The following is a 55,594-nucleotide window of genomic DNA, read 5'->3' as shown; positions in this document are numbered from 1 at the left end:
CTGCGGTCAGCGTGGTCTTGCCGTGGTCAACGTGGCCAATCGTGCCGATGTTGACGTGCGGCTTATTACGCTCAAACTTTTCCTTTGCCATGATGGCCTCCTTTTTCGGTAATGAAGGGAGCGCGTTAGCCGCGCTCCCTCAAATCTTCGCTTATGCGTATTTCGCCTGAATCTCGTCCGAGATGTTCTGCGGGACCGGATCGTAGTGATCAAACTGCATGGTGAACTGGGCACGGCCCGACGACATCGAACGCAGAGTGTTGATGTAGCCGAACATGTTGGCCAGCGGAACAAACGCGTCGATCGCGATTGCGTTGCCGCGCGGTTCCTGACCAGATACCTGGCCCCGACGCGAGGTCAGATCACCGATGATACCGCCGGTATATTCTTCCGGGGTGATCACTTCGACCTTCATGATCGGTTCCAGCAGTTTCGCGCCAGCTTTGCGCATGCCTTCACGCATACACATCCGCGATGCGATTTCGAACGCCAGAACGCTCGAGTCAACGTCGTGGAACTTACCGTCCAGCAGGGCAACCTTGAAGTCGATCACGGGGAAGCCAGCCAGCGGGCCGCTATCCATGACCGAGTTGATGCCTTTTTCAACACCCGGGATGTATTCCTTCGGAACGGCACCGCCAACGATGCGGCTTTCGAACGAGTAACCTTCGCCCGCTTCGGTCGGCTGGATCTCCAGCTTGACTTCCGCGAACTGACCCGAACCACCCGACTGTTTCTTGTGGGTGTAGGTGTGCTCAACCGGCATCGAGATGGTTTCACGATAGGCCACCTGAGGTGCACCGATGTTCGCTTCAACCTTGAACTCGCGCTTCAGACGGTCAACCAGGATGTCCAGGTGAAGTTCGCCCATGCCCTTCATGATTGTCTGACCGGATTCCAGATCAGTTTCCACACGGAAGGACGGGTCTTCGGCGGCCAGACGGGCCAGACCCTGAGACATCTTCTCTTGGTCGCCCTTGGTTTTGGGCTCAACCGCGATCTCGATAACCGGATCGGGGAAGGTCATGGTTTCCAGAACCACCGGATCCTTCGCGTCACACAGGGTGTCACCGGTGGTGGTGTCTTTCAGACCCGCCAGCGCGATGATGTCGCCTGCAAACGCTTCTTCGATCTCTTCCCGGTTGTTCGAGTGCATCATCATCATACGACCGATGCGCTCTTTCTTACCTTTGGTCGAGTTCAGGATCGAGTCACCCTTGTTCATGGTACCCGAGTAGATCCGCGTGAAGGTCAGCGAGCCAACGAAGGGGTCGTTCATGATTTTGAACGCCAGACCCGAGAAGGCCATGTCGTCGTCTGCACGACGGGCGATGTCACGAACTTCTTCTTCGTCGCCGGGTTTGAAGCCCATGTAATCAACAACGTCCAGCGGGCTGGGCAGATAGTCGATCACAGCGTTGAGCAGCGGCTGAACGCCTTTGTTCTTGAACGCCGAACCACCCAGAACCGGAACGAACGCGATTTCCAGAGTACCTTTACGCAGCAGGGCGCGCAGGGTTGGAACGTCGGGCTCATTGCCTTCCAGGTATTCCATCATCGCGTCGTCGTCCATTTCGACGGCCGCTTCGATCATCTTGCCGCGCCATTCGTCAGCCATGTCTTTCAGGCTGTCGCGGATAGGAGCTTTGATCCAGCTTGCGCCCAGATCTTCGCCCTGCCACAGCCACTCTTCCATGGTGACCAGGTCGATCAGGCCTTCCAGCTCGGACTCGGCACCGATCGGAATACCAACCGGAACAGCGCGTGCGCCGGTGCGGTCTTCGATCATGTTGACGCAGTTGAAGAAGTCAGCGCCGATCTTGTCCATTTTGTTGACGAAAACCATACGCGGAACCTTGTAGCGGTCAGCCTGACGCCACACGGTTTCGGTCTGGGGCTCAACACCGGCGTTTGCGTCCAGAACGCAGACAGCACCGTCGAGAACCGCCAGCGAACGCTCAACTTCGATGGTGAAGTCAACGTGGCCGGGGGTGTCGATGATGTTCAGGCGGTGCTTAGGAGTTTCTGCGGTCTGACCGTCCTCGGTGCGTTCCCAGAAAGTGGTGGTCGCAGCCGAAGTGATGGTGATGCCGCGTTCCTGCTCCTGCTCCATCCAGTCCATGGTGGCTGCACCATCGTGCACCTCACCGATGTTGTGGGATTTACCAGTGTAATACAGGATACGCTCCGAGCAGGTGGTCTTACCTGCGTCGATGTGCGCCATGATACCGAAGTTACGGTACAGTTCGAGCGGATATTCGCGTGCCATTGGTCTAAGCCTCTCGGATTACCAACGATAATGGCTGAAGGCTTTGTTCGCCTCGGCCATCTTGTGGGTGTCTTCGCGTTTCTTGACGGCAGTACCGCGGGACTGAACGGCGTCCAGCAGCTCGCCTGCAAGGCGCTCTTCCATGGTGTTTTCGTTGCGGCCACGCGCAGCAGTGATCAGCCAGCGGATGGCCAGTGCTTCGCGGCGCTCAGGGCGCACTTCGACCGGAACCTGATAGGTTGCACCACCAACCCGGCGCGAGCGAACCTCGACCGACGGTTTGATGTTGTCGAGCGCTTCGTGGAACACTTCGACAGGAGCGCGCTTTACCTTGTTCTCAACGCGGTCAAACGCGTTGTAAACGATGCGCTCTGCGACCGACTTCTTGCCGTCGATCATCAGGTTGTTCATGAATTTGGTCAGTACCTTGTCGCCAAATTTGGCGTCAGGCAGGACTTCGCGTTTTTCGGCGGCGTGACGACGTGACATATCAGCCTCTCCTTCTTACTTGGGACGCTTCGCGCCGTATTTCGAACGACGTTGCTTACGATCTTTGACGCCCTGAGTATCCAGAACACCGCGCAGGATGTGGTAACGCACACCGGGAAGGTCTTTTACACGGCCGCCACGGATCAGAACAACCGAGTGTTCCTGCAGGTTGTGGCTTTCACCCGGGATGTACGAGATGACCTCGAACCCGTTGGTCAAGCGCACTTTGGCAACCTTACGCATAGCCGAGTTCGGCTTCTTCGGTGTGGTGGTGTACACGCGGGTGCAGACGCCGCGTTTCTGCGGGCACTGCTCCAGGTGCATGGACTTCGAGCGTTTTACTTTGGGCTGCCGCGGTTTGCGGATCAGCTGTTGAATAGTTGGCATTCCGGTTTCTTCCCCGTTTTGCAACACACATGACATGCACGCGCGTTGCGTGCGGTTAAATTCGCTGCACTCATGCGTCCACAAGCGCAAAACCCGCGAGCGTTCCCATTCCGAGGTGAACGTCGCGGTTTGTTATCAGAGGGCGCGAACGATAAAAGTGTTCGGGCCTTGACCAGTTCATTACTGAAATCGGTTATGGGGCGGCCCCCGGTACCGAGATGTCGCGCGTATTAAGGGGAGTCGGCCCGAGTGTCAACAGCCCAGCGGGAAAGGCGTGTTGTACATAAGAACTCCGGCGGTCTATCAGGAACTAATGAAGATTCCCACTGCGCCGACGCATTGCAGCACTTCGGCACCGTATGCATTGTGAACATGCCCTGCAAACCATTGGATGCCCCATGCAAGTCTTTGGCCTGTGTCGATTTTCATTCCCTGCTCTGGGCGATTTCCAGATCGAACATGACACGGTCGCAGATCGGCGCGCCCATCTCTACAACCCTGTTCGTCTGGAAGAGCGGTTCCGCTTGTTCGAATCTGTGACGTTGCCCAGCTTTCGCGCGCAGACAGATGGGGACTATCAGCTTCTGGTCGTTGTTGGGGGCTGTCTGCCGCAAAAGGCGCTCGACCGGCTTAAGGACCTCACCGCTGACATCAAGCAGGTACGAATTGTCCAAAGACCCGTCGAACCAAGCCATAAACACCGGCAGGTCATGAAACGAATCCTTCAGGAAGCGCGTTCAAACCCGGACCGGCCCTGTCTTCAATTTCGCCATGATGACGACGACAGCATTTCGATTGATTTCATCGAAAGACTGCGCGAGTCCGCCGATGATGTTGCCGGGCTGATTGGAAAAAATCAGGCCATAGGCCTCGATTTCAACAACGGATACCAGGCCAGCTTTGGGCCGAATGGGGTTCGGGCGGCACAAATCTACAAATCTCTGCTTGGGGTGGGCTTGGGCATGCTTATCGCGGGCGGGTGCGACCACACGATCATAAGTTTTACCCACAACCGGATCGGGCGTTTCATGCCAGTGGTCAGTTATCCTGATCGCCCGATGTGGATCAGGACATTGAACAACTCCAACGACTCGCCGCGCGCTGAAAAGCAGAAGGCGCAGCTTGCGCCGATCACGCCCGAAATCGAGACCGATTTTGCCACGCGTTTCGCGCTAAACCCCGGTTTCGTACGTTTGCCTCACTTCTCCGCTTGACGCGACCGTTCGCGAAACAGAGTGAACATCCCTGCCCCAACTACCAATGCACCACCCAGCATTGTGATCGCGTCCGGCCAGTCACCAAACACAGCCCACCCCAGTCCCAGTGCCCAAAGCAGGCTGGAATAGCGAAATGGCGCAACAAAACCGACCTCGCCCACGCGCATCACCATGACACTGAACAGATAGCCTATCAGAACAAAGACCGCAGCGCTGGCGATCATCGCTCCAGATGCGGTCGAGACCGGCACCCATCCTTCAAACGTGGAGACGATGATCGCTGCCAATGTGATAGTGAGGGATGTCGCCAGTGTTACCACCATAGAAGGTACTTCAGCTGACATTCGGCGGGTGATCAAATCGCGAACTGTAACGGAAGCAACCGCAATCAATGCGTAAATCGCATAGATGCTGAATCCTTCAGGACCGGGCCGAACGATCAACAACATACCGACGAACCCAAGCGCAATTGCAGCAATACGTCTCCATCCAATTACTTCACCGAAGAATAAGGCAGCACCCAAAGTCACGGTCAGCGGCAACGCCTGTAGAACTGCCGTAACGTTGGCAAGCGGCATGTGCATCAGAGCCGTTAAAAAGAAGATGGTCGCCGCCAACTCTGCCAGGCACCGTAATGCGATAAGCCATTTGTCATGGAGGGGAAAATTCAGGTGAAGCGCCCCAAGATAACGGGCCATTATCAACACAAGAACTGTCGCCAAAACTCCGCGCATGGTCACAAGTTGGAACAGAGGCAGATCTTGCCCCACCACTTTCACCAACGCATCATTGACGGTAAAGGCCGCCATGCTGCCCATCATCAGCAGCGCGCCTTTAACGTTAGGACTCATTTAATCAACACCCGGCCTTCAATATATCGTCGTACTAACTGTTCAATCGATCACGAAGTCAATTTGCGCCTGACAATCCTACAGTAATAGTTCCGACGAGCTACACAAACTGTCGACTTTTCAGTCGTTTCAATCTGTCATCTGGGCGGAAGGCGTAGATTTCGAGATCTCGATCTCATCATCCGTCATCTCCTCTTCTACGCCATCAAACAATGGTGTCGAAAGGTAACGCTCGCCCGTATCTGGCAACATTACCAACATGACGGAACCTTCCGGCGCAGTCTCGGCCAGTTTCATCGCGACCGCAAAGGTCGAGCCACCAGAAATACCGGTAAAAATCCCCTCTTCTGCGGCCAAACGGCGCGACCATGCAATACCGTCGCTACCGGGAACGGGAATCAACTCATCATAGTACGAGTTATCAATGGCCTCCTGCAGAACCCACGGAATGAAATCAGGCGTCCAACCCTGTATCGGATGCGGTTCGAAGTTCGGGTGGCTCTCGGTCGGCTGGTTTATTTCGTTGCGGGTGTTTACATACCCCGACGACACAATGGCTGCATTGGCAGGCTCGGTCAGGATGATCTTGGTCTCAGGGCGCGCTTTCCTCAGCACCCGGGCCACGCCCGAGACCGTCCCGCCAGTGCCATAGCCCGTAACCCAATAGTCGAGATTCTGCCCACCAAAGTCACCCAAGATTTCCCTCGCGGTGGTATTTTCGTGAATATCGGCATTGGCTGCGGTTTCAAACTGGCTGGCCAGGAACCAGCCGTTCTGCTCGGCCAATTCCTTGGCTTTTGTATACATGCCGAACCCCTTTTGCGCGCGCGGTGTCAGGACAACTTTTGCCCCCAAAAACCTCATCAGCTTGCGCCGCTCGACCGAGAAACTGTCGGCCATCGTCACAACTAAGGGATAGCCTTTGGCCGCGCAGACCATCGCCAGCCCGATACCGGTATTCCCCGAGGTCGCCTCAACTACTGTCTGGCCGGGTTTTAAGCTACCGTCGCGTTCTGCCGCTTCGATGATGTTGAGGGCAAGGCGATCTTTGACAGAACTGGCCGGGTTAAACGCTTCGAATTTTACGTAAACCGTCACGTTTGAGGGCGCGATCCTGTTTATTCGTATGCTTGGCGTGTCTCCAACGGTGTCCAAAATACTGTCATACAGGCGCTTTCGCCCATGCGTTTGACGGGTTGTCATTGCGGCCCCCTCCTCTGTTGACGAAAGCATGCCACAAACCGGGTCACATTAGTAACTATCTTTGTGAGAGTTCGCCTCGGAGCGCTCACAACAAGAAAGGCCCCGCGAAATCGCGGGGCCTTTCTTAGTTATTGAGGGTGCCTATTCGCGGCTTTCCGGTGTTTCCACAAGAACGTCCAGCTCATCACCGACCATGTCGTCGTCGAAGGTCGGAGCGGCCAGAGCAGCAGCCGCTTCGGCCTCTTCCCGGCGGGCTTCGATGACCACGTTGTCACGCGATTGCGCGATGTGGCGGACGGCCTGAGTGGCCCCACCGGTACCGGCAGGGATCAGGCGACCAACGATGACGTTCTCTTTCAGGCCAACCAGCTTGTCTTTCTTGCCCTGAACCGAGGCTTCGGTCAGCACGCGGGTGGTTTCCTGGAACGACGCCGCCGAGATGAACGAACGCGTCTGCAGCGAAGCTTTGGTGATCCCCAGAAGGATCGGCTCACCCTGAGCCGGACGACCGCCACGCGAGATAGTCTTCTCGTTGGCTGCGTCGAACTCTTGCTTGTCGACATGTTCGCCTTTCAGCAGGGTGGTGTCACCTGAATCCAGGATCTCCCACTTCTGCAGCATCTGGCGCACGATGACCTCGATGTGCTTGTCGTTGATCTTAACGCCCTGCAGACGATAAACGTCCTGCACTTCGTCGATCATGTAATCCGCCAGCGCTTCGACACCCATGATGGACAGGATGTCATGCGGAGCCGGGTTACCGTCCATCAGGTATTCACCCTTCTGGATGAAGTCCCCTTCGGCGACCGGGATGTGCTTGCCCTTGGGTACCATGTATTCGATGGTCTCCATGGACTCGTCAGCCGGTTCGATGCTGATGCGGCGCTTGTTCTTGTAGTCGCGGCCAAAGCGCACGTAACCATCGGCTTCTGCGATGATCGCGTGATCTTTCGGACGACGGGCTTCGAACAGTTCGGCCACACGTGGCAGACCACCGGTGATGTCCTTGGTCTTGGCGCCTTCACGCGGGATACGCGCAACAACGTCACCGGCTTCGATGGTCTGACCATCTTCGACGGACAGGATCGCATCCACCGACATCGGATAGTGAACCGGGTTGCCCGCATCGTTGCGGACCGGCTCGCCATCTTCACCAACCAGAATGATCTCGGGCTTGAGGTCGCTGCCTTTGGGGGCCGCGCGCCAGTCGATCACGATCTTCTGGGTCATGCCGGTTGCATCGTCGGTCTCATCCCGGACCGCAAGGCCCGAAACAAGGTCGACATATTTCGCGGTACCGGCTTTCTCGGCGATGATCGGCAGGGTGTAGGGATCCCATTCGAACAGCTTGTCGCCACGGGCCACCTTGGTGCCGTCCTTGACGAACAGCTTGGAGCCGTAGCCCAGCTTGTGGCTGGCACGCTCTTCGCCGTGTTCGTCGCTGATCACCAGCTTCATGTTCCGGCCCATAACGAGGCTTTCGCCTGCGGCATTGACCAGAATCTGCGGGTTCTCGAAGGAAACGACACCTTCCTGGCTGGCTTCCTGGAACGACTGTTGACCACCTTGCGCAACACCACCGATGTGGAAAGTCCGCATCGTCAGCTGCGTACCGGGTTCACCGATGGACTGAGCGGCGATGATGCCGACAGCCTCACCTGTGTTCACCATGGTACCCCGTGCAAGGTCACGACCGTAGCAGGTGGCGCAGACGCCTTCCTCGGACTCACAGGTCAGAGGCGAGCGGATGCGCATCGAGGCAACACCGGCTTCGTCGATGGTGTCCGCCATACGTTCGTCGATCAGCTGACCTGCAGCCACGATCACCTCATCCGTACCCGGACGCAGAACATCGTCTGCGGCCACACGGCCCAGCACACGTTCCGCCAGCGAGGCGACAACCTCACCGTCGTTCACGGCTGCTTCGGCAGTGATCGCACGCTCGGTGCCACAGTCGATCTCACGAACGATACAGTCCTGTGCGACGTCGACCAGACGACGGGTCAGGTAACCCGAGTTCGCCGTCTTCAGAGCGGTATCCGACAGACCCTTACGGGCACCGTGGGTCGAGTTGAAGTACTCGAGAACGGTCAGACCTTCTTTAAAGTTCGAGATGATCGGCGTTTCGATGATGTCACCGTTCGGCTTAGCCATCAGGCCGCGCATACCGCCCAGCTGTTTCATCTGAGTGACCGAGCCACGCGCACCGGAGTGGGCCATCATGTAGACCGAGTTCGGCTCTTGATCTGACCCGTCTTCGGCCTTGGCAACGTCCGAGATGGTGCTCATCATCGCTTCGGTGACGCGGTCGTTACACTTCGACCAGGCATCAACAACTTTGTTGTACTTTTCGCCCTGAGTGATCAGGCCGTCCATGTACTGCTGTTCAAAGTCCTTCACCTGACCGCGGGTGTCATCAACGATGCCCCACTTGTCATCCGGGATGACCATGTCGTCCTTACCGAACGAGATGCCCGCCTTGAACGCTTCTTTGAAGCCCATCGACATGATCTGGTCACAGAAGATAACCGACTCTTTCTGACCGCAGTAACGGTAGACGGTGTCGATCACCTGCTGCACTTCTTTCTTCCGCAGCAGGCGGTTGACCAGCTCGAACGGGGCTTTGTTGTTCATCGGCAGCAATGCACCCAGACGCAGACGGCCCGGAGTGGTTTCATAGCGCTTCTGAACTTCGTTGCCTTCGTCGTCGATCTGCGTGATCCGCGCGGTGATTTTCGAGTGCAGATGCACCTCACCGGCGTCCAGCGCGTGCTGAACTTCTTCGATCGAACCGAAGACCTTGCCTTCGCCCGGCATGCCTTCGCGTTCGAGGGTCACATAGTACAGACCCAGGATCATATCCTGCGACGGAACGATGATCGGTGCACCGTTTGCAGGCGACAGAACGTTGTTCGTCGACATCATCAGAACACGCGCTTCCAGCTGCGCCTCAAGGCTTAGCGGGACGTGAACGGCCATCTGGTCCCCGTCGAAGTCGGCGTTAAAGGCCGAGCAGACCAGCGGGTGCAGCTGGATGGCTTTACCTTCGATCAGAACCGGCTCGAACGCCTGAATGCCAAGACGGTGCAGCGTCGGCGCACGGTTCAGCATGACAGGATGTTCGCGGATCACCTCGTCGAGGATATCCCACACTTCGGGACGTTCTTTCTCGACCAGTTTCTTCGCTTGCTTAACAGTCGAAGACAGACCCTTGGCTTCAAGGCGCGAGTAGATGAACGGCTTGAACAGCTCCAACGCCATCTTCTTGGGCAGACCACACTGGTGCAGCTTCAGCTCCGGACCGGTCACGATGACCGAACGGCCCGAGAAGTCGACGCGCTTACCCAGAAGGTTCTGACGGAAGCGGCCCTGCTTGCCTTTCAGCATGTCCGACAGCGATTTCAGCGGACGCTTGTTGGCGCCGGTGATCACGCGGCCACGACGGCCGTTGTCGAACAGAGCGTCCACGGATTCCTGCAGCATCCGCTTTTCGTTGCGGACGATGATGTCAGGCGCGCGCAGCTCGATCAGACGCTTCAGACGGTTGTTCCGGTTGATGACGCGGCGATACAGATCGTTCAGATCCGAGGTCGCGAACCGGCCACCATCCAGCGGAACCAGCGGACGCAGTTCCGGCGGAATGACCGGGATCACGGTCATGACCATCCACTCAGGCCGGTTGCCCGACTCGAGGAAGGATTCGACAACCTTCAGACGCTTGATGATCTTCTTGGGCTTCAGTTCGCCGGTTGCTTCGGCCAGATCAGCGCGCAGCTGCTCGGCTTCGGCTTCCAGATCGATCTGGGCCAGCATCTCACGGATGGCTTCGGCACCGATATTCGCGGTGAACGCATCCATGCCATAGGCATCCTGCGCATCCATGTACTCTTCTTCGGTCAGCATCTGGCCGTAGGTCAGGTCGGTCAGACCGGGCTCGATGACGACGTAGTTTTCAAAGTACAGAACGCGTTCCAGATCGCGCAGCGTCATGTCCAGCATCAGACCGATGCGGGACGGTAGCGATTTCAGGAACCAGATATGTGCAACGGGCGCGGCCAGTTCGATGTGGCCCATACGCTCGCGGCGGACTTTCTGCAGGGTGACTTCCACACCGCATTTCTCGCAGACAACGCCGCGATACTTCATCCGCTTATATTTGCCGCACAGACATTCGTAATCTTTGATCGGGCCAAAGATACGCGCGCAGAACAGGCCGTCACGTTCGGGCTTGAACGTCCGGTAGTTGATGGTTTCGGGTTTCTTGATCTCGCCATAGGACCAAGACAGGATCCGCTCGGGCGACGCCAGCGAGACCTTGATCTCGTCAAAAACCTTTGGGGGCGTTAGCGGGTTGAACGGGTTGTTGGTGATTTCCTGGTTCATTTGTTACCTCAAATCTTGCGGAAGGGGGGACGGGAGAAAGGGCAAGGCCCTTACTCCTCAACCTCCGCATCCAGGAGTTCCATATTCAGGCCGAGACCACGGACTTCTTTAACCAGAACGTTGAACGATTCCGGTACGCCCGCTTCAAAGTTATCCTCGCCCTTGACGATCGACTCATAGACCTTGGTCCGGCCGGCGACGTCATCCGATTTCACCGTCAGCATCTCCTGCAGGGTGTAGGCGGCGCCGTAAGCTTCCAGAGCCCAGACTTCCATCTCACCAAAGCGCTGACCACCGAACTGCGCCTTACCACCCAGCGGCTGCTGGGTGACCAGGCTGTACGGCCCGGTTGAACGCGCGTGGATCTTGTCATCCACTAGGTGGTGCAGTTTCAGCAGGTACTTGATGCCCACGGTCACCGGACGTGCAAATTGCTCACCGGTGCGACCGTCGAACAGAACCGACTGACCGCTTTCCGAGAAGCCCGCACGCACCAGCGCGTCGTTGACATCCGCCTCTTTGGCACCGTCGAAGACCGGGGTTGCGATCGGAACACCACGGGTCACGTTGCCCGCAGCCTCGATCAGGCCATCCTCGTCTAGACCGGTGATGCCTTCTTCGTAGACATTCTCGCCATAGGCCAGCTTCATCGCTTCGCGCACCGGGGTCAGATCGCCGGACCGGCGGTATTCACCCAGAGCGTCGTCGATGTTCAGACCCAGACCGCGTGCGGCCCAACCCATGTGTGTTTCAAGGATCTGACCAACGTTCATACGCGAAGGCACACCCAGCGGGTTCAGACAGAAGTCAACGGGCGTACCATCGGCCAGGAACGGCATGTCTTCCATCGGAACAACCTTGGAAATCACACCTTTGTTCCCGTGACGACCAGCCATCTTGTCGCCCGGCTGCAGCTTGCGCTTCACGGCGATGAAGACTTTGACCATCTTCATCACACCCGGCGGCAGGTCGTCGCCACGGCGGACTTTCTCGACCTTGTCCTCGAAACGGGCGTCCAGAGCACGCTTTTGCACTTCGTACTGCTCGTTCAGGGCTTCAACGATCTGTGCGTCCTGCTCACCTTCCAGTGCCAACTGCCACCACTGACCGCGGGTCAAGGTTTCCAGCAGGTCCTCGGTGATCACCGAGCCTGGTTTGACGCCTTTCGGGCCTTTGACAGCGGTTTTGCCAAGGATCAGACCTTGCAGACGCGCATAGATGTTGCGGTCCAGGATCGCCAGCTCGTCGTCCCGGTCACGGGCCAGACGCTCGACTTCCTCACGCTCGATCTGCAGCGCACGCTCGTCTTTTTCGACGCCGTGACGGTTGAAGACGCGGACCTCAACAACCGTACCGTAGTCACCCGGCTTCACGCGTAGCGAGGTGTCGCGCACGTCAGATGCTTTCTCACCAAAGATGGCGCGCAGCAGCTTTTCTTCCGGGGTCATCGGGCTTTCGCCCTTCGGAGTGATCTTGCCGACCAGAATATCGCCCGGCTCAACATCCGCACCGATGTAAACGATGCCTGCCTCGTCGAGGTTGCGCAGCGCTTCTTCACCGACGTTCGGAATGTCGCGGGTGATCTCTTCCGGGCCCAGCTTGGTGTCACGGGCGGCGACTTCGAACTCCTCGATATGGACCGAGGTGAAGACGTCGTCACGCGCGATACGTTCCGAGATCAGGATCGAGTCTTCGTAGTTGTAACCGTTCCACGGCATGAACGCGACGACCACGTTCTTACCAAGCGCCAGTTCACCCATATCGGTCGACGGACCGTCGGCAATAACTTCGCCCTTCTGGACGGTGTCACCCACCTTGATCAGCGGACGCTGGTTGATGCAGGTGTTCTGGTTCGACCGCTGGAATTTGCGCAGACGATAGATGTCAACGCCAGCGTCGCCCAGTTCCAAATCCTCGGTGGCGCGAATAACGATACGCTGGGCATCGACCTGGTCGATGATACCGGCGCGTTTCGCCTGAATCGCAGCGCCTGAGTCGATCGCGACCTTTTCCTCGATCCCGGTACCGACCAGCGGCGCTTCGGCGCGCAGCAGCGGAACCGCCTGACGTTGCATGTTCGAGCCCATCAGAGCGCGGTTGGCGTCGTCATTTTCAAGGAACGGGATCAGCGATGCAGCAACTGATACCAGCTGTTTCGGCGACACGTCGATCAGGTCCACATTCTCACGCGGAGCCAGAGTGTAGTCACCAGCCTGACGGGTCGAAACCAGATCGTTGATGAACTTGCCATCGGCGTCCAGCGTCGCGTTCGCCTGCGCCACGGTGTGACGCATTTCCTCGGTCGCGGACATGTAGTGAACCTCATCGGTCACCTCGGCGTCTTTAACAACGCGGTAAGGTGTTTCGATGAAGCCATACTTGTTCACGCGGGCGAAGGTGGCCAGCGAGTTGATCAAACCGATATTCGGACCTTCCGGCGTTTCAATCGGGCACATCCGGCCATAGTGGGTCGGGTGTACGTCGCGGACCTCAAAGCCCGCACGCTCACGCGTCAGACCGCCCGGGCCAAGCGCCGAGAGACGGCGTTTGTGGGTGACTTCCGAAAGCGGGTTGGTCTGGTCCATGAACTGCGACAGCTGCGATGAGCCAAAGAATTCACGAACAGCAGCCGCAGCGGGTTTCGCGTTGATCAGGTCTTGCGGCATGACGGTGTCGATTTCGACCGACGACATGCGCTCTTTGATCGCGCGCTCCATACGCAGCAGGCCAACGCGATACTGGTTTTCCATCAGTTCGCCGACCGAACGGACACGACGGTTGCCGAGGTGGTCGATATCGTCCACGTCGCCTTTACCGTCACGCAGTTCCACCAGCGCCTTGATGCAGGCCACGATGTCTTCGCGGCGCAGCGTGCGCAGGGTGTCCGGCGCATCCAGAGCCAGACGCATGTTCATCTTCACACGACCAACGGCGGACAGGTCATAGCGCTCGCTGTCGAAGAACAGGGTGTCGAACAGAGCCGACGCAGCCTCGACGGTGGGAGGCTCGCCCGGACGCATGACGCGGTAGATGTCCATCAGCGCGCTTTCACGGTTCAGGTTCTTGTCCTGAGCCATGGTGTTGCGCATGTAGGGGCCAACGTTGACGTTGTCGATGTCCAGAACCGGGATGTCGGTGATGCCCGCATCCATCAGGTCCTTGACGGTGCCGCCGATCAGGTCGCCGTCTTTATCATACTCCAGGGTCAGCTCATCACCGGCTTCGACATAGATCGCGCCGTTTTCTTCGTTGATGATGTCCTTGGCGACATACTTGCCGACGATGTTGTCGAAGGGCACCAGCAGGTCGGTAACAGCGCCTTCGTCGATCAGCTTTTTGACCGCGCGCGGGGTGACTTTCTTGCCCGCTTCGGCAATCACTTCGCCCGATTTCGCGTCGATCAGATCATATGTCGGACGGGTACCGCGCACACGCTCTGGGAAGAAGGGCGTGACCCAGCCTTTCTTCTTGTCCAGCTTGTAGGACACGGTGTTGTAATACGCGTCCATGATCGCTTCCTGATCCAGACCCAGCGCATAAAGCAGGGTTGTCACAGGCAGTTTACGACGACGGTCGATACGGGCGAACACGATGTCCTTGGCGTCGAACTCAAAGTCCAGCCAGCTGCCGCGATACGGGATGATGCGGCAAGCAAAAAGCAGTTTGCCCGAGGAATGGGTCTTGCCCTTGTCGTGATCAAAGAACACACCAGGCGAACGGTGCATCTGGGACACGATCACACGCTCGGTACCGTTCACGATGAAGGTGCCGTTCGGTGTCATCAGGGGCATATCGCCCATGAACACGTCCTGTTCTTTGATGTCTTTGACCGATTTAGCGCCGGTGTCCTCATCTACATCAAACACGATCAGACGCAGCGTGACCTTCAGCGGCGCGCTGTAGGTCATGTCGCGCTGCATGCACTCTTCGACGTCGTATTTGGGTTTTTCCAGATCGTATTTCACGAACTCCAGAACGGAAGTTTCGTTGAAATCCTTGATCGGGAAAACCGACTGGAACACGCCTTTGATGCCTTCGCCGTCTGTGGGCTGTTCTGCATCGCCGGAGCGCAGGAAAAGATCATAAGAAGATTTCTGCACCTCAATGAGGTTCGGCATTTCCAAAACTTCGCGGATTTTGCCGTAATATTTACGAAGACGTTTCTGGCCAAGGAACGTTTGAGCCATGTCAGATGTCACCTTTCGATGTTCTCAGCGGGCAAAGACACCGTCGGGCCCCGGCATCTTGCACAATCGAGACGACACGTCCGGATCAATTCGTGACCACCGTCCCGAAGGTGGCCTCCCGATCCGAAAACCGTGTCTTAGAAAACGCCCCAGACAATGAGGCCCTTTCTAAGACAGGTTCGGCTGGACCCGGATTTCTCCGGACCCAGCCAAATTTTGCGGCGCATCAGCGATGCACCTGTCGGTTGGCTTAGGCCAGCTCGACTTCGGCGCCAGCTGCTTCCAGCTTGCCTTTGACTTCCTCGGCTTCGTCTTTCGACACGCCTTCTTTGATCTTGCCGCCAGCTTCGACCAGCTCTTTGGCTTCTTTCAGGCCCAGACCGGTGATGCCGCGAACTTCTTTGATCACGTTGATTTTCGAAGCGCCGGCGTTCTTCAGAACGACGTCGAATTCGGTTTTTTCTTCCTCAGCTGCGCCACCGGCGTCGCCACCAGCTGCAACCATTACGGCGCCGCCAGCTGCGGGCTCGATGCCGTATTCGTCTTTGAGGATGGTTTTCAGTTCTTGTGCTTCCAGCAGGGTCAGACCCACGATGCTTTCTGCGAGTGCTTTCAGATCAGCCATTGTATTAGCTCTTTCCGTTTTACAGTGTGTGTTCCAACGTCAGGGTGGTTCCCCTACGCAGATCATTCAGTGCCAACCGCTTACGCAGCTTCCGCCTTCTCTTCGATGGTGGAAAGGATGCTTGCGATGTTGCTTGCAGGTGCGCCAATCGCGCCGGCGATGTTCGAAGCAGGTGCGCCAATGCAGCCAACGATCGAAGCAATAAGCTCTTCACGAGACGGCATTTTCGAAACTGTTTCGACGCCTTTGCGGTCCAGAGCGTTCTCGCCCATTGCACCGCCGAGGATCTCAAAATTCTTATTATCCTTGGCGAAGTCCTCGGCCACCTTGGCAGCTGCCACGGGGTCCTCGGAATAGGTCAGAACGGTCATCCCTGTCAGCAGGTCGGCCATGCTTTCACACGGCTTACCCTCAAGGGCGATTTTGGCGAGCCTGTTCTTGGCAACACGCACGGCACCACCCGCGTCACGAGCACGTGCGCGAAGGTCCTGCATCTCGGCAACTGTCAGACCGGCGTAGTGCGAAACCACTACGACGCCAGAGCTTTCGAAGATTTGGCCGAGTTCCTCGACCACTTTCTCTTTCTGGGCTCTATCCACAGTTCTCTCCAAGTTAGGGGCGATATCTCACCCCGGCTCATATTTGCCGCAGCTTTCGCTCCGGCGTTCAGGTCCGTTGTTACGGGATTGGCCAAAATGCGCCCGAGGATCGTGACCCTCAGAATTCTTTGGTCTTACCCGTCTCAGGCAGGGAATTAAGGGGCCAGATGGACCCACCCACCGTCTTGGACGAAACAAAATAAAGCGCACGACGAATCGCACGCTTTATTCCGCAGGTCTACTTAGGACAGATAGGCCGGGTTTCCAAGAGGTAAATTTAGGCGACTTGCACCTCCCGCGCAGGGGCTGCGACATAGTTGAAACTGTTCTGAGGCATCTCGGTTTCCAGAAAACGAGCCGACACTAAGGCTTGCGGATTTCGCTGCGCGCACCATAGCTTCGCCCCAGCCACGACATAGCGCCTATCCGCATATTGATCTGGACAAGTATTTCTCCAGTTTATCCCGTGACGCAAATGCGACTGTTGCTTGAGGACACGATGATGCGGTGCTTTCAACCGATACTAAAGTCGTGCTGAAGCAAAGGTGCAAACTTGCGGCGCGCCCTTCGCCAAGCGAAATGAAACAGCGGGTCCGGTATCCGCCAATTTTCACCGTAACTCTGCGCCAGCAATGCGGGCGCGTCCTGCGGTAGCATGATTTCCCCACCGTTAAGAGATTTAAGCGGGAAAATCGCGCTTTCCGGCAGATCATAAAGTGAGTACGGATACACGCTAAAGCGCCCGTTCTCCGTCCAAGCCGGAAACAGATCGATATCAATACCCAAGTTATTTTTAACTTTGAATATAGGTATGCTGTTTTTTAGCGAATTGGCATCCAAGCAATCGCTTTCCAGCAATTCTCGCTGATATTCGGCCCATTTTCCTGCAACACCTTCAAGCGTTGACTCACCCAGATACACCGCAAAATCGACATCATCGTCGTGACCAATCAATCCACCCTCGCGAACATGACCCAACAAAGCGCCAGCGTACAGAATGATCGGCTTCCCCAAACGAATTACGGGTGCAAGCTCGGCGTCAAGTTTTGAAAAGATATCATCGCCAGCCTTTTCCCCGAATGTTCTGTTATAGCCATGCGGTGTAATGAAATCGGGGTGTAGCGTCTGCTTCACGCGCTCAAAAAATGAGGCAAAGCGCGCCTCTTTGCCCTGATCCGCATAGCGAGTCTCCATGTGCTTTAGCCTACCGTGCGTCCGGGCAGGCTTTGTTCTCCCATGGCAGCAAAGAAGGATATAGGTCTCTTCCCAGTCATCAAATAGCGCCTGGTTTTCCAAGCGCTTTATTGGTTCCTTTAGCGAATTGACAGCCAAGCGCGTTTTACGAGGCCGTGGTAGTGCAGTTTGTGCCGCAGCATGGGTGAAAACATGCTCTCGAAGTGAGGCAAGCTCCTTGATTAACTCTTCTTCTGTCATTGTGTTTTTTCATAGATCGCGCGGGCGACGATCGCATCTTCTGTTTTATATTTTGCGAAACCACTGCCTTCGACGCCATAACACTTTCGGAATTCTGAGGCTTCCATTTTTGAATCCAGATCCGTCGCACTTACGTATCGCCGGAAATGCGGCGCCGCAATTTTCGTTGTGGCTCGGTCCGCCAACGTTCGATATTCGAACGCTACGACATCGCCAGGCCTGCACTCGCTCCGCAGCGCCCGGATCAGAGCATCTTCTTCATCATCTGTGATCGCATGCAAAAAGAACCGAGCATAAACGCAAACGATTTCAGATCGTCGCTCGGACAACACACGCTCAATCAATCCATCTTCGAGATTGGTCTGAACAAATTCAAGATCGTCGCCGCCCTGCTTTTGTGCATGCTTTTGCGCTGACGCAATCGCTGCCTCAGACGCATCCATGCCGGTCACTTTGAACCCGTGTCGTGAAAAGAAAAAACTGTCACGGGCATTCCCACACCCTACGTCAATGACATGTGACTGCCGATCAATCTCATTTGCCACAAACGCTGCGAATTGCGACGGCAAGGTAAGCTCCCATGACCCTGCCGATTTCGCATAAAACTGGTCCCAAAAGGCGCGTCGATCTTCTGGAAGTGATTTCTGACGAATATTTTGGTTCATTGATGGGTATTCTCGAACAGCTACTACACGGCAATGGGGGAACTGTGTCAGACCGCACCCCCTAGTTCAATCGCTTCTTTAGCCACCGCTGCTGAAGCAGTGAATCTATGTTTGTGCGTATCGCTGCTTTTTAGTCAGCTTAGCTGTAACCGGGTTTGAAATTGGCAAAACTTCAAGATTTCAATTGATGTGCAAGCAACCACGCTATCACACAGCTACAGCCTGTTTCTCATGTGGCACGCAATAAAAATCCCGGGCAGTTCGCACCACCCGGGATCAAGTTCTCACAGCTAAACGCTGAGGCTTATTCGCCCGCAGCAGCCGCCACGTCCAGAGTCACACCCGGGCCCATGGTCGAGCTCAGCGCGATTTTCTTCATATAGGTGCCTTTGGCACCCGACGGTTTGGCCTTCGCAACAGCCGAGATGAAGGCACGGACGTTCTCGACCAGCTTGGCTTCGTCGAAGGACGCTTTGCCAACGCCGGCGTGCACAACGCCGCCTTTTTCCGCCTTGAACTGAACTTCACCACCTTTTGCTGCTTCCACAGCCGCTTTCACGTCCATGGTCACGGTGCCAACTTTGGGGTTCGGCATCAGGTTGCGGGGGCCGAGCACTTTACCCAGACGACCGACGATCGGCATCATGTCCGGGGTTGCAATGCAGCGATCAAATTCGATGGTGCCGCCCTGAATGGTTTCCATCAGGTCTTCCGCGCCAACGATATCTGCGCCCGCTTCTTTCGCTTCGTCTGCCTTGGGGCCACGAGCAAATACAGCAACGCGCATCGCTTTGCCGGTACCGTTCGGCAGGCCAACAACGCCGCGAACCATCTGGTCCGCGTGACGGGTGTCAACGCCGAGGTTCAGAGCGATCTCGATGGTCTCGTCGAATTTTGAGGTTGCGTTGCCTTTGACCAGGGAAACAGCTTCTTCGACCGACAGGTTTTCCTTGCCAGCGACAGCTTCGCGCGCAGCGCGGGTACGTTTACCGAGTTTTGCCATCTTACTTCACCTCGATGCCCATTGAGCGGGCCGAGCCCAGGATGATCTGCATTGCGCCTTCGACGTCGTTGGCGTTCAGATCTTTCATTTTGGCTTCGGCGATTTCACGAACCTGCTTCGAGGTTACGGTTGCCACGGTCTCACGACCTGGGTTTTCCGCACCACGAGGGCGGTTCCGCTTGCCGACCGGCTTCAGACCAGCCGCTTTTTTCAGGTAGTAAGACGCGGGCGGCGTCTTGATGTCCATGGTGAAGGACTTGTCCTGATAGTAGGTGATCACGGTCGGGCACGGGGCGCCGGGCTCCATGTCTGCGGTCTTGGCGTTGAACGCCTTGCAGAATTCCATGATGTTGATGCCGCGCTGACCCAGCGCCGGACCAACTGGCGGCGACGGGTTCGCCTGACCTGCAGGAACCTGCAGCTTCATTGTACCAGCAAGCTTCTTGGCCATTTGGTTTTCCTTTCAACTTAGGTGAAACGCGTTTCACCCAGACTATGTTGCGTGGTCCGATCCGGGATCGCGATCCCAGCAACCTCCCACGAGAGAATCTCGCCCGAAGACGATAGGGGCGGCACTTACAGCGGAACGGCGGGGTTGGCAAGTGGCCTGCCCTGCTCTCACACATCGAATCAAGCCCCCAAGTGGGTCTTATACGCTCACGGCGTACAGATCGTTACTAACAAGGTGCGACTGACAACTCTTAAGAAATTAATATCAATGCAGAATCTGCGCGGTGGTTGCGGGATGGTCGGGTTTCCGCCACCCCCCTCACCTCAATACTCGCAGCTGTGCTATACTCGACGAAATTAGTATTTTTGGTGGAGGTTAATTATGATCATTCGTTTATTAATAACAGTTGGCATCGCGCTGTCATTTGCGGCGTCTTCTCCTCAGACCGCGCGGGCCGATGCTGGCGAGATACTGGGCGGTGCTGTGGTTGGTGGCGTCATCGGCTACGCTATCGGCCGGGATCAGCAGAGAAAACAGCAAGCCCGGACGAGGTCAACAACAACACGCACCTATCGCCCCGGAATTCCGTCGACCACACAAGGGGCGCAAACCCAGACCGCGCTCAACTATTTCGGCTACAATGCGGGTCGCGTTGATGGTCAAGTCGGTCGTGGCACACGGTCTGCGATCGAACGCTATCAGGTCTCGATGGGCTACCCCGTGAATGGCTATGACTTCCAGCCCTATCAGCGCGACTTCCTGATGCAGGCCTATTACTGGGCGACAAGCGGCGGTCAGACGACCACTCAACTCGCAGGCCAACCGCTTTTGATGGAATACCGCCGGCAGATACAAACCGGCTCTGCCCTGGCTGCCGCCCCTCAGGCACCAGCACAAGCCCCAGCAACCACGATTCCGGTTGTGGTTCCTCAAGCTCAGGAACCAGAGCCCGAGGCCAATACAACTGAAACCGCCTCTGCCAGCCTGCCGAGCCTGTTTTCCGGTGGGACCGGAGGCCCATCGCTCGCCAATCGGTGTAGCGGTGTGATGCTGCAAACTTCGACCAATGGCGGCTACACGACGTTGTCGAACATGACGGATGCCGATTTTGCCCTCAGCGAACAGTTCTGCCTTGCTCGCAGCTATGCGATGGCGCGTGGCGAAGATCTGATGGCGGATATCCAGGGGCTGACGCCAGATCAGGTAAGCGCACAATGCGACTCGTACGGTGAAATGTTGGCACCGCAAGTTGATGCGCTGTCGATCAGCTCGAAGGCAGAAGCTGAAACCCAGGTACGCAAGCTTGCGCTGGACTCGGGCCTCAGCCCCGCTGATCTTGCCGCGACAAGCAAGGTCTGTCTGTCGATGGGCTACCGTCAGGACAACATGGACACGGCAGTCGGTTCCGCATTGATGCTAGTCGCGATGGGTGAGCCTGCCTATGGAGAGTTGATCGGCCACCACCTGCGCGAAGGCTTTGGTGTGCAACAGCGTCGCGATCTTGCGATGCAGTGGTACGATGCGAGCCTTTCGGCACTGGATGCCGGTTCGCAAGCCGTCTTCCTGCCGTCCCAGACCGACCGCCCGCAACTGTTGCGTGCGGCTATGGTTCAAGCGCAGTAAGTCGCGCACTCAGTCGTTTCAGCCACTGCGAGGCTGATACAAATAACGCCGCGGTGTCTGTTTGCATCGCGGCGTTCTATCTTGAGGGTGCCACTATGCCGACCCCACCGGAACCGATCCCAAAACAGGACAAGATCGACGCTTTGATCGAGTGGATGGTTGACGGTGCCCGTCCAGCTGGAAATGCGGTCGATATCATCGAAGGTATCTGTACCCGTCTGCTGGATGCCGGTGTCGCCATCGACCGGTTCGGTTTGTTCATCTGGACGCTGCATCCCAATCTGATGGGTCGACGTTTCCTGTGGAAAGCGGACGCTGGCGTTGATCGGGTCGACGCGCCGTCTCAATTGTTCACCGAGGCGATCTACACCGATAACCCCCTGCCGCATGTGATCGAGCGTCAGCAACCCATCCGCCGCCATCTGGAAGACCCCAGCTGCCCCGAGGATTACATCATTGTCGGCGAATTGCGCGAGCAGGGCTTCACCGATTATCTGGCGCAACCGCTGATCTATCTCAACGGCGATACCCATGTCTGCACTTGGTCAAGTGCCACGCCCGGTGGGTTTTCAGAGAGTGATCTAGCGATCCTGAGCCGGGTTCGCGGTCCGCTCGCCCGCCTGACCGAGACCTATATGCTGCGGCTCGACGCGACCTACCTTCTGTCGACCTATGTCGGCCGTAACAGTGGCGCCCACATTCTGGACGGTAAAGTACATCGCGGTGATGGCAGCAAAATCGAGGCCGTTATCCTGTTTGCGGATCTCAAGGGATTTACCCGCCTTTCGAATTCGGTTTCCGGCGATACGCTGGTCCGGCTGCTGAATGACACGTTTGATTGCCTTGTCCCGTCGGTCATGGACCACGGCGGAGAGATTCTGAAGTTCATGGGCGACGGCTTTTTTGCCATCTTCCCAACCAGCACGAATCTTCCGCCAAAGGTGCAGATTCAGGCCGCCATCGCAGCGGTGCGCGAGGGTGTGGCGTCGCTGGCCGAGGCCGATTTTCAGCAAAAGCTAGGCGTGCGCACTGCAATTCATCACGGTCGCTTCCATTATGGCAATGTAGGTGGCGGGGACCGGCTGGATTTCACGGCCATCGGTCCAGACGTCAATTTGGCGGCTAGACTTGTAGCGGCGGCCACAGACTTGGATTGCGACCATGTCCTTTCGGATACAGCCGCAGCATTTCTCCCGACACTCTGCGAACCGGTCGGAACTGTATCACTTAAAGGTTTTGGTGAGGATCAAACTGTCTGGCAGATGAGCACGCCCCAAACGTAAAAAGGGTGCCCATAAGGCACCCCAAACGATGGTACGATGGAAACCAATCAGCTCTGCTTGGTGACCTGCGTAAAGTCCAGCTCGACCGGTGTTTCGCGGCCAAAGATCGAAACCGAAACTTTCAGTTTCTGGTTCTCGTCGTCCACACCTTCGACCATGCCGTCGAAATCCTCGAACGGGCCGTCGTTGACCTTGACCTTCTCGCCGACCTCGAAGCTGATCATCAGCTTGGGCGCTTCTTCACCTTCCTGAACGCGGTTGAGGATCTGGTTCACCTCGGCGTCGCGCATCGGCATCGGGCGACCCTGAGGGCCCAGGAAGCCGGTAACGCGATTGATCGAGTTGATCAGGTGATAGCCCTGATCCGACATTTCCATGTGTACCAGCACGTAACCCGGCATAAAGCGACGTTCGGTGGTGACCTTCTTGCCCCGGCGCACTTCGATCACCTCTTCGGTGGGCACCAGTACCTCGTCGATATCGTCTTCAAGGCCCTGCTCAGCCACCGACGTGCGGATCTGCTCTGCGATCTTCTTTTCGAAATTCGAAAGAACGCTGACCGAATACCACCGTTTCGCCATGAACCTGTCGTCCTTGTTTGCCTTTGGGCTGCGACGCATCGCGCCCTTCGTTGAAATCCTATTGCGTCACCCGGAATAAAAAGCGGCGCGCAGCCCGATTCGCCGCACGCCCATTCCGAATAGTCATGTCACCTACTCTGACATCGCAAGCTGTGCAAGGGGGCAGTCGCGTTTCAGCTTGCCCAAACCGGCTTAGCTAAACGCGCCGAGTACCAGTTGCAGACCGCCGCGAATGCCCAGATCAACCAGAGCAAAGAACACAGCCGTCAGCGCCGCCATGATGAACACCATGACCGTGGTCAACAGAACCTCACGACGGGTCGGCCAGACGACCTTTGCGACTTCTGCGCGGACCTGCTGAATGAACTGGATCGGGTTTAAGGTTGCCATGAGGCTACAATCTCTCTTCTAGCGGATGGGCCGGACATAGCCGGGCATTGCGGCAATTTCAAGGGCTGTTGACGCCTCTGTCAGGGCTTGGGCTTGTCATCCCATTCGTCGCTTAGGATACGGCGCGCATCGCCTTCCGGATCCTCATACTGGTTCGAGCGGACCGTGTAGATAAACGCAACCAAGCCAACCCCGCCCAAAAGCAGGGAAATCGGGATCAGATAGGCAAGCACTTCCATCAGAGTTACCTCAGCCGCAAGGCGTTCAGCGAAACAGTAATCGACGAGGTCGACATCGCCAATGCCGCAATAAGGGGTGTCGCCAACCCGGCAACGGCCAGCGGGACCGCGATGATGTTATAGACAGTGGCGATCCGGAAATTCTCGCGAATCCGACGCGTCGCCCTGACGGCTGTATCGCAAGCCTCAGCGATTGGGGACAGATCATTGCCCAGTAGCACGATATCCGACGCCACCCGCGCGGCATCCAAGGCGCTGGCCGGAGAAATCGAGACATGCGCCGCCGCCAATGCCGCCGTATCGTTCAGCCCATCGCCGACCATCAGAACGTGCCGACCCTGATCGCTTAGTTCCTGCACTTTGGCAGCTTTGTCTTGAGGCAAGGCCTGGGCGATCCAGTTCTCAATGCCAAGCTTGCCCGCCAAGGCCTGAACCGCGCCTTCCGTATCGCCGGAAATCAGGATGACGTCTTTGCCTGCCGCACGGAAAGCCGCGACCGCCTCGGCAGCGCCTGCGCGCAGACTGTCGGTAAAAGTAAAGCGCGATGGCGTCCGCGATCCGATTGCGAGCCAGGCTGCGGTCTGCTCACCATATTCGCCGCCGACCCAGGCCGCTCGACCCAGCCGGACCTGCTGATCACGGTAAACGCCTTCGGTGCCATAGCCCGGCACCTCAACCACGTCGCGCAATGCGGCAGGCTTGATCCCGGCCTCACGCGCAGCCTTTGCAAGGGCAAGCGACAACGGGTGCGAAGACGCTTCGGCTAATGCCAGAGCCACTTGCAAATCGCTACGCGAATGATCACCAAGGTTGGTCAACTCAGGCGCACCGGATGTGAGGGTTCCGGTCTTGTCGAACACCACAGTATCCACTTCGGCCAACCGTTCTAACGCGGTCGCGTGTTTGATCAGCATGCCACTGCGGAACAATCGGCCTGATGCTGCAGTGGTTACCGCCGGCACTGCCAAGCCCAGCGCGCAGGGACATGTGATGATCAAAACCGCCGCAGCGATATTCAGCGCCGTCCGGATATCGCCCGAATAAATATACCATCCTAAGAAGCTGAGCGCGGACAGTATATGCACCCCCGGCGCATAAAGCTTGGCCGCCTTGTCTGCCAGCGAGGTATACCGTGATCGGCCCGATTCAGCGATGGCTACCAGATCCGCCATACGGTGCAGCGAGGTATCTTCCCCGACTGCCGTCGCACGGATTGTCAGAGGGCCGGTCAGGTTAACCTCACCAGCACTGACGTTCAGCCCGGCCTCGGCAAAGACCGGGAGGGTTTCCCCGGTCAGCAGCGACCGGTCCAACTCGGACTGGCCCGAGATGATTTCGCCATCCACTGGCATACGCCCTCCGGGGCGCACCAGAATCAGATCACCCACGTTAAGGCTCGCCACCGCCACTTCCGCTTCGGTCCCATCCACTAGCCGGATGGCGCGCGGGACCTCCAGCGCGGTTAGTTCTTCGGCAGCCGAACGTGCCGCGGCACGGGTGCGATAGTCCAAATACCTGCCCGCTAGCAGGAAGAATGTCAGGGTCAAAGCCGCGTCGAAATAAGCATGTTCACCGCTGAGTGCAGTTTCCCAAAGCGACGTGACCAGAGCCAGCAGTATCGCCAAAACAATCGGCACATCCATATTCAACCGGCGTACGCGCAGCGCGCTCCAGGCGTTGGAAAAGAAAGGCTGGGCCGAGAATGCGATTGCAGGCAGCGCAATCGCCGCCGATATCCAATGGAACATGTCGCGCGTCGCATCGGTGGCGCCGGACCAGACCGACACCGATAACAGCATCACGTTCATCGAAGCAAAACCCGCCACTGCCAACCGCATCAGCAGATCGCGCCCGGCCTTATCGGTTTGCGTAGCCGAAAGCGCACCCGGATCCAGTTCGTGGGCTTCAAAGCCAGCGCGCTCCAACACCGGGATCAGATCATCGGCGCGCGTATCCGGTGCCGCCTTGATCATCGCGCGTTTCAGCGTGAGATTGACCCGCGCGTCTTCAACGCCGGGATGGGCATTCAACTCACGCTCGACCGTAGAGATGCAGGCCGAGCAGTGGATGCCCGGCAGCGACAGCGCGATCTGCACATCCTCTGGGATTGGCCGCGCCGCTTCCGCCGGGGCTGCGATGCAGCCAGGACAGGCTGCCCGAGATGGAGTGGCTTGCGCAACCATCTCTAACCTTTCACATACAGGGGCACACGTTGCGCGAACTCGGCACCATCTTTTGCTTTGGCCACAAGGCGAATGTTCCAGTTCCCTTCGCCCAGGGCAGCCGGAGCGGCATAGGCGATGCCATCAAAAGTAAAGTCCGGCGAGAAGTCTTCCTTCACATGGGTGGCGCGCCCCACCACGGCCTGCAGATCTGCCACTTCAACAGGGGAACCGGTCTGATCGGTTATGTATAGCACCAGCAGCCCTCCGGTCAGCTCGGCCTTGATGTTCCAACCCAGGGCCTGCTGTTCCTTCAAACGTTCATTGAACTCCTGGCTGGCTACATAAGAGTTCTTCACCTCAAGCCCCGGAAAGGTCTTGATTGCACTATAAGCCAAGACGAGGTTCACCGTGATGATCACGCCAAAGGCCGCGACAAATACCGCCAATGCGTGTTTGCCTGTGAATTGACGTTCTGCCATTCTCAGCTTCCTCGTCCGTTGAAACTGGTATCCTTGTAGGCCCGCTCACCACTTTCCAGATCTTCGACCCAGATGCGAACCGAGGTGCTGTCAGCCGCTGCAGGGGCGGTACCCTGCGGAGCGGTGATATAGACGCGGGTCAATTGTGCCGTATCTGCGGTAACATTAACAGTCTCGCCTTCAACACCTTCGATTTCAATCTGCAGCGAAGGATCGCCAGCAATCGTCAGTTTGAATGGCCGATCCTCGCCATGTTTGTTGCGCAGGCGTACATCATAGGTGTTACGGATCGTGCCATCTGAAAGGGTAACGAAAGTCGGATTCCGCACCGGCGCAACCGTCAAATCGATATCCGAACGAATGAACAGCGCAAAGAGCAATGCAAATCCGACCAGTGACCATAGCGCCGTGTACAGGATCGTGCGCGGACGCAGGATGTGTTTCCAAACGTTTTTGGGTGGCTGACCTTCGCGTTCGCGGGCCTCATCACTCAGCGCCATATAATCGATCAGACCACGGGGCTTGCCTATCTTGGCCATCATGTCATCGCAGGCGTCGATGCAAAGCGCACAGGTAATGCATTCCAGTTGCTGACCGTCTCGAATGTCGATCCCTACCGGACAGACATTGACGCAAGCCATACAATCGATGCAATCGCCCAGCTCGCTGTCAGCCGTACGTTTGCCTTTGCCGCGTGGTTCACCCCGCCATTCGCGATATCCGACGACCAGGGTATCCTCGTCCATCATCGCGGCCTGAATGCGCGGCCATGGGCAGGCATAGATGCAGATTTGTTCGCGTGCAAAGCCACCGAAGAAAAATGTGGTGCCGGTCAGAATCAGCATCGTCGTATAGGCCACTGGATGCGCGTTTCCGGTGACCAGATCACGCGCCAGAGTTGGTGCATCCGCAAAATAGAAAACCCAGGCGCCACCAGTTGCGAGCCCGATGAAGAACCAAGCGACCCACTTGGTCAGGCGCAGCCGCGCCTTGCGGAAATCCAGCTTTTTCTGCCTGTGCAGACGCAGGCGCGCATTACGGTCGCCCTCGATCCAGCGCTCGACAAGGATATACAGGTCCGTCCAAACCGTCTGCGGGCAGGCATATCCGCACCAGACCCGCCCAAGCGCCGAGGTGAACAGGAACAGACCCAATCCTGCCATGATCAGCAGCCCAGCGACAAAATAGAACTCGTGCGGCCAAATCTCGATCCAGAAGAAATAGAATCGGCGGTTCGCCAGATCCAGAAGAACGGCCTGATCCGGAAGGCTTGGCCCGCGATCCCACCTGATCCAAGGCGTCACATAGTAAATGCCCAGCGTCACCGCCATGATGATCCATTTCAAATTGCGAAACGGGCCGGACACACGTCTCGGGAAAATCGGCTCTCTGGCGGCGTAGAGACTGGGGGTGGGATTGGAATCGCTCACAGGCTGGCTCCGCAACTGGCTATTCTGAGTGTGTGTTCTTCCAGATCACGAGGCAAGGGACTTTGACATGGGTCAAAACGCGCATCGAGCAGACACCTTTAGACGCGTGAATTACTGCTGGCTTCGCGCTTCGCGCCTCAGCCAGTTGATGAAGATTTTCACGGATCGCCTAAGAGCTTGTTTTTGCGTAACTATATGATACCCGCGCGTATCCGGCTCGGCGAACAGTTCGACGATGCGGCCCGCTTTGATGTCCGCTTCGACGAATTGTCGCACAGTGACGGTGACCCCTTGCCCAGACCGCAAACCATCCAGCAGCAGGTTACCGGGAAGCTGCGTACGCCCCGCGCCGCGTTCGGGTCCGACACCTCGCTCAGTCAGCCATTTTGTCCCCTCAGTCGTGCCAATTTCCTCAAGCCACGGCAACTGCGCAAGTTCTGCCGGGGACCAATCGGTCTTGTTACCCAATAGTGTGGGTGAGGCGACGATGACCATCGGCGTCTGCAACAACATCTCACACTCCACCCCTGGCCAACCGCCAGCGCCATAACGGATTGCCACATCCACCCCACCCGGTTGCAGCTCGACCACCTCAAAGGTTGGATCGAGGATCAGGTTTACGTCGGGATGCGTCGCGCGGAAACTCGGCAGTCGCGGCATCAGCCAAGATGCAGCGAAGGAAGATGTCAGCGACACATGAACCGGGCGGTCCTGAGCCGAGCGAGCCAGATCACCCACAGCAGCCTCGATCGCACCAAATCCAAGCTGCAGGGCACGGGCCAGATGCTCACCTTCCGCGGTAAGTGTCAGCGCTTTGCCCGTTCGGTCCAGCAGAGCCGCGCCCAGATGTTTCTCGAGCGCGCGAAGCTGCTGACTGATTGCAGCGTGGCTAACATTGAGCGCAGCACCGGCCTCGACAACACTTCGCTTCTCAGCGAAGGCCGCAAAGGCCCTGAGAGAGGCCAACGGCGGCAGTGATAGCCAGTCCATATGTAAACCCTACTTACACATTGAAATGGTAATTGAGTCGCATTCGGCGTGCGAAAGGTCAATCTTAAAGCTCAGAAACAACTCTGCACAGGAGGGAAACCATGCTGACCGTATTCGCCAGATCTTTTTTGAACGCGACACGCATCAATACGCCTCACATCTACGATGCGCCAAAGCCGGGCCGTCGCAAGCGGCGCTGGCTGCCCGAACATCATTGGTGGAGAGAAAGCCCGCGCGATGTAAATCTGAACGATCTTTGATACTGGTTTGAATGCCGTATCTGGACCGGCAGAGATTGCAGCCCTATTGTTTGAAAATCGGCACCGGCTGTTCTGGAAACGCGCGAACAGATGGAACAGCCGGTGCCTAGACCTTCGGGCGGGAGACCGCCCGGAGGTGTTCTTTTAACCCTTACTGACCGCCACCCAACTGGTGGACATAGGCCGTCACGGCGCGGATTTGCGCGTCGGTCAGGCGATTTTCCCATGGGGGCATCACGCCAAAGCGGCTGTAGGTGACCGTCTCGGTCAGGGCCTCTTGGCTGCCGCCGTAAAGCCAGATCGCATCGGTCAGATTCGGCGCACCCTGGGAAACGTCGCCTTTGCCGTCATCACCGTGGCAAGCCGCGCAGTTGTCTTCGAACACAATCTTGCCTGCCTGCGCCGCCGCGTCATCGGTCTGGGCGTTGGTCAGGGACATGACGTATTGAACCACTTGAGTGATCTCATCCTTTTCGAGGATCTCACCAAAGGCCGGCATCTCGGAATAGCGCGCGTCGTCGCTTTCCTCGTTCCGGATGCCATAGGCGATGGTGTACTCGATATCCTCAAGCGAGCCGCCCCACAGCCAGGCATCATCCAGCAGGTTCGGGAAACCCGGCGCACCCTGCGCGCCCGATCCGTGGCACTGCGCACACCAGGTTCGGAACACAGCGCCACCAGAGTTAACTGCGTATTGTTGCAGCTCCGCGTCGGCCGAGATTTCTTCCAGCGGCGTTTCCACCAACTTGGCATTCCACGGCGCATTCGCTTCTTCGAACGCGACCATTTCCTGCTGCACCAGCTCGCGCGAGGACCAACCCAGCACACCGGCGGTTGCCGATTGAACCAAGGGCCATGCGGGATACATGATCGTGTAGATCACGCCCCAAATGATGGTCGCGTAAAAGGTCCAAAGCCACCAGCGTGGCATCGGATTATCGAATTCCTCGATTCCGTCCCAGCTGTGACCCGTGGTGTTAGGATCGCCCGGCTGTTTTTCAGGTGTCTTACTCATTGCCGCGCCTCCTTGGATGTGGCGGGTTTGTCGTCGCCCCGACGGGGCGCTGGGGCATCAGCGTGCCGGAACGGGATGTTGGCGGTGTCCTTGTATTCCTTGCTGGCACCAGGGCGGAAAACCCAGATGATGATGCCAATAAAAAACGAGAACAGGAGCAGCAACATCCAGCTATCCGCGAACTGCCTTAGAATTGTGTATAGTTCCATCACACCCTCCTTTAACGGCTTGCGTCCGGGGTGAAGGTCGAGAAATCGACCAGCGTGCCCAGCATCTGGAGGTAAGCAACCAACGCATCCATTTCAGTCAGCTCGGGCTGACCGTCAAAGTTACGCACATTGACCTTGTCGCCATAGCGTTCCAACAATCCATCATAATCGCTGTCCGGATCGGCCTGCGCCCGAAAATCGGCCTGCGCCTGTTCAAGCATCTCGTCGGTATACGGGGTGCCGACCACGGCATTTGCCGCCATGATGTCACCGATATACTTGCCGTCTAGCTTACGATCCTCAAGGAAGCCGTATTTCGGCATCACTGATTCCGGCACCACCGATTGTGGATCGCGCAGGTGGTCCACCTGCCATTGATCCGAATACCGGCCCCCGACGCGGGCAATATCCGGCCCGGTGCGTTTGGACCCCCATTGGAACGGATGATCATACATGGATTCAGCCGCCAGCGAGTAGTGGCCATAGCGTTCAACCTCATCACGCATCGGGCGGATCATCTGGCTGTGGCAAACATAGCAGCCTTCGCGCAGATAAACCTCACGCCCCGCCAGTTCGAGAGGGGTGTAAGGGCGCATGCCCTCCACCTTCTCGATGGTGTTCTCAAGATAGAACAGGGGCGCGATCTGTACGATGCCACCGATGGTCACGACCAGAAAGCTGAAGATCAGCAGGAGGGTCGCGTTGGTCTCGAGGATCTTGTGTTTGTCGAGAATTGCCATTGCTCCGGCCCTCCTTATTCAGCCGGGACCGCGACGGTCAGGCTGGCCTCTTTGGCCGGCGCTTTCCGTACAGTCATCCACAGGTTGTAGCACATGATCAGCGAGCCAGCGACGAACATCACGCCACCTAGCGCACGCACCACATACATCGGGAACTTCGCGGCAACGGTGTCAGCGAACGAATTCACCAAGAAGCCGTTGGCGTCCACTTCACGCCACATCAGGCCTTCCATGATACCGGTGACCCACATCGACGCCGCGTAGAGAACGATGCCAATGGTGGCGAGCCAGAAGTGCCAGCTGACCAGCTGCAGCGAGTAAAGACGCTCACGCTTCCACAGAACAGGGACCAGGAAGTAAAGAGCACCAAAGGTGATCATACCGTTCCAGCCCAGCGCGCCCGAGTGTACGTGACCGATAGTCCAGTCGGTGTAGTGGCTGAGGCTGTTCACAGCGCGGATCGACATCATCGGACCCTCGAACGTGGACATGCCGTAGAAGCCGACCGAAATCACCATCATCCGGATCACTGGGTCAGTGCGTAGTTTGTCCCATGCACCCGACAGGGTCATCAGACCGTTTATCATACCACCCCACGAAGGCATCCATAGGATCACCGAGAATACCATGCCAAGGGTCGAGGCCCAATCAGGCAGCGCGGTATAGTGCAGGTGGTGCGGACCGGCCCAGATATACAGGAAGATCAGCGCCCAGAAGTGGATGATCGACAGCTTGTAGCTGAATACTGGACGCTCAGCCTGTTTCGGGATGAAGTAGTACATCATACCCAGGAAACCGGCAGTCAGGAAGAAGCCCACGGCGTTGTGGCCATACCACCACTGGATCATGGCATCCTGAACACCAGACCAGACGATGACCGATTTCGATCCCCAGATGCTGACCGGGATGGTCATGTTGTTGACCAGGTGCAGCATGGCGACAGTCACGATAAAGGCCAGATAGAACCAGTTTGCCACGTAGATGTGCGGCTCTTTCCGCTTGATGATCGTGCCCAGATAAACAGCCAGGTAGGCAACCCAGACAACGGTCAGCCACAGGTCAACGTACCATTCAGGTTCGGCATATTCTTTCGACTGCGTTCCACCAAGTATATAACCGGTTGCCGCAAGCACGATGAACAGCTGATAGCCCCAGAACACGAACCATGCCAGGTTTCCACCCCAAAGTCGCGCAGCGCTGGTGCGCTGTACGACATAGAACGAAGTTGCGATCAACGCGTTACCGCCAAAGGCAAAGATAACCGCCGATGTATGCAAAGGCCGCAGACGCCCGAAATTAAGATAGCCCTGCGCCCATTCGAAGTTCAGCGCCGGAAAGGCTAGCTGGAACGCAATAAAAGTCCCTGCCAGGAACCCGACTACCCCCCAGAATGCGGTTGCGATCACGCCGTAGCGGATCACGTCATCCATATACTCACCAGAGCGGTCGACGAGGATATCTGGCTCTTCCGTGTTTCTAAGCGTCCAGATGAACAGACCGCCGGCGATCAACATCACCAGAATCGCGTGCACCTGATACGCCAAATCCCGTGCGTAGTTAGAGCCGATGGCAGCGAACAGCACCACCAGCCCAAGCACGATCAGCTTGATGTAATTTGACATATTGCGTCCCTTTGCCATGCCTCGCGCGATTCTTCGTGTCACGCGAAACCTTTTTGACTGCATGCTGTAATGCAGCGAGGTCGCCTTTGACGCTTTGATCTGCATCAAGACAAGCCCCTGTTTTCTGTGAGAGGTATTTTGCAGAAACAGACACGCGCTGGCAACGGACAGCGCCGGAAACATGAGGTCGACATGGCATTTAAATCTCTTCTTACGGTCATGACGGAAACCAAGCTTTCTCAGAACGCACTGGCACAAATGGTGGCATTGGCAGAAGGGCAGGACGCCCATGTCGAAGCGTTGTGTCTTGGCGTCGATCGCAGTCAGACCGGTTATTATTATGCCGGTGCAAACGCTTTGATCCTGCAGGAGACCCTGAGCCGCGCCAATGCCGAGGCGGACGAGATACTCGCCTACGCTCAGGATTATCTGGGTAAGTCGGGCGTGCGCTGGTCCGCTGAAAACGGGGTAGCGCAGATCGCTGATCTCGGGCGACATGTCGCACGTCGCGCGCGCTTTTCGGATCTCGTGGTATTGCCGCGACCTTATGGAAAAGACCGCGACGCAGAAGCTGAACCCATCGTCGAGGCCGCCATGTTCGAAGGCCATTCGCCGGTGCTGTTAGTGCCCGATGATAACAAACCGATTTCGGCCCCAAAAACCGTCATGGTGGGCTGGAACGAAAGCGTCGAAGCGATGCGCGCCATCCGTCGCGCGTTGCCATTCTTGAAGCAGGCCGAACTCACACGGATTGTTGTGATTGATCCACCGCGTCATGGGCCGGATCGATCGGACCCGGGCGGTCTGCTATCTCAGATGCTGGCGCGACATGGGGTGAAGTGCGAAATCGACGTGCTCAGCAAGACCATGACGCGCGTCTCGGACATCCTCAATCGCCACGCTGCCGATACCGAGGCCGATATGATCGTTATGGGGGCCTATGGCCATTCGCGCTTTCGCGAGGCCATTTTGGGCGGTGCGACCCGCAATATGCTGGAGCAATCAGAAATCCCCGTGTTTCTGGCCCACTGACGACGCCAACAAACGCAAAAGCCGCCCGTCTCTGGTGCGGCTTTATGTCTTGCGGATCAGGCCGATCAGGAACAGCAGGATCACCGCGCCGATAGTGGCAAAGAAGATCGAAGAGATGAGCCCTCCGCCAACCGCAAAGCCCAGGGCGGGAAAGATCGTACCCGCCAGAAACGCACCGACAATCCCGACTATAATATTCCCGATCAGGCCGAACCCACGCCCTTCCATGATTTTCCCCGACAGCCAGCCAGCTATCGCGCCGATGAACAGCATGGCGAGTAAACCGCTAAATTCCATAAGGGACTCCCAATTGTTCGAGGGCGGCGGGCTGAGGCATCAGACCAGAAACCCGCCATCGGTATCGTCGCCCGCCTCTTCCATTAGGCGCCCCATATCGGGGATTGTTACATGGCGTTTACCTTCCAGAGTAATGACCTGATCTTTCTTCAAGGCGGAAATCTGCCGGCTGACAGTTTCCAGGGTCAGCCCAAGATAGTCGGCCATCGCCTCGCGCGTCAGTGGCAGGTCAAAGACAATCGGAGCTACCATTCCGGCTTGATGAATCGATGCGTCCCGGCGCGCGATGATCGAAAGCAGGCTGGCAATCTTTTCCCGCGCCGTCTTGCGCCCAAGCACCAGCATCCACTCACGGGCCGCATCCAATTCGTCCAACGTCATTTCCAGCAGGCGCTGCGAGATGTGCGGCGTCGTGATCATCATGTCCTCGAACGGCTTTTTGCGGAAACAACACATCATCAGATCGGTGGTCGCCACCACGTCGTATGGCGCGTTGTCTCGTCCAGGGCGACCCACAAAATCGCTGGGCAGCAGCAGGCCGACCATTTGCCTGCGCCCATCCTCCATCGTCTGTGTCAAAGACGCGATTCCCGACACGACCGAGCCGACAAAATTCATCGGATCGCCGGACCAGATGATCGTCTGCCCCGCCTCAAAGCTGCGGTAGTACTTGATGTTCTCAAGCTCTTCCAGCTCGTCCTTTTCGCAATGCGCGCACACCGCACGATGCCGGATCGGGCATTCTGCGCAATTGGTGTGGTCGAATTGGGCCTTGAGTGTCATTCGCGCTTCCATTTGATTTCGGTCAAAGTACCCTGGGCCCTCCAGCTATAGTCATATCTTTATGACACTGAAACCTCAACTGGCACGGCTTGGACTTTTTGACGCGAAAGTACCGCGTTACACAAGCTATCCCACCGCACCCCACTTCAGCAATGACGTCGGGGCCGATCTGTTTAGCGACTGGATTTCCGGGATTGCTCCGGGCAGTTCAATCTCGCTTTACATCCACGTACCCTTCTGCCGTCGGCTGTGCTGGTTTTGCGCCTGCCGGACACAAGGCACCCAGACGGATAACCCGGTCATCGCCTATGTCGACGTGCTAAAGGCCGAGCTGGATTTGCTGGCTGCACGCCTGCCAGAGGGTGTTACATTGTCGCGGCTGCACTGGGGCGGCGGTACGCCGACGCTGTTGAATGCAGATCTGATGCGTGACTTGGCCGCGCGAATCCTCGAAATCGTGCCATTAGGCCCGGACGCTGAATTTTCGGTCGAGATCGATCCGAATGAGATCGACGAAGCCCGGCTGGATGCACTGGCCGAAGCCGGGATGAACCGCGCATCGATCGGTGTTCAGGATTTTGACGACGAAATCCAGAAAACCATCGGTCGCATTCAAAGCTATGACACCACCCGCGAAGCTGCCGAGATGATCCGCGCGCGTGGTATATCCAGCCTGAATGCGGACATCCTTTATGGCCTGCCCCACCAGACCAAGGCGCGCATGACCGAAAGTGTGCAAAAGCTGTTGTCGCTGAACCCTGACCGGGTCGCACTCTATGGCTACGCGCATGTGCCGTGGATGGCCAAGCGCCAGCAGTTGATTCCATCAGATGCCCTGCCCACACCGGAACAGCGACTGGAACTTTTTGAAACCGCCCGGCGACTGTTCCTATGGGACAATTATGCCGAGATCGGGATTGACCACTTCGCGACGCAGGACGATGGGCTGACCCATGCGCTGCGCGCTGGTCGATTGAAACGGAATTTCCAAGGCTACACGGACGATCAGGCTCCTATTCTGATTGGCTTGGGTGCCAGCTCGATCTCACGCTTCCCGCAAGGATATGCGCAGAACGCACCGGCAACCTCGGCTCATACGAAGGCCATACGCGAAGGGCGGTTCTCGACGTCGCGCGGGCATTTGTTCAAAGGTCAGGATGTTCTACGGTCGCGTCTGATCGAAGCATTGATGTGCGATTTCCAGATCAACTCGACCGAGATTCTGCGCGATTATGATATTTCAACTGCGGAACTGCAGCAAATGTACGCAACGGCAAACGCGGCCTTCGACGGGTTGCTACGCGTGGATGAAAACGGATTGTTCATACCGCCCGAAGCACGTGCGCTGACCCGCATGATCGCGCGCAGCTTTGACACGTATGATCTGAGTAAGGCTGGGCATAGTTCCGCGATCTGAACACTCTTCGGCAGGTCGTTTTTCGCGACCTTCCCTTGCAAACCGGCACGGGGGCTTGACGCATGCCTTCGGTTTTCTCCACACTCAAGGGGTGGAGAGACCCACCTCTTCACAGCCTGAGGCAGGCAAACGCAGACAGTTCTTGCCGACGCGCATGCGTTCGACAGCCCTTTTCGTGCAGCCATACTGCAACCTGAAAGAGGGACAGCACTCATGCGCGTTTTCACCGTCCTCGGCCCCAGCCAATCGGGCAAATCCACCTTGGTCGAAGCGATCAGCCGCCTCGACGGGCGGCCCACCACATTCGATGTTGCCGGAACCGTGCATCTGCACGGTTTTTCTTATTTAAACGAACCGTGGTGCGCGGTGGACGTAGACGGAGGCGGCGATGCGCTGGCCTATGTCGGCCCAGCCATGGCGATCTCGGACGCAGCAGTTGTGGTTGTCCCACCTGACCCCGATGCCGCCGTTCTGTGTGCCCCGTATCTAAGGTTGGTCGAAGAGGCCGGCATTCCCTGTTTTTTATTCATCAACCGCATGGACAGCCCCAACGGTCGCATCCGCGACATCGTTGCTGCACTGCAGACCTATTGCACCCACCACATCGCTCTGCGGCAGGTGCCGATCCGGGACGGAGACACCATTATCGGCGCAGTCGATCTGATCTCGGAACGCGCCTGGAAGTATCAGGAGGGGCAGCCCTCGGCCCTGATCGAGCTACCGCAATCAGCGGAAGACCGCGAACAGGAAGCACGCACCGAGTTGTTGGAGACCCTATCGGATTTCGATGACAATCTGCTGGAGCAACTGATTGAGGACAAACAGCCCCCAAGCGACGAGGTCTACGAGCTGGCCGCACAGGTCTTGCAGAACCATCAGCTTATCCCGGCCTGCCTAGGTGCCGCGAGCCATGGCAACGGTCTGACCCGCTTGATGAAAGCGCTGCGTCATGAAGCACCGGAATTCAACATTGCAGCTGACCGGGATGAGGCCGAAGAAAACGCCCGTGCCATTGCTGGCTTTGCGGATGTGAAGAAGCATATCGGCAAGATCACCGTATTGCGCGGTCTGGGCGACGGCGTGAAAGCTCATGAACCCCTTGGTGGCGAAACTGTTGGAAATCTGACAACCTTGGACGCCAAGACCCAGATCAGCGCGCTTGAAGCCGGACATATTGGCCTTGCTGTCAAATCCGACCACCTTAATCCTAGCTTCATCTATGACAGCGCGGCGGCAACGCCGTTGCCGGAATGGGCCTCATCCCATCCTGCCGCGCATCGTCAGGTCGTATCGCCTGCGCATGAGCGAGACGACGTGCGCCTGTCGAATGCGTTGACCCGGCTGGTTGAGATCGACCCCGGCCTGCACCTGGAGCAAGACGAGTTGAGCGGTCATTCTATTCTGGGCTCACAAGGCCCGCAGCACATGCGCCGCGTGACCGCCAAACTCGCCGAGGATTTTGGCATCGAGATTGAGGCCGAAGCCGCCGGAACCGCCTATCGCGAGACCATCCGCACAAAGGTCGATCATCGCCATCGCCACCGCAAGCAATCCGGCGGTGCAGGTCAATTCGCTGATGTGGTGATCTCAATCGCGCCGCTGCCGCGCGGCTCGGGGTTTCAGTTCGAAGAAGTGGTCAAAGGCGGGGCCGTACCCCGGAACTACATTCCTTCGGTTGAACATGGGGCCAAGGACGCACTGGTTGAGGGGCCTGAAGGCTTCCCAGTTGTGGACGTCAAGGTGACACTCAGCGACGGCAAACACCATAACGTGGACAGTTCGGATTATGCTTTCCGCACTGCAGGCAAGAATGCCGTGCGCGAAGCGTTGCCAGAGGCGAAGCCCGTCGTCCTGCAACCTATCCTGAACGCCGAAATCCATCTGCCCTCAACCTTCGTCGGCGATCTTGTCCCGACGATCAGCTCGCTGCAGGGGCAGGTTCTTGGGTTTGAAGGCAACCCCAACGCCTCAGGCTGGGAAATCTTCAATGCGACACTCCCCGCCGTGGCCGAGGATGAACTGCACCGCACACTTGCCAGTGCTACCCGCGGGACCGGTTGGGTCAAACTACAATTCGATCACTATGAAGAGCTGCGCGGCCCCGTTCCCGCGTCAGCCAAAAACAAGGAAATAGCCTGACATCAAAGGCGCGGGGTGCGTGTCAGCTCGCCGCCGCAATCAGCTCGCGGGTATAGTCGGTCTGAGCGTGTTCGAACAAATCTTCGGCAGCGCCCATCTCGACGACATCGCCGTTTCGCATGACGATCACGTTGTGGGACATCGCGCGCACGACCTTCAGATCGTGACTGATGAACAGATAGGCCAGCCCGTATTTCCTTTGCAGCTCACGCAGCAGGTCAACGATCTGCACCTGCACGGTCATGTCCAGCGCACTTGTAGGCTCGTCCAGAACCAGCAGCTTGGGCCGCAACACCATGGCGCGGGCGATGGCGATCCGCTGGCGTTGCCCGCCGGAAAACTCATGCGGATAGCGGTCCATCGCAGAGGGGTCCAATCCGACCTCGTTCATCACTTCGGCCACCAGATCGCGCGGGGCGCGATGAGGATCGACCTTATGGATGGCCAGCCCCTCGGCGATGATTTGCATGCAGGTCATCCGCGGGCTGAGGCTGCCGAACGGATCCTGAAATACGATCTGCATGTCCTTGCGCAACCGCCGCAACTCGCGCGTTGACCAGCGGCGCACATTCTGGTCGCGGAAAGTGATCCCGCCCTCGGACGCGATCAGACGCATGATCGCCAGCGCCAGCGTCGTCTTGCCCGAGCCGCTCTCCCCCACGATCCCAAGCGTTTCCCCGGCACGGACGCTGAGGGTCGCGTCGTTGACGGCCTTCACATAGCCTACGGTCCGTTTCAGGAAACCGCGCTGGATCGGGAACCAGACTTTCAGGTGATCGGTGCGGGCTACCTCTTCGGCATCCGGGGCCACCGGGTCGGGGTGCCCGGACGGCTCGGCCTCCAGAAGCTTGCGAGTATAGGGGTGTTGCGGGTTGTCGAAAATCTCCGTTGTCACTCCGGCTTCGACAATTTCACCGTCCTTCATCACGCAAACCCGGTCGGCGATGCGGCGGACGATGCCAAGGTCATGGGTGATGAACAACATCCCCATGTTCTCGGACTTTTGCAGTTCGGCCAGCAACTCCAGAATCTGCGCCTGGATGGTGACGTCCAGCGCCGTTGTCGGCTCATCCGCGATTAAAATGTCCGGCTTGTTCGCCAACGCCATCGCGATCATCACGCGTTGACGCTGCCCGCCGGACAACTGGTGCGGATAGCTGTCCAGCCGCTCCTCGGGGTCTCGGATGCCGACCTTGGTCAGCAGTTCTACAATCCGTTCCCGCGCCTCATCGCCGGTAACGCCCTGATGCAGAGCCAGCGATTCCGCCATCTGTTTCTGGATCGTGTGCAATGGATTGAGCGAGGTCATCGGCTCCTGAAAGATGAAACTAATGTCGTTGCCGCGCACGTCCATCAACCTGTCTTCGGACGCGCCAATCATCTCTTGACCGCCATAGGTGACTGAGCCTTCGACAATTGCGCTATCACCCAGCAGCGACACAGTGCTCAACGCCGTCACGGATTTGCCCGAACCGGATTCGCCCACCAAAGCCACCGTTTCACCGCGGTCGACGGTAAAGGACACGCCTTTGACTGCCGCACTCACCTGCCCGTCCTGCCGGAACGAGACCTTGAGGTTGTTCACATCCAAAAGGCTCATGAGAAGGTCTTTCTGGGATCAAACGCATCGCGGACGCCTTCAAAAATGAAGACCAACAGCGACAGCATGATGGCAAAGGTGAAGAAGGCAGTGAAGGCCAGCCACGGTGCCTGAAGGTTCTGTTTCGCCTGCAAAGTCAACTCTCCAAGCGACGGTGCTGAAGACGGCAAACCGAAGCCAAGGAAATCCAGCGAAGCCAGCCCACCGATGGTTCCGGTCACGATGAACGGCATGAAGGTCAGCGTGGCGACCATCGCATTAGGCAGCATGTGGCGAAACATGATCGTCATGTTACCCACGCCCAGCGCCCGCGCGGCACGGACATACTCCAAATTTCGTGCCCGCAGGAATTCAGCGCGCACGACGCCCACCAGTCCGGTCCAACTGAACAGGATCATCAGAATCACCAAGAGCCAGAAACTTCGCCCAAGAATCGCGAACATGATGATAATGACATAAAGCGAGGGTGTCGCCGACCAGATCTCGATAATACGTTGGAAGATCAGATCCAGCCAACCGCCAAAGAACCCCTGAATGGCCCCAGCAAAAATGCCGATCAAACTGGCCACACCGGTGACGAGTAAAGTGAACAGGATCGACAGGCGGAAGCCATAGATGACACGAGCTAGCACATCTCGCTTGGTGTCGTCAGTGCCGAGCAGATTCTGACCATTGGGCGGCAGCGGTGCAGCGCCCGGGCGGTCCACGCTGGTGTTGAAGGAATACGGGATTGGAGGCCAGATGGCCCAGCCTCGCTCAAACCCATCCGCTTCGAACGTGCCCGCCTTGATTTCGTCGATAATACCTTCGGGGTCGTCGAAGCACTGATCCAATCCGCCGCTATCGATCAGGCACATGACCTCGGGGTCGCGATAGATCGCCTCGGTCTGGAAATCACCGCCGAACTCAGTCTCGGCGTAAAAGTTGAAGACAGGCGTGTAGATTTCACCCCGGTACTTTACCAGGATCGGTTTGTCGTTGGCGATGAACTCGGCAAACAGCGATAGGCCGAACAACACCGAGAAGATGATCAGCGACCAGAACGCCCTGCCATTGCGCCGGAAGTTGCGCCAACGGCGCTGATTGAGAGGGGAGAGTGCCATTTACCCCTCCCGCTTTTCGAAATCGATACGCGGGTCAACGAGCACATACATCAGATCGCTGATAATGCCGACGACCAGCCCCATCAGGCCAAATATGAAAAGCGTACCAAAAATTACCGGATAGTCGCGCGCCACTGCGGCCTCAAAGCCCAGACGCCCAAGACCATCGAGCGAGAAAATGGTTTCAATGATGATCGATCCACCGAAGAACACACCAATGAATACAGCAGGGAAACCTGCAATCACGATCAGCATCGCGTTGCGGAAGACATGACCATACAGCACCTTACTTTCACTCAAACCCTTGGCGCGAGCGGTCATCACGTACTGCTTCTTGATCTCATCCAGAAACGAGTTCTTGGTTAGCAGCGTCAGCGTTGCAAAGGCCGAGATGGTCAGCGCGATTATCGGCAAAGCGATGTGCCAGAAATAGTCAGTAATCTTTCCAAACAGGCTGAGGCTGTCCCAGTTGTCCGAAGTCAAACCCCGTAGCGGGAAAATCTGCCAGTAAGAGCCACCGGCGAACAACACCAGCAGCAGAATGGCAAACAGGAAACCGGGGATAGCATAGGCCACGATGATCGCACCGCTGGTCCAAGTATCAAAGCTCGACCCGTCCTTGATCGCCTTGCGGATACCCAGCGGGATCGACACCAGATAGGCGATCAGCGTCGACCACAGACCCAGCGAAATAGACACCGGCATCTTTTCCAGAACCAGATCAATCACACTGATCGAGCGGAAATAGCTCTCGCCAAAATCCAGCGTCAGGTAGTTGCCCATCATGCCTAGAAAGCGTTCCAGTGGCGGTTTGTCGAAGCCAAACTCTTTTTCCAGTTCAGCGATGAATTCGGGCGGAAGGCCACGCGCACCGACGTATTTGTCATCAAAGGCACCACCTGCGGGCTCGGCCCCGGCTCCGGCATCGCCACCACCAGCGAACCCAGCAAAGACGTCGCCCTGCCCTTCGATCTGCGCGATGATCTGTTCAATGGGACCACCGGGCACGAACTGCACCAGCGTGAAGTTGACGATCATGATGCCCAGAAGGGTCGGAATGACCAGCAACAGGCGTCTTAGGATATAGGCGCCCATGTTATCGCAGCGCGCCTTTGGCTTTCAGGTCAGCCTCTTTCTCGGGGTTGATCCACCACAGATCGAGATACCCAAGCGAGAATGGAGGCAGGTTTTCAGGGTATTCGTACATGTCGTAATAAGCCGTCCAGTAATCCGCCACATACCCATCGGGAATGACGAAGAACTCATAACGCAAGACACGATCCAACGCCATCAGCGCAGCATCCTGTTCTGCCTGATTTGTCGTGTCGAATGACGCTTCGATCACAGCGTCAACAAGCGGGCTGGCAAGACCGGCAGGGTTGAACAAGCTGAACGCGGCTTCCTCCGATCCGTACATCTGACTGAGACCCCCGCCGGTCGACAGGAACGAGCCGTAGCGGTTCGAATATACCATATCATAATCACGCTCACGCCGCCGCAGGGTGAATTGAGAAGGATCTACCTTCTCTGCCGAAGCATCCACACCGATCGACTGCAGGTTCTGCACATAGGTCTCGATCATGGTGGCGGTCGAGGTTGGAATGCTCGACGCATACGGAATATTGACCTTCAGCGTCTGCCCATCGGCATTGCGGCGCAGATTGCCGTCGCCGACGGGCCAACCAGCCTCGTCCAGCAGTTTCGAGGCTTGCCGCAAATTGCGACGGTCGTTCAACCGAGCTGGATTGGATTCGTGGACGACAAGCGCAGGCTCGCTGAACACCTCGGCCGGAACCACGTCACCCAGCGTTTCCAGAAACGCCAGTTCGGCACCCTCCGGCACGCCTGTCGCTTCAAGATGTGTCCCCTGCACAAATGAACTGCGCGGTGCGTTCAGACCGAACATCAGCGATTCATTTGCCCATTCGAAATTGAACGCCAGCGCCAGCGCTTTACGCACATTCTTGTCGGCAAATTGAGGCTTGCCCAGATTGAAAACGAAACCCGACGGCGTCGGTGGGCTACCATCCACGATCTCGTCCTGCACGACAAACCCTTCGCTGAGTTTCGGGAAATCGTAACTAGAGGCCCAGAGCTTGGGGTCACTTTCGATACGCATCGTGTATTCGCCCGCCTTGAACCCTTCGAAGGCGGCGGTTTGATCCGCGAAATACTCGATCCGGATAGTGTCGTAATTGTTGCGGCCTATGTTGATCGGCAGATCCTTGCCCCAATAATCGTCGCGACGCTTGTAGACTATACGACGGTTGATGTCATAGCTGTCCAGTTTGTAAGGACCTGAACCAACGGCGACCTCCAGCCGCGGTTCGTCCAGACGACGGCTTTCATCAGCCTCGAACCAGGCTTTTGAAAATACCGGGGTCGACCCGACGGTTTCGATCAACCCGCGCCGGGTGACATCCGGACTAAAAGTAAATTTTACAGTGTGGTCATCCAGAGCTTCAGCCCCTGTAACCATGCGCCCGACGGCTTGCGCATAAGACGGCAAACCCTGCTCAATGAACAAACGATGACTATAGACGACGTCTTCGGCAGTCACCGGGGTGCCATCCCAGAACATAGCTTCGGGGCGCAGATTGAAGATCACATAATTGCGCCCTTCGTCATATTCCATACTTTCCGCAACAACCCCATAATACTGCCCGACACTGTCCGCGGTACTTTCGATCAGCGGGTCATATTGAAGCGTAGTCAAAGCGCCTGCCCGCCCCTTGCGCGAATAAGGGTTCAGGGAATCAAACGTACCTGAGCCCGATAAAGACAGCTCTCCGCCCTTTGGTGCGTCTGGGTTGACGTAGTTCAAGTACGGATAGTCGGCCGGATAATCCAGATTTCCGAAATAGGAATACCCGTGGCTGCGCGTGACGCCCTCTTCATTGGCACGGGCAGGATCGCTGCTGCCCAGAACCAGTGTCGCCGAAATCCCAAAAGCCGCAGCCCAAGCGTGAATTCCGGTAAAGCGCATCTGGGGCAGAAGGGGTTTCATCAGGCTCGTCCTCTGAATTTCTGTCATCTTCATTGTCGTGCCCGCCAGCTAAAGGTCCAGCACTGTCAGTTGCAAGTTTAGAATGCGTGAACGCTTTGTGAAGTTCTTCTCAGACAAAAAATAAAGCCGCTGCGCAAGGCAGCGGCTTTAAATCCAGCAAATCTGATCAACAGATCAGTTGCCGATGGTCTGCAGATACGCAATCAGATCGGCGCGTTCTTGTGGTTTTTTCAGGCCAGCAAAGCTCATCGAAGTGCCCGAGATATAGGCGCTTGGGCGTTCTAGGAACGCGTCCAGGGCTTCGGGTGTCCAGTTGCCACCATGCGCCTGCATCGAGGCCGAATAACCGGTAAAGCCTTTAGCTGAGGCAACCGGGCGATCTACGACACCATAAAGGTAAGGACCTGTACCATTGGCGCCGTCTTCCAGTTTGTGGCAAGCGGTGCACTTGCGGAATACGCGCGCGCCTTTTTCCGGATCGGCTGCAGCCAACATATCTTCAAAGACTACTTCTTCGCCGTCCGCGCTTTCGCCCGAGCTTTCGGTTTCGATAATGTAAGCAGCTTCGGCAAGATGGCTGTCAGAGCTATAGAGGACATCCGCCCCCCATTTTGCCAGAAGCAACACCAGGAAGGTGCCAAACAAGCCGGCTGCGGCTTTGGTAACTGTCATCGTGTCGAACATTTTGATCGCGTGTCCATTTCAGCTGTCTGCGGGGTGTCTAAGGCTTCCCCTGAGAAGACGCAAGGTATAGACACCGCGACTAAACGCCCAATTCAAGAACTTGTTGCACGGAAACGACCAAATGACCAATCGCATAGCATTTCAGGGAGAACCCGGCGCATACAGTCACGAAGCCTGCCGGAACGCGCGACCGGATATGGACGCCCTGCCCTGCCGCACTTTCGAAGATGTGATCGAATCAGTGCGCTCAGGTGAGGCTGATCTGGCCATGCTACCGGTGGAAAATACCACCTATGGTCGTGTGGCCGATATTCACCGCCTGCTTCCGGATAGCGGGCTGCACATCATCGACGAAGCATTTGTGCGCGTGCACATCAACCTGTTGGGCGTACCGGGCGCGACTCTGGAGGATATCACTGAGGCGCATTCCCACCTCGTCTTGCTACCACAATGCGCAGGTTTCCTGAAGCAACACGGAATTCGTGGCAGGGTCAGCCCGGATAATGCTCGTGCCGCACGCGAGGTCGCCGAGATCGGCGACAAACACTCCGCAGCGTTAGCCAGTGAGCTGGCAGGTGAGATTTACGGCCTCAACGTTTTGGCCCGTCACATTGAAGATCAGGGCGACAACACGACCCGTTTTCTGGTGATGTCTCGTGAGGCCGACGAATCGCGCCGTGGTGATCACGGCATGATCACAAGTTTTGTCTTTCAGGTGCGTAACATCCCGGCGGCGTTGTACAAAGCGATGGGCGGATTTGCCACCAACGGAATCAACATGACTAAGCTGGAAAGCTATATGGTCGACGGGTCCTTCACCGCGACCCAGTTCTATGCCGATATCGTGGGTCATCCAGGCGATCGAAATGTGCAACTGGCGATGGATGAGCTTGAGCATTTTACCACCAACGTAGAAGTCCTCGGCGTTTATCCGGCGGCGCAACCTCGTGGATAGTGCAGGTAGTTGGCTCGCCCCTTCAAAGGAACGGCCTGGATAGGCGGGGCAGCTACGCTTGCACCTTAGAACAGTAATTAGAATCCTTCGGTGCGACATCCTGAAAGTGCGGCGGATTACGGGTTGGTCACTCCGGTTCCCAAGCGATAGACCTTGCAAATCGCGCCATCCATCTGCCGGTACTCTCTGAATCCCATCGCCTCATAATAGCCAAGGCCGTCGAAATTGTTGGCCCCGATCGTAGCATCGATAGCGGGCAATCCCTGCTGCCGAGCGGCTTGAAGAGAACGTTTGAACAACGCCCGACCGATACCACATCGCGCAGCGGACGGTTTGATATGCGTCCCAATGATGCCCCACCCGACCGCAACGCCATACGGGTTGTTTCGGGTGGCAAGCTTCAACGACTGGAAACCCAGTATCTGTCCGTCCGGCGCAACGGCAAGGCTACACTGAATCCGCTCAGGGTCGCAGATGTAATGCGTCAGTGCAAAGGCGCTGTCGGCGGGCTTGGTCCGCTTTCCGGCCGCTACAAGCGCTGTTAGCACACCGGACAAGCCATCCGCATCGGCTTCGACAGCGTCGCGTATGATCGGTCTCGTTAAAGTACTCATCTACTTCTCGGTTGTCAGACACCATGGAGGTGTCGTTCCTCCATATCGCGCGCGAATTCGCTGAGACGGGTCTGGAACTGTCGCCTGAATCGGGATTGCCCTAACTTCAGGGATTGAAGCAATAGGCGGGCGGGCAGCGTTTTCGCACCCAGCGATGTTTCAACGCGCAGCCGTGTCCGACGTTGGGAAAGCGCTAAAAGCTCGATCACCGTGTCGCCGTTCATTCCCTTGCTGCTGGACTGGAACCGCATCAAGGACGGGCGATCGCATTCTGTCATCTCGATAATGATATGACGTGGCTTGCCACGTATTTTGAATTCGGTCTCCCAGGTTATTCCGGCCTGCGGCACAACCGACCCCGTGACCCGACGCACATCGACCCCGCGCCGCAAGGCTTTGCGTTCGAAGCGTTCAAAATCCGAGACCATGGTGAAGACCGTCTCGATTGGGACATCGATATCTTCCTGCGCTGAAAACTGCATGTTTGCTTTTCTCTGCCCTAGATTGGGTTCAGTTTCTCGTCAGTCCAGCGTGTCTGCAAGCCAGTGTTGCAACAAAAAGTGCGCAATCGCACCTTTTCGGGCAGGCAACAGCTTAGGGTGATCCCCAGCGAAGGCCTGCATCATCTCTGTCCGGGTGACCCAGATCGCATCCTCGATCTCGACCGGATCGATCTGGATATCGCGCGATAACGCCTCGCCTGCGCATCCAAACATCAGGGATGCGGGAAAGGGCCAGGGTTGGCTTGCGAGATAGCGCACCGCACCCACGGGCACGCCCGCCTCTTCCATCACTTCGCGCCGCACAGCGGCTTCCAGCGTTTCACCGGGCTCAACAAAACCAGCCAAAAGCGAATACATGCCTTCAGGCCAGCCCGGAGAGCGCCCCATCAGCACCGAATTGCCATGGGTAATCAACATGATGACCACAGGATCGGTGCGCGGGAAATGCTGGCCGCCGCAGGCCGGGCAACTGCGCTGCCATCCACCCTGAGACATCTCGCTGCGGGCACCACATCGGGCACAGAATTGATGCGTTTCGTGCCAGCCGATCACCGCCTTGGCGGTTGCCGCAATCTCTGCGTCTCGTGGGTTGAGGCGTGTCATGATGCGGCGCAGCTCGGCAAAGACACACCCCTCGGGCAGATCAGGGTGCTGCTGTTCGCTGCGGTCGACAAAATCTCCGACACCGGATAAATCCAGCCCTTCAGCCGCCCAGCCCGAGATGTCCATGGCAAAAAGCGGCGATCCATCCTCGGATTTTCCAAGGAAAATCGGTTGCTCGATCACACCGCCCGGGCCCTGTTCGAGAATCTTGTGCGCCATCGGAAGCCGGGCGAGCCGGTCCAGTGCCTCACCCTCAACCAACAGTTTGCCACGCCACAGCAACACACATGTTGCCAAAGGGTCACGATAAACCTGTGCCAGTTTGTCCGCGTCGCCGCGCAGCAAACCCGCCCGATCCAGTGCCGAGCCGCCAAATGTCACCTGTTCTGCGCGTTTCATGCCTGCCGTTCCTGACTGCCGCGCAAAGGGCTGCCACGTCTTACCTGATCGTGCAACGGGTATCGACCAAACATTTTTCGACCCTGCCGCGGAATGACCGCAGCATCGCCCCGGAAATTGCATTAAATCGGCCTCATGGTGGAAACGTTGGCACACTGACAGCTACAAGTTGAAGATATTGAAATCAAAGTATTTAATGCGACAACGAAGAGATGCAGATGATGGCGCACGGATTCGAATCCTTGCTACATCCGATCTACACATGCACCTGACGTCATATGATTACTATTCGGATCGCCCCGAACCTGCGATTGGTTTGACCCGTACCGCCAGCCTGATTCACGAGGCGCGCAGACAGGCTGAACGCGACGAAGCCCTTGTGCTGTTGTTTGACAATGGTGATAGCCTGCAGGGAACGCCATTTGGCAACTGGGCAGCTGAAAACGTGCCAGACGCCCATCCCCTGCCACGCGCGTTCAACACGTTAAACTATGACGCGATCGGATTGGGTAATCACGATTTCGGATTTGGGTTGGAACTCGTCAATCGCATCGCTCGCCAAACCGCCTGCCCAATGATTTGCAGCAATATGCAAACCACTCAGACCGAACAAGGGTGGGATGCACACACGATTCTGCATCGAGTTGTCAGACTAAATGGACAGGGCACCGCAATCCGCATCGGGGTTCTTTCTGTTTTGCCCACTCAAACCGCACAGTGGGAAGCACATCTGCTAACGGACCGGGTCGTGGTAACAGACATTCTGGCCGCTGCGTGGCGCGCTGCTGAAGATCTCAGCGTGCAAGGTTGCGATCTGATTGTCGCCCTTGCGCATACCGGACTGGGATCGGCAATGGCCGAGCCGGATATGGAAAACGCGATCATCCCGCTGGCCGAGATGCCGCTGATTGATGCCGTCGTCGCAGGCCACACCCATCTGACACTGCCCGGAAAGGCGCATGATGGTTATCCATTCGTCGACAGTACGCGGGGGCTTGTGCATGGAACGCCGGTTGTCATGCAGGGTTGGGCCGGGTCTCATCTTGGGATCATTGATCTGACACTGCAAAAAGATACCACCGGCGATTGGCGCATTACAGGCAGCCATGTCGAAGCGCGGGCAATCGCTCAATCGGGCACAGAAATACCCGAATGCCCAAGGATCACAGAGCTGTTTGCGACCGGCCACGCTGCGACGCGCAAAAGGGTGACCAGGCCAGTGGGCACAATCCCACACACGCTACACAGCTACTTCTCATATTGCATACCGGATCGCGGTCTGGCCTTGGTTGCGGCGGCTCAGGCCGCTGCCCTACGCCCGCATTTGGTCGATACCGACTGGGCAGATTTGCCGATCATATCGTCAGCCGCCCCGGCAAAGTTCGGCGGGCGCGCAGGAAGCAAGTACTACACTGATATCCCCTCAGGCGAGATTTCAGTTCGACATATCGCTGATCTCAGTGTCTTTCCTAATGAATTGCGCGCGATGCTGGCCTCAGGTTCTCAGATTCGGGACTGGCTTGAGATGTCAGCCGGGCTGTTCCATCAACTTGGATCAGACGCCCCGATCGATCTTGCCGATCCTCAGCGCACGGGCTTCAATTTCGATGTCCTGCATGGCGTCACCTACCAGATCGATCTTTCGCAACCGGCGCGGTTCGATACGCTCGGTCGAGTGATTGATCCGGCATTTTCCCGCATACGCAACCTGGAATTCGATGGGCAGCCGATTGCGCCTGACCAGAGTTTCCTTGTCGCCACCAATAACTACCGCGCCAATGGCGGTGGTCATTTTCCAATTGCGCGACAAGCCCGTATGATTGACCTGCCTCAGATCAGCATACAGGATATTCTATGCAAATACGTCGCGGGCACATTGCCCGCCGACCCACTCGCGCATGCACCGCGCCCCTTTTCTTTTGTACCAAACCAAAGGCAGGGCGCGATCCTGACAACGGGGCCACGCGCGCTACACCATGTTGCAGAGCTTGCTGAGTATCATCCACGCATTCTGCCCGACTATGCGGATGGTTTCATGCGCATTCATCTGACCTTCTGACGGGTTGCCATTTTCAGGGGATGCACCTATATCGGCTTTGAGAGGTTGGCGCGGGCGAGCGCCTCGCCAACCTGGTCAGGTCCGGAAGGAAGCAGCCACAACGAGCCCCGCTTGGGTCGATGTCCAACCTCTCACTTAGAACCTATCAGCCGCAGGAGGGCGTTTATGATTGTAGCAAAAACCCTTCGGGCAGACCGGTTCTGATCCTTTCCGATCAACTGATTGCCTGAACACGTCGCCGGCGGATGCGCGATTGCCATTCGACGGGATTGCTGTTTCTGATCACAGGCAGACCAATGTTACTTTCCTTTTCGGACCTCGGATGGTCCTCTCATTTCGCGGCTCAGCATACGGCTGATCCGTCACTTCTTCCGTATCGCATCTCGGCCGTACACCGGGATCGACTGATCGGGCTGAGCCCTGAAGGTGAATCGCCTTTGTTATCTCTGGATCAATCAACCGGCGCATATGCCGTTGGGGATTGGGTTCTGGCGGATGAAAACAAACGCATACGCCGAGTGCTGGACCGGCGCAGCCTGCTGCAGCGCCGGGCCGCAGGTACAGGGGCAGCGGCGCAGCTGATTGCTGCAAATGTTGATGTGCTGTTCATCGTCAGTTCCTGCAACGCCGATTTCAATATGCCACGATTGGAGCGGTATCTTGCGCTGGCGCATCAGGCAGGCTGCTATCCGGTGGTCGTTCTGACCAAATCGGACATGTGCGATGATCCGAGCCTTTATGTAGATCAAGCCCAATCGCTCGCCCCGTTTCTGACGGTACTTGCGGTCAACGCGCTGGATCACGGCGATCTCGAACAAGTTCTGTCGTGGTGTCCGAAAGGACAAACCAGCGCCTTGCTTGGATCATCCGGCGTTGGGAAAACGACGCTCGCCAACGGGATGACGGGGCAGGATCAGGCCACCGCAGGTATTCGCGAAGACGATGCGCGCGGCAGGCACACAACAACTGCACGCGCCTTGCATCGCATGCGCAATGGCGGCTGGCTGATCGATACGCCCGGCATGCGCGCGTTGCGTCTGCTGGATGCGCAGGAGGGGTTGGATGAGGTATTTTCGGACATCTCAGACCTCAGCCTGGATTGCCGCTTCTCGGATTGTCAGCACGAGTCTGAGCCCGGATGTGCGGTGCAGGCGGCAATCGACGCTGGTACGCTTGATCCCGCGCGGCTGGACCGCTGGCGCAAGCTGCGGCGCGAAGACCAACACAATTCCGCTTCGGTGGCGCAGGCCCGCGCCCGTGACAAGGCTTTCGGCAAGATGGTGCGCAGCGTGATGCACGAGAAAAAATCCCGTAAAGGGCTATAACGAAGCTGGGCACCGACCTACCGGTGCCCAGCGCTATCAGGCGATCAGCCTAGGCCAGACTGCCGCATTCCGTCTTGCGAATGCACCGATATGGCCGATCTTGGACACTCCGAATTCGCTTGGTGCAAGCAGATGGCGCCCGGCTTTGGGTCCATAGAGATCGGCAAGACGCCAGACAGCATCCGGCGGCACCATTTCATCATCTGCGAAGGTAAACAGATCGACACGTTTGCCCAAGTCTTTCCAGCGGGCGGCGGGCAGTGTCGTGCCGATCTCTGGCACATAGCTTTTGGGGGCGGTGCACCATTTGCGCCATTGCCAATAGACTTGGGCAGGCAGGTCCGATCCAAACCCGACCAACCGCCCGGGCAGGTAGCCAAGCGCCTTGACCACCAGCGGCGCGTGACCATACCAGAACAACGCCGCCAAAGCGCGATAAGGCCAAGGGTGATCCGCCAGCGTTACCAGACCCGAACAGACACAGATCATCCTGTCGATCTGATCGATATCGGGTTGGATCGGGCCAAACATTCCGCCCAAGGAATGACCGATGCTCCATAGCTTGGCCTGCGGAAACCGTCGGCGCATCTCGGCCCGGGCGGATGGAATGTCGATCAACGCCCAATCGGCCATGGTGACATTTGACCGCTTTTGCGAACCCACCAAAGAGTGACCAAAATCCCGGTAATCGTAAGTCAGGCAGGCCATGCCCTGTTCTTCGGCGAGCCATCGGGCGAAGTACTGATAGTAATCCCTCGGCACCCCAGTCGCACCGTTTATGACGACCACCTTTTCGGGGTCGGCAACCGGACGGTAAAGCCGCGCCGACAACATTGCCGGGTCGGACGGGATCTGAAAATCCTCGGTCACAACCGCCTGCTGTGTGTCCAACATGGTGCCCTCCAATACCGACTGAACTGATCAGTTCACCCGAAGCGCCTCAAGTCAAGGTTGACGTGGCTGGACCGTACGTCACTTGCCTGACGCAATCTTCTTGACTCGGGCACGGCGCAGCCGATAGCCATGTCGCGATGGTTCTCGCGCCCAATCGGGCCGGGATGAAAAGGGAACACGGTGCGGTTCTGCCCGGATAAATCCGGAAAGAACCTAGTCCGAGACTGCCCCCGCAACTGTAAGCGGAGAGCAATGCCGAGATACCACTGGCCTTGAAGGCTGGGAAGGTCGGCAAAGCGATGACCCGCAAGTCAGGAGACCTGCCATCAGATGTAGAACCGAAACTCGGGCGGGGAGTCCGGGACGGGTTTGATCGTGCTCCGCAACGACCAACCTGTGCCACGCCCTCGCCTTGCGCGCGGAGGGCGCATTGATGATCTGGAAGACCAAAACACACGAATTCGCGGCGACCGTGTGCCAACGTACTGGCGCACCCTGCCCCGCATTGGCACAGATGGCGCGGGCTCTGACGCAGACCATGTCCGCCACAAAACCGGTCACGAAAACTGAGTTTGAGATTGAAGGCACCATAGATCTGTCGCACTGCCCGGAAGGATGCACCGCCCGCTTTCGCGCCCAATGCGACCAGATACGTGTATTCTGCGGAACCGATCCTGAAATCGATACCGGCCGGCTGGATGACTACGCAGACATGATGTTCGGAACCGAGTACCGCAGCCTACCCGCAGACCTGCTTAGGAATCCTCCTTGCGCCATGCTTGAGGCTTCGCTTCTGGTGCAGCACAACGGTGGCGAAATCTCGCCACATGTTGGTGTCTAAGCCGTCAAACGGCTTGAACACGGGCCGGTTCAACGGCCCAAAGCATCTGGGCATTTGTCTCGACTGCGCAAGGACGCACCGTACGCAATCGCTTCAATGCCGCCTCAGGCCGTTCACCGCATTCAACCATCAGACGCAGAACCACCATCCCGGATCGGCCACAGCCACCACGGCAATGCACTAGCACACGGCCACCACCTGACAACGCCTGACGTGCGGTCGCGCCAACGCGGGGCCAGCGGTCCAAAATCTCTTTGGGTGGCGTGCCAAAATCTTCGATCGGCAAATGCACCCATCTGCTGGCACGCCCCTGAATATCAGCGCCAAAATTCCGCGCACCATCCTGAATCATCTCGACCTCAGTGGTCATCGAGATCACAAGTCCCGGCTTCCAGTCTGCGATAAGATCAAGGTCTTCTGCATACGTTCCTCCACGCCCAGGCATCGAGGACAAGGCCAAGGTGCCTCCGCCAACCTGCAACGCATAAACCACCAGTTGCGACATAATCTCCCCCCAAACAAACTTTACCCAAAAACATACTGGTCCAGTAAATAGAATAGAGTGGATTTTAGCCGCATACCCACGCATTCCAAAATGAAAATCGTCCCGGCTGGCTGTGGACGCGGGCGGCGGGGGCCTCTACGCTGCGGCGTAACGCGAATCCGACAGAGCAGACATGACCGAGACGCCCAGCCCCGCCTACCAGGTTCTTGCCCGCAAATACCGCCCCGAAACCTTTGCCGATCTGGTCGGTCAGGACGCCATGGTGCGCACTCTGAAAAACGCCTTCGAGGCGGACCGGATCGCGCAGGCCTTCATCATGACCGGTATCCGCGGTACCGGCAAGACGACGACCGCTCGGATCATAGCCAAGGGTATGAACTGCATCGGTCCCGATGGCAGCGGCGGCCCTACAACCGAACCCTGCGGTCAATGTGAACATTGCGTGGCTATCATGGAGGGCCGCCATGTCGACGTGATGGAGATGGACGCCGCCAGCCGCACCGGTGTCAATGACATCCGCGAGATCATCGACAGCGTACGCTATCGCGCTGCATCCGCGCGCTACAAGATCTATATCATCGACGAGGTTCACATGCTGTCGACCAGCGCTTTTAACGCGCTGCTCAAGACGCTGGAAGAACCCCCCGAACACGTGAAGTTCATCTTTGCCACCACCGAGATTCGCAAGGTCCCGGTGACCGTCCTGTCCCGTTGCCAGCGCTTTGATCTGCGCCGGATCGAGCCGGAGGATATGATCGGACTGCTGCGCAAGATTGCAGGTGCCGAAGGGGCACAGATTGCCGAGGATGCGTTATCGTTGATCACCCGGGCCGCCGAGGGATCGGCGCGGGATGCGACCTCACTGCTGGATCAAGCGATCTCGCACGGGGCCGGTGAAACCAGCGCGGATCAGGTGCGCGCGATGCTGGGGCTGGCCGATCGGGGCCGGGTGCTGGATCTGATGGATATGATCCTGCGCGGCGATGCTGCAGGCGCGTTGACCGAGCTGAGCGGGCAATATGCCGAAGGGGCTGATCCACTCGCCGTCTTACGCGATCTGGCTGAAATCACGCATTGGGTTTCGGTGGTCAAGATCACCCCGGATGCCGCCGAAGATCCCACCGTTTCCCCCGACGAACGCGCCCGAGGTCAACAAATGGCCGAGGCTCTGCCCATGCGAGTCCTTACACGCATGTGGCAAATGCTGCTGAAAGCGCTCGAGGAAGTTTCCGCCGCACCCAACGCAATGATGGCTGCGGAAATGGCCGTGATCCGCCTGACCCATGTGGCCGACTTGCCTAGCCCGGAGGAGCTGATCAAGCGTCTGCAAGATACGCCTCCGCCGCCCAATGGTGGCCCCGGCAAGGGAATCGGTGCGCCGGGACATGCTCCTGCCGCGCCACAGGCTGTGGCCCGATCGGCCTATGCCGCATCGGGAATCGGCGGCAACGCAGGCGGGCCAACAGCTGCGCTGGCCCAAGATGTGCAGGCAGCGCTGGCACGCTATCCAACATTTGAACATGTGGTCGAACTGATCCGAGCCAACCGGGACGTGAAGTTGTTGGTCGAGGTCGAAAACGGCGTGCGTCTGGTATCCTACCAACCGGGTAGGATCGAGTTCGCCCCAACCGACAACGCCCCGACCGACCTGTCACAACGATTGGGCGCGTCGCTGCAGCGTTGGACAGGCAACCGGTGGGCCGTTTCTATTGTCGCTGAGGGCAACGCACCGACCATTGCCGAGGTACGGGACGCTGCAGACTTGGCACTGAAGGCCGAGGCTGAACAGCATCCTCTGGTGCAAGCAGTGCTGACTCATTTCCCGAAAGCGCGGATCAAGAGCATCGAAACCGCAGAACAACGCGCCGCTCAGGTCGAAACCGAAGCCCTGCCCGAGGTTGAAGACGAATGGGACCCGTTCGAAGAAGACTGACCAACTAGCACACGGGCACCTTGTCCAAATGCTCCCGCACCCGCCACGGGCCATCGGCTGACGCCGATACCCCTGAGCGGCTTTGGGCCCGGCAGCGCGCCTTGCGCGCTGC

At 57.4% G+C, this 55,594-nt stretch carries 50 protein-coding genes, 1 other RNA gene and 1 riboswitch; of the genes, 14 read left to right on the top strand and 37 right to left on the bottom strand.

What is annotated here, in order from left to right; translation table 11 throughout:
• The 4 genes from ACR0AH_RS20035 to rpsL all read right to left on the bottom strand — a co-directional run.
• Positions 1 to 91, bottom strand: a 91-nt coding sequence (locus ACR0AH_RS20035; RefSeq protein ID WP_036223564.1) for a GTP-binding protein, incomplete at its 3' end; no start/stop codon positions are given.
• Positions 92 to 151: 60 nt separating this feature from the next.
• A complete protein-coding gene (gene fusA, locus ACR0AH_RS20030; RefSeq protein WP_170328783.1) occupies positions 152 to 2,269 on the bottom strand; it encodes an elongation factor G in 2,118 nt (705 codons plus the stop codon).
• Between the two features lie 18 nt (positions 2,270 to 2,287).
• Entirely contained in the window at positions 2,288 to 2,758 is a 471-nt protein-coding gene (gene rpsG, locus ACR0AH_RS20025) for a 30S ribosomal protein S7 (protein ID WP_010441203.1), read from the bottom strand.
• Between the two features lie 15 nt (positions 2,759 to 2,773).
• Positions 2,774 to 3,145 carry a 30S ribosomal protein S12 gene (rpsL, locus tag ACR0AH_RS20020; RefSeq protein ID WP_005621086.1) on the bottom strand — a complete coding sequence of 124 codons (372 nt, stop codon included), beginning with the start codon at positions 3,143 to 3,145 and terminating at the stop codon, positions 2,774 to 2,776.
• 398 nt (positions 3,146 to 3,543) lie between these two features.
• On the opposite strand from rpsL, the gene ACR0AH_RS20015 reads away from it, so the two are divergent.
• Positions 3,544 to 4,359, top strand: a complete 816-nt coding sequence (locus ACR0AH_RS20015) for a glycosyltransferase (protein ID WP_480593433.1) — start codon at positions 3,544 to 3,546, stop codon at positions 4,357 to 4,359.
• Here ACR0AH_RS20015 and ACR0AH_RS20010 read toward each other — a convergent pair.
• The 8 genes from ACR0AH_RS20010 to ACR0AH_RS19975 all read right to left on the bottom strand — a co-directional run bounded on the left by ACR0AH_RS20010 (position 4,344) and on the right by ACR0AH_RS19975 (position 18,213).
• Positions 4,344 to 5,213 carry a DMT family transporter gene (locus ACR0AH_RS20010; RefSeq protein WP_170398562.1) on the bottom strand — a complete coding sequence of 290 codons (870 nt, stop codon included), beginning with the start codon at positions 5,211 to 5,213 and terminating at the stop codon, positions 4,344 to 4,346. The genes ACR0AH_RS20015 and ACR0AH_RS20010 overlap by 16 nt on opposite strands.
• Before the next feature lie 129 nt (positions 5,214 to 5,342).
• On the bottom strand, positions 5,343 to 6,416 hold the full coding sequence (locus ACR0AH_RS20005) for a PLP-dependent cysteine synthase family protein (protein WP_480593431.1): 1,074 nt from the start codon (positions 6,414 to 6,416) through the stop codon (positions 5,343 to 5,345).
• Positions 6,417 to 6,557: 141 nt separating this feature from the next.
• Positions 6,558 to 10,799 carry a DNA-directed RNA polymerase subunit beta' gene (rpoC, locus tag ACR0AH_RS20000; protein WP_170406489.1) on the bottom strand — a complete coding sequence of 1,414 codons (4,242 nt, stop codon included), beginning with the start codon at positions 10,797 to 10,799 and terminating at the stop codon, positions 6,558 to 6,560.
• Positions 10,800 to 10,849: 50 nt separating this feature from the next.
• A complete protein-coding gene (gene rpoB, locus ACR0AH_RS19995) occupies positions 10,850 to 14,986 on the bottom strand; it encodes a DNA-directed RNA polymerase subunit beta (RefSeq protein ID WP_480593429.1) in 4,137 nt (1,378 codons plus the stop codon).
• A 250-nt stretch (positions 14,987 to 15,236) separates the two neighbouring features.
• The gene (gene rplL, locus ACR0AH_RS19990) at positions 15,237 to 15,611 is read right to left on the bottom strand and encodes a 50S ribosomal protein L7/L12 (RefSeq protein WP_010441182.1); all 375 of its coding nucleotides are present in this window, start codon (positions 15,609 to 15,611) and stop codon (positions 15,237 to 15,239) included.
• Between the two features lie 80 nt (positions 15,612 to 15,691).
• Positions 15,692 to 16,210: a 50S ribosomal protein L10 gene (rplJ, locus tag ACR0AH_RS19985; RefSeq protein ID WP_010441181.1), complete on the bottom strand. Its 519-nt coding sequence runs from the start codon at positions 16,208 to 16,210 to the stop codon at positions 15,692 to 15,694.
• A 513-nt stretch (positions 16,211 to 16,723) separates the two neighbouring features.
• Entirely contained in the window at positions 16,724 to 17,644 is a 921-nt protein-coding gene (locus ACR0AH_RS19980) for a hypothetical protein (protein WP_480593428.1), read from the bottom strand.
• Entirely contained in the window at positions 17,641 to 18,213 is a 573-nt protein-coding gene (locus ACR0AH_RS19975) for a class I SAM-dependent methyltransferase (RefSeq protein WP_480593435.1), read from the bottom strand. Before ACR0AH_RS19975 ends, ACR0AH_RS19980 begins: the two co-directional genes overlap by 4 nt.
• Positions 18,214 to 18,224: 11 nt before the next feature.
• Here ACR0AH_RS19975 and ACR0AH_RS19970 point away from each other — a divergent pair, with 11 nt between their 5' ends.
• The gene (locus ACR0AH_RS19970; protein ID WP_480439580.1) at positions 18,225 to 18,374 is read left to right on the top strand and encodes a hypothetical protein; all 150 of its coding nucleotides are present in this window, start codon (positions 18,225 to 18,227) and stop codon (positions 18,372 to 18,374) included.
• 239 nt (positions 18,375 to 18,613) lie between these two features.
• On the opposite strand, the gene rplA is transcribed toward ACR0AH_RS19970, so the two are convergent.
• On the bottom strand, positions 18,614 to 19,312 hold the full coding sequence (rplA, locus tag ACR0AH_RS19965; protein WP_010440987.1) for a 50S ribosomal protein L1: 699 nt from the start codon (positions 19,310 to 19,312) through the stop codon (positions 18,614 to 18,616).
• 1 nt (position 19,313) lies between these two features.
• On the bottom strand, positions 19,314 to 19,763 hold the full coding sequence (rplK, locus tag ACR0AH_RS19960; RefSeq protein WP_010440985.1) for a 50S ribosomal protein L11: 450 nt from the start codon (positions 19,761 to 19,763) through the stop codon (positions 19,314 to 19,316).
• Positions 19,764 to 20,144: 381 nt separating this feature from the next.
• Here rplK and ACR0AH_RS19955 point away from each other — a divergent pair, with 381 nt between their 5' ends.
• Positions 20,145 to 21,386 (top strand): peptidoglycan-binding domain-containing protein, encoded by a 1,242-nt coding sequence (locus tag ACR0AH_RS19955; protein ID WP_170398593.1) that lies wholly within the window; start codon positions 20,145 to 20,147, stop codon positions 21,384 to 21,386.
• Positions 21,387 to 21,481: 95 nt separating this feature from the next.
• Positions 21,482 to 22,669 (top strand): adenylate/guanylate cyclase domain-containing protein, encoded by a 1,188-nt coding sequence (locus ACR0AH_RS19950; protein WP_170732468.1) that lies wholly within the window; start codon positions 21,482 to 21,484, stop codon positions 22,667 to 22,669.
• Between the two features lie 47 nt (positions 22,670 to 22,716).
• Here ACR0AH_RS19950 and nusG read toward each other — a convergent pair whose 3' ends face one another.
• The 7 genes from nusG to ACR0AH_RS19915 all read right to left on the bottom strand — a co-directional run bounded on the left by nusG (position 22,717) and on the right by ACR0AH_RS19915 (position 28,943).
• Positions 22,717 to 23,250, bottom strand: coding sequence for a transcription termination/antitermination protein NusG (gene nusG / locus ACR0AH_RS19945; RefSeq protein WP_152459924.1), 534 nt, complete (start codon positions 23,248 to 23,250; stop codon positions 22,717 to 22,719).
• 192 nt (positions 23,251 to 23,442) lie between these two features.
• Positions 23,443 to 23,640, bottom strand: a complete 198-nt coding sequence (gene secE / locus ACR0AH_RS19940; protein ID WP_170398600.1) for a preprotein translocase subunit SecE — start codon at positions 23,638 to 23,640, stop codon at positions 23,443 to 23,445.
• A gap of 80 nt (positions 23,641 to 23,720) precedes the next feature.
• Entirely contained in the window at positions 23,721 to 23,879 is a 159-nt protein-coding gene (gene ccoS / locus ACR0AH_RS19935; protein ID WP_074737762.1) for a cbb3-type cytochrome oxidase assembly protein CcoS, read from the bottom strand.
• Positions 23,880 to 23,884: 5 nt separating this feature from the next.
• Entirely contained in the window at positions 23,885 to 26,062 is a 2,178-nt protein-coding gene (locus tag ACR0AH_RS19930; RefSeq protein WP_170514696.1) for a heavy metal translocating P-type ATPase, read from the bottom strand.
• Positions 26,063 to 26,064: 2 nt separating this feature from the next.
• Positions 26,065 to 26,523 (bottom strand): FixH family protein, encoded by a 459-nt coding sequence (locus tag ACR0AH_RS19925; RefSeq protein WP_170406514.1) that lies wholly within the window; start codon positions 26,521 to 26,523, stop codon positions 26,065 to 26,067.
• Between the two features lie 2 nt (positions 26,524 to 26,525).
• Positions 26,526 to 27,953 (bottom strand): cytochrome c oxidase accessory protein CcoG, encoded by a 1,428-nt coding sequence (ccoG, locus tag ACR0AH_RS19920; RefSeq protein ID WP_170398610.1) that lies wholly within the window; start codon positions 27,951 to 27,953, stop codon positions 26,526 to 26,528.
• Positions 27,954 to 28,064: 111 nt separating this feature from the next.
• A complete protein-coding gene (locus ACR0AH_RS19915; protein ID WP_170406517.1) occupies positions 28,065 to 28,943 on the bottom strand; it encodes a LysR family transcriptional regulator in 879 nt (292 codons plus the stop codon).
• A 101-nt stretch (positions 28,944 to 29,044) separates the two neighbouring features.
• Between ACR0AH_RS19915 and ACR0AH_RS19910 the strand changes: the two genes are divergently transcribed.
• Positions 29,045 to 29,203, top strand: a complete 159-nt coding sequence (locus ACR0AH_RS19910; protein WP_480593425.1) for a hypothetical protein — start codon at positions 29,045 to 29,047, stop codon at positions 29,201 to 29,203.
• Between the two features lie 151 nt (positions 29,204 to 29,354).
• On the opposite strand, the gene ccoP is transcribed toward ACR0AH_RS19910, so the two are convergent.
• From ccoP to ccoN, 4 genes are read right to left on the bottom strand one after another with little or no spacing between them, the layout of a single operon-like run.
• Positions 29,355 to 30,218, bottom strand: coding sequence for a cytochrome-c oxidase, cbb3-type subunit III (gene ccoP / locus ACR0AH_RS19905; protein ID WP_170732475.1), 864 nt, complete (start codon positions 30,216 to 30,218; stop codon positions 29,355 to 29,357).
• On the bottom strand, positions 30,215 to 30,427 hold the full coding sequence (locus tag ACR0AH_RS19900) for a cbb3-type cytochrome c oxidase subunit 3 (RefSeq protein ID WP_170398624.1): 213 nt from the start codon (positions 30,425 to 30,427) through the stop codon (positions 30,215 to 30,217). Before ACR0AH_RS19900 ends, ccoP begins: the two co-directional genes overlap by 4 nt.
• An 11-nt stretch (positions 30,428 to 30,438) precedes the next feature.
• Entirely contained in the window at positions 30,439 to 31,167 is a 729-nt protein-coding gene (ccoO, locus tag ACR0AH_RS19895; protein WP_170398627.1) for a cytochrome-c oxidase, cbb3-type subunit II, read from the bottom strand.
• Positions 31,168 to 31,181: 14 nt separating this feature from the next.
• Positions 31,182 to 32,789 (bottom strand): cytochrome-c oxidase, cbb3-type subunit I, encoded by a 1,608-nt coding sequence (gene ccoN / locus ACR0AH_RS19890; protein WP_170398630.1) that lies wholly within the window; start codon positions 32,787 to 32,789, stop codon positions 31,182 to 31,184.
• Positions 32,790 to 32,981: 192 nt separating this feature from the next.
• On the opposite strand from ccoN, the gene ACR0AH_RS19885 reads away from it, so the two are divergent.
• Positions 32,982 to 33,821, top strand: a complete 840-nt coding sequence (locus tag ACR0AH_RS19885; RefSeq protein WP_170398633.1) for a universal stress protein — start codon at positions 32,982 to 32,984, stop codon at positions 33,819 to 33,821.
• 42 nt (positions 33,822 to 33,863) lie between these two features.
• Here the strand turns inward: ACR0AH_RS19885 and ACR0AH_RS19880 are convergent, their stop codons facing one another.
• Together ACR0AH_RS19880 and fnrL are read right to left on the bottom strand one after the other, a co-directional pair.
• Entirely contained in the window at positions 33,864 to 34,118 is a 255-nt protein-coding gene (locus ACR0AH_RS19880) for a GlsB/YeaQ/YmgE family stress response membrane protein (RefSeq protein WP_170398637.1), read from the bottom strand.
• Between the two features lie 39 nt (positions 34,119 to 34,157).
• On the bottom strand, positions 34,158 to 34,901 hold the full coding sequence (gene fnrL, locus ACR0AH_RS19875; protein WP_170406526.1) for a transcriptional regulator FnrL: 744 nt from the start codon (positions 34,899 to 34,901) through the stop codon (positions 34,158 to 34,160).
• 61 nt (positions 34,902 to 34,962) lie between these two features.
• On the opposite strand from fnrL, the gene hemN reads away from it, so the two are divergent.
• Both hemN and ACR0AH_RS19865 read left to right on the top strand, forming a co-directional pair.
• Complete coding sequence (gene hemN / locus ACR0AH_RS19870) at positions 34,963 to 36,318, top strand: oxygen-independent coproporphyrinogen III oxidase (protein WP_480593423.1); 1,356 nt, start codon at positions 34,963 to 34,965, stop codon at positions 36,316 to 36,318.
• A 213-nt stretch (positions 36,319 to 36,531) separates the two neighbouring features.
• Positions 36,532 to 38,457, top strand: coding sequence for an elongation factor G (locus tag ACR0AH_RS19865; RefSeq protein ID WP_480593421.1), 1,926 nt, complete (start codon positions 36,532 to 36,534; stop codon positions 38,455 to 38,457).
• A gap of 22 nt (positions 38,458 to 38,479) precedes the next feature.
• Here the strand turns inward: ACR0AH_RS19865 and ACR0AH_RS19860 are convergent, their stop codons facing one another.
• The 5 genes from ACR0AH_RS19860 to ACR0AH_RS19840 all read right to left on the bottom strand — a co-directional run bounded on the left by ACR0AH_RS19860 (position 38,480) and on the right by ACR0AH_RS19840 (position 44,851).
• Positions 38,480 to 40,057 (bottom strand): ABC transporter ATP-binding protein, encoded by a 1,578-nt coding sequence (locus tag ACR0AH_RS19860; RefSeq protein WP_480593419.1) that lies wholly within the window; start codon positions 40,055 to 40,057, stop codon positions 38,480 to 38,482.
• Positions 40,054 to 41,160, bottom strand: a complete 1,107-nt coding sequence (locus ACR0AH_RS19855) for an ABC transporter permease (protein WP_170398652.1) — start codon at positions 41,158 to 41,160, stop codon at positions 40,054 to 40,056. The genes ACR0AH_RS19860 and ACR0AH_RS19855 overlap by 4 nt, the downstream gene beginning before the upstream one ends.
• A complete protein-coding gene (locus ACR0AH_RS19850) occupies positions 41,161 to 42,255 on the bottom strand; it encodes a microcin C ABC transporter permease YejB (protein WP_170398655.1) in 1,095 nt (364 codons plus the stop codon).
• A 1-nt stretch (position 42,256) separates the two neighbouring features.
• Complete coding sequence (locus tag ACR0AH_RS19845; RefSeq protein WP_170732480.1) at positions 42,257 to 44,167, bottom strand: extracellular solute-binding protein; 1,911 nt, start codon at positions 44,165 to 44,167, stop codon at positions 42,257 to 42,259.
• 174 nt (positions 44,168 to 44,341) lie between these two features.
• Positions 44,342 to 44,851, bottom strand: a complete 510-nt coding sequence (locus ACR0AH_RS19840) for a c-type cytochrome (RefSeq protein WP_170398660.1) — start codon at positions 44,849 to 44,851, stop codon at positions 44,342 to 44,344.
• A gap of 121 nt (positions 44,852 to 44,972) precedes the next feature.
• On the opposite strand from ACR0AH_RS19840, the gene ACR0AH_RS19835 reads away from it, so the two are divergent.
• Positions 44,973 to 45,806 carry a prephenate dehydratase gene (locus ACR0AH_RS19835; RefSeq protein ID WP_170732482.1) on the top strand — a complete coding sequence of 278 codons (834 nt, stop codon included), beginning with the start codon at positions 44,973 to 44,975 and terminating at the stop codon, positions 45,804 to 45,806.
• 116 nt (positions 45,807 to 45,922) lie between these two features.
• Here ACR0AH_RS19835 and ACR0AH_RS19830 read toward each other — a convergent pair whose 3' ends face one another.
• Genes ACR0AH_RS19830 through nudC form a run of 3 tightly spaced genes read right to left on the bottom strand, consistent with a single transcriptional unit; the run spans position 45,923 to position 47,925 of the window.
• Positions 45,923 to 46,420 carry an N-acetyltransferase family protein gene (locus tag ACR0AH_RS19830; protein ID WP_480593416.1) on the bottom strand — a complete coding sequence of 166 codons (498 nt, stop codon included), beginning with the start codon at positions 46,418 to 46,420 and terminating at the stop codon, positions 45,923 to 45,925.
• A gap of 14 nt (positions 46,421 to 46,434) precedes the next feature.
• Complete coding sequence (locus tag ACR0AH_RS19825) at positions 46,435 to 46,902, bottom strand: SRPBCC family protein (protein ID WP_170508814.1); 468 nt, start codon at positions 46,900 to 46,902, stop codon at positions 46,435 to 46,437.
• 39 nt (positions 46,903 to 46,941) lie between these two features.
• Positions 46,942 to 47,925 (bottom strand): NAD(+) diphosphatase, encoded by a 984-nt coding sequence (gene nudC, locus ACR0AH_RS19820; protein WP_170732484.1) that lies wholly within the window; start codon positions 47,923 to 47,925, stop codon positions 46,942 to 46,944.
• 196 nt (positions 47,926 to 48,121) lie between these two features.
• Between nudC and ACR0AH_RS19815 the strand changes: the two genes are divergently transcribed.
• From ACR0AH_RS19815 to rsgA, 3 genes are all read left to right on the top strand, one after another.
• Positions 48,122 to 49,984 carry a bifunctional 2',3'-cyclic-nucleotide 2'-phosphodiesterase/3'-nucleotidase gene (locus ACR0AH_RS19815; RefSeq protein ID WP_170732487.1) on the top strand — a complete coding sequence of 621 codons (1,863 nt, stop codon included), beginning with the start codon at positions 48,122 to 48,124 and terminating at the stop codon, positions 49,982 to 49,984.
• A 38-nt stretch (positions 49,985 to 50,022) separates the two neighbouring features.
• An RNA gene (ffs, locus tag ACR0AH_RS19810) (signal recognition particle sRNA small type) lies at positions 50,023 to 50,121 on the top strand.
• Positions 50,122 to 50,280: 159 nt separating this feature from the next.
• A complete protein-coding gene (rsgA, locus tag ACR0AH_RS19805; RefSeq protein WP_170732489.1) occupies positions 50,281 to 51,309 on the top strand; it encodes a ribosome small subunit-dependent GTPase A in 1,029 nt (342 codons plus the stop codon).
• 36 nt (positions 51,310 to 51,345) lie between these two features.
• On the opposite strand, the gene ACR0AH_RS19800 is transcribed toward rsgA, so the two are convergent.
• Complete coding sequence (locus ACR0AH_RS19800) at positions 51,346 to 52,203, bottom strand: serine aminopeptidase domain-containing protein (protein WP_170636356.1); 858 nt, start codon at positions 52,201 to 52,203, stop codon at positions 51,346 to 51,348.
• A gap of 122 nt (positions 52,204 to 52,325) precedes the next feature.
• Positions 52,326 to 52,545, top strand: a riboswitch (cobalamin riboswitch).
• A 91-nt stretch (positions 52,546 to 52,636) separates the two neighbouring features.
• Here ACR0AH_RS19800 and ACR0AH_RS19795 point away from each other — a divergent pair.
• A complete protein-coding gene (locus ACR0AH_RS19795) occupies positions 52,637 to 53,044 on the top strand; it encodes a hypothetical protein (RefSeq protein ID WP_170562413.1) in 408 nt (135 codons plus the stop codon).
• A gap of 4 nt (positions 53,045 to 53,048) precedes the next feature.
• Here the strand turns inward: ACR0AH_RS19795 and ACR0AH_RS19790 are convergent, their stop codons facing one another.
• A complete protein-coding gene (locus ACR0AH_RS19790) occupies positions 53,049 to 53,549 on the bottom strand; it encodes a phosphatase domain-containing protein (protein WP_170508827.1) in 501 nt (166 codons plus the stop codon).
• A gap of 172 nt (positions 53,550 to 53,721) precedes the next feature.
• On the opposite strand from ACR0AH_RS19790, the gene ACR0AH_RS19785 reads away from it, so the two are divergent.
• Entirely contained in the window at positions 53,722 to 55,482 is a 1,761-nt protein-coding gene (locus ACR0AH_RS19785) for a DNA polymerase III subunit gamma/tau (RefSeq protein WP_170406564.1), read from the top strand.
• Positions 55,483 to 55,594: the final 112 nt, after the last annotated feature.

The organism is Ruegeria sp. AM5 (genome assembly GCF_056540645.1).
Note: the sequence above shows the minus strand (reverse complement) of the source record. Positions and strands in the feature narration are given on the sequence as shown.

Bases quoted from the DNA above. Each gene is read 5' to 3' on its own strand.
- fusA (WP_170328783.1), bottom strand. From the start codon at position 2,269: ATGGCACGCGAATATCCGCTCGAACTGTACCGTAACTTCGGTATCATG.
- ACR0AH_RS19825 (WP_170508814.1), bottom strand. From the start codon at position 46,902: ATGCAGTTTTCAGCGCAGGAAGATATCGATGTCCCAATCGAGACGGTC.
- ACR0AH_RS19865 (WP_480593421.1), top strand. From the start codon at position 36,532: ATGCGCGTTTTCACCGTCCTCGGCCCCAGCCAATCGGGCAAATCCACC.
- ccoO (WP_170398627.1), bottom strand. From the start codon at position 31,167: ATGGCAATTCTCGACAAACACAAGATCCTCGAGACCAACGCGACCCTC.
- nusG (WP_152459924.1), bottom strand. From the start codon at position 23,250: ATGGCGAAACGGTGGTATTCGGTCAGCGTTCTTTCGAATTTCGAAAAG.
- ACR0AH_RS19900 (WP_170398624.1), bottom strand. From the start codon at position 30,427: ATGGAACTATACACAATTCTAAGGCAGTTCGCGGATAGCTGGATGTTG.
- ACR0AH_RS19925 (WP_170406514.1), bottom strand. From the start codon at position 26,523: ATGGCAGAACGTCAATTCACAGGCAAACACGCATTGGCGGTATTTGTC.
- rpoB (WP_480593429.1), bottom strand. From the start codon at position 14,986: ATGGCTCAAACGTTCCTTGGCCAGAAACGTCTTCGTAAATATTACGGC.
- ACR0AH_RS19880 (WP_170398637.1), bottom strand. From the start codon at position 34,118: ATGGAATTTAGCGGTTTACTCGCCATGCTGTTCATCGGCGCGATAGCT.
- rplA (WP_010440987.1), bottom strand. From the start codon at position 19,312: ATGGCAAAACTCGGTAAACGTACCCGCGCTGCGCGCGAAGCTGTCGCT.
- ccoN (WP_170398630.1), bottom strand. From the start codon at position 32,789: ATGTCAAATTACATCAAGCTGATCGTGCTTGGGCTGGTGGTGCTGTTC.
- ACR0AH_RS19850 (WP_170398655.1), bottom strand. From the start codon at position 42,255: ATGGGCGCCTATATCCTAAGACGCCTGTTGCTGGTCATTCCGACCCTT.
- ACR0AH_RS19835 (WP_170732482.1), top strand. From the start codon at position 44,973: ATGACCAATCGCATAGCATTTCAGGGAGAACCCGGCGCATACAGTCAC.
- rsgA (WP_170732489.1), top strand. From the start codon at position 50,281: ATGTTACTTTCCTTTTCGGACCTCGGATGGTCCTCTCATTTCGCGGCT.
- ACR0AH_RS20015 (WP_480593433.1), top strand. From the start codon at position 3,544: ATGCAAGTCTTTGGCCTGTGTCGATTTTCATTCCCTGCTCTGGGCGAT.
- hemN (WP_480593423.1), top strand. From the start codon at position 34,963: ATGACACTGAAACCTCAACTGGCACGGCTTGGACTTTTTGACGCGAAA.
- ACR0AH_RS19800 (WP_170636356.1), bottom strand. From the start codon at position 52,203: ATGTTGGACACACAGCAGGCGGTTGTGACCGAGGATTTTCAGATCCCG.
- ACR0AH_RS19845 (WP_170732480.1), bottom strand. From the start codon at position 44,167: ATGAAACCCCTTCTGCCCCAGATGCGCTTTACCGGAATTCACGCTTGG.
- rpsG (WP_010441203.1), bottom strand. From the start codon at position 2,758: ATGTCACGTCGTCACGCCGCCGAAAAACGCGAAGTCCTGCCTGACGCC.
- ACR0AH_RS19785 (WP_170406564.1), top strand. From the start codon at position 53,722: ATGACCGAGACGCCCAGCCCCGCCTACCAGGTTCTTGCCCGCAAATAC.
- ACR0AH_RS19950 (WP_170732468.1), top strand. From the start codon at position 21,482: ATGCCGACCCCACCGGAACCGATCCCAAAACAGGACAAGATCGACGCT.
- ACR0AH_RS19915 (WP_170406517.1), bottom strand. From the start codon at position 28,943: ATGGACTGGCTATCACTGCCGCCGTTGGCCTCTCTCAGGGCCTTTGCG.
- ACR0AH_RS19815 (WP_170732487.1), top strand. From the start codon at position 48,122: ATGCGACAACGAAGAGATGCAGATGATGGCGCACGGATTCGAATCCTT.
- fnrL (WP_170406526.1), bottom strand. From the start codon at position 34,901: ATGACACTCAAGGCCCAATTCGACCACACCAATTGCGCAGAATGCCCG.
- secE (WP_170398600.1), bottom strand. From the start codon at position 23,640: ATGGCAACCTTAAACCCGATCCAGTTCATTCAGCAGGTCCGCGCAGAA.
- ACR0AH_RS20010 (WP_170398562.1), bottom strand. From the start codon at position 5,213: ATGAGTCCTAACGTTAAAGGCGCGCTGCTGATGATGGGCAGCATGGCG.
- ACR0AH_RS19910 (WP_480593425.1), top strand. From the start codon at position 29,045: ATGCTGACCGTATTCGCCAGATCTTTTTTGAACGCGACACGCATCAAT.
- ACR0AH_RS19860 (WP_480593419.1), bottom strand. From the start codon at position 40,057: ATGAGCCTTTTGGATGTGAACAACCTCAAGGTCTCGTTCCGGCAGGAC.
- ACR0AH_RS19970 (WP_480439580.1), top strand. From the start codon at position 18,225: ATGACCCTGCCGATTTCGCATAAAACTGGTCCCAAAAGGCGCGTCGAT.
- ACR0AH_RS19980 (WP_480593428.1), bottom strand. From the start codon at position 17,644: ATGACAGAAGAAGAGTTAATCAAGGAGCTTGCCTCACTTCGAGAGCAT.
- rplK (WP_010440985.1), bottom strand. From the start codon at position 19,763: ATGGCCAAGAAGCTTGCTGGTACAATGAAGCTGCAGGTTCCTGCAGGT.
- ACR0AH_RS19930 (WP_170514696.1), bottom strand. From the start codon at position 26,062: ATGGTTGCGCAAGCCACTCCATCTCGGGCAGCCTGTCCTGGCTGCATC.
- rpsL (WP_005621086.1), bottom strand. From the start codon at position 3,145: ATGCCAACTATTCAACAGCTGATCCGCAAACCGCGGCAGCCCAAAGTA.
- ACR0AH_RS19790 (WP_170508827.1), bottom strand. From the start codon at position 53,549: ATGTCGCAACTGGTGGTTTATGCGTTGCAGGTTGGCGGAGGCACCTTG.
- ACR0AH_RS19840 (WP_170398660.1), bottom strand. From the start codon at position 44,851: ATGTTCGACACGATGACAGTTACCAAAGCCGCAGCCGGCTTGTTTGGC.
- ACR0AH_RS19955 (WP_170398593.1), top strand. From the start codon at position 20,145: ATGATCATTCGTTTATTAATAACAGTTGGCATCGCGCTGTCATTTGCG.
- rpoC (WP_170406489.1), bottom strand. From the start codon at position 10,799: ATGAACCAGGAAATCACCAACAACCCGTTCAACCCGCTAACGCCCCCA.
- ACR0AH_RS19830 (WP_480593416.1), bottom strand. From the start codon at position 46,420: ATGAGTACTTTAACGAGACCGATCATACGCGACGCTGTCGAAGCCGAT.
- ACR0AH_RS20005 (WP_480593431.1), bottom strand. From the start codon at position 6,416: ATGACAACCCGTCAAACGCATGGGCGAAAGCGCCTGTATGACAGTATT.
- ACR0AH_RS19885 (WP_170398633.1), top strand. From the start codon at position 32,982: ATGGCATTTAAATCTCTTCTTACGGTCATGACGGAAACCAAGCTTTCT.
- ccoS (WP_074737762.1), bottom strand. From the start codon at position 23,879: ATGGAAGTGCTTGCCTATCTGATCCCGATTTCCCTGCTTTTGGGCGGG.
- ccoP (WP_170732475.1), bottom strand. From the start codon at position 30,218: ATGAGTAAGACACCTGAAAAACAGCCGGGCGATCCTAACACCACGGGT.
- nudC (WP_170732484.1), bottom strand. From the start codon at position 47,925: ATGAAACGCGCAGAACAGGTGACATTTGGCGGCTCGGCACTGGATCGG.
- rplL (WP_010441182.1), bottom strand. From the start codon at position 15,611: ATGGCTGATCTGAAAGCACTCGCAGAAAGCATCGTGGGTCTGACCCTG.
- ACR0AH_RS19795 (WP_170562413.1), top strand. From the start codon at position 52,637: ATGATCTGGAAGACCAAAACACACGAATTCGCGGCGACCGTGTGCCAA.
- ACR0AH_RS19855 (WP_170398652.1), bottom strand. From the start codon at position 41,160: ATGGCACTCTCCCCTCTCAATCAGCGCCGTTGGCGCAACTTCCGGCGC.